We start from the raw sequence: 55,624 nt of genomic DNA on the forward strand, positions 1-55,624 counted from the left end.
TCGCGCCGGACGGCGGCCGGGTCGCCGTGGCCGCGCACGACGGCCGGGTCCTGCTCGTCGAGCGCGACAGCGGTGACGTACGGGAGGTGGACCGCAGCGAGGACGGGCACGCCTCCGGGCTCGCCTTCTCGCCCGACTCGGCGTGGCTCGCCTGGTCGCATCCCGGCCCGCACGGCCTGCGCCAGCTCAAGCTCGCCAACGCCGCCGACCTCGCCGTCACCGAGGCGACACCGCTCCGGTTCCGGGACTACGCGCCCGCGTTCACGCTCGACGGCAAGCACCTGGCGTTCCTGTCGGCGCGCTCCTTCGACCCCGTCTACGACGAGCACGCCTTCGACCTCGCGTTCGTGAGCGGCTCCCGGCCGCATCTGATCACGCTCGCGGCGACCACCCCGTCCCCGTTCGGACCGCAGCGGCACGGGCGGCCCTTCGAGGCCGTCGACAAGGACGAGACGCCCGACAGCGAGGGCGCGCCCGCCACCCGCGTCGACCTGGAGGGGCTCGTCGACCGGATCGTGCCGTTCCCCGTCGAGGCCGCCCGCTACTCGACGCTGCGCACCGCGAAGGACGGCGTGCTGTGGCTGCGGCACCCGGTGCGCGGCGTGCTCGGCGACTCCCGGGCCAGCCGCAACGACCCGGACCCCAAGACCCGCCTGGAGCGCTACGACCTGGCCCAGCAGCGCATCGAGGACATCGGTTCCGACGCCGACCACTTCGAGGTCACCGGCGACGGCAAGCGCGTCCTGCTGTGGACGGGCGAGGTGCTCAAGGTCGTGCCGAGCGACCGGCGGCCCTCGCACGACGAGGACAGCGACACGAACATCACCGTCGACCTGTCCCGGATCGGCCAGACCGTCGACCCGGTGGCCGAGTGGCGGCAGATGTACGAGGAGGCCGGGCGCCTCATGCGGGACAACTTCTGGCGCGCGGACATGAACGGCGTCGACTGGGACGGGGTCCTCGACCGGTACCGGCCGGTCCTGGAGCGGGTGGCGACCCACGACGACCTCGTCGACCTGCTGTGGGAGGTGCAGGGGGAGCTGGGCACCTCGCACGCGTACGTCGTCCCGCGCGGCGGGGGCGGGTCCGCGTCCCGCCGGCAGGGGCTCCTCGGGGCCGACATCTCCCGCCACGAGGACGGCAGTTGGCGGATCGACCAGGTGCTGCCGTCCGAGACGTCCGACCCGAGCGCCCGGTCCCCGCTCGCCGCGCCCGGGGTCGCCGTGCGCGCAGGGGACGCGATCCTCGCGGTGGGCGGGCGGCCCGTCGACCCGGTGACCGGTCCCGGGCCGCTGCTCGTCGGCACGGCGGACAAGCCGGTCGAGCTGACCGTGTCCCCGGCGGGCGGGGGCGATCCGCGGCACGTCGTCGTCGTGCCCGTGGCGGACGAGGAGCCGCTGCGCTACCACGCGTGGGTGGCGGACCGGCGGGCGTACGTCCACGAGCAGTCCGGCGGGCGGCTCGGCTACCTCCACGTGCCGGACATGCAGGCGCCCGGGTGGGCGCAGATCCATCGCGACCTGAGCGTCGAGGTCGCCCGCGAGGGGCTCGTCGTGGACGTCCGCGAGAACCGGGGCGGGCACACGTCGCAGCTCGTCGTGGAGAAGCTGGCGCGGCGCGTCGTGGGCTGGGACCTGCCGCGCGGCAGCCGCCCGTTCTCGTACCCGATGGACGCGCCGCGCGGGCCCGTCGTCGCCGTCGCCAACGAGTTCTCCGGGTCCGACGGGGACATCGTGAACGCGGCGATCAAGGCGCTCGGGATCGGGCCCGTGGTGGGGGTCCGTACGTGGGGCGGGGTCATCGGGATCGACAGCCGGTACCGGCTGGTGGACGGGACGCTGGTGACGCAGCCGAAGTATGCGACGTGGATGGAGGGTTACGGGTGGGGTCTGGAGAACCACGGGGTGGACCCGGACGTGGAAGTGGTGGCTGCTCCGCAGGACGTCGCGGCCGGCCGTGATCCGCAGCTCGACGAGGCGGTCCGCCTCGCGCTGGCCGCTCTCGCGGACAACCCGGCGAAGTCGGCTCCGCCCCTGCCCCGAGGTTCCGCGGGCTAGCGGTCCGGCGGGCCGGCGGGGGCTGGTCGCGCAGTTCCTGCGTCTGCGGGCCGGTGGGGGCTGGTCGCGCAGTTCCCCGCGCCCCTGAAAGACCGACGGCGTCTGCCGGGCCTGTCTCTCGTCGCGGACTCCGGGCCGGTGGGGCTTCTCGCGCAGTTCCCCGCGCCCCTAAAAGACCGACTGTGTCTGCGGGCCCGGTGCGGGCTGGTCGCGCAGTTCCCCGCGCCCCTGAGGCATGCGGCTTCGCCGCAGCCCCGGGGGCGCCCCTTGAGATGGCGCACGAAGTGCGCATCTCAGGGGCGCGGGGAACTGCGCGAGCAACCACGATGAGACCCGCAGGCAGCGACGAGAGATCAGGTCCGTCAGGGGCGCGGGGAACTGCGCGAGAAGCACCCACCCACCCGCACCAGACGTCGCCGCCCGCCCCTGCGGGGCTGATCGATACCATGCCGCCGTACCGATTCCACCGCGCGAAGGAGACCGCAACGTGTCCGGGGAACCGCAGGCGGACTGCCTGTTCTGCAAGATCGTCGCGGGGGACGTCCCCGCCACCCTCGTCCGCGAGACAGAGACCACCGTCGCCTTCCGCGACATCAACCCGCAGGCCCCGACCCACATCCTGGTCATCCCACGCGTCCACCACCCCGACGCCGCCTCCCTCGCCGCCGCCGAACCGGCGATCGCCGCCGACGTGCTGCGCGAGGCCGGCGAAGTGGCCAAGGAGGAGAAGCTGGACAGCTACCGGCTCGTGTTCAACACGGGCAGCGGCGCCGGCCAGACCGTCTTCCACGCGCACGCCCACGTCCTCGGCGGCCGCGGCCTGCAGTGGCCCCCCGGCTAGCGGCCAGGGAACACGACGCACCGTGTCCGTACGTGAATTCGTCGTCCTCGGCACCGCCAGCCAGGTCCCGACCCGGCACCGCAACCACAACGGCTACCTGCTGCGCTGGGACAGCGAGGGCATCCTCTTCGACCCCGGCGAGGGCACCCAGCGGCAGATGCTGCGGGCCGGCGTCGCCGCGCACGACCTGAACCGGATCTGCGTCACGCACTTCCACGGTGACCACAGCCTCGGTCTGGCCGGTGTGATCCAGCGGATCAACCTCGACCGGGTCCCGCACCCGGTGACCGCCCACTACCCGGCGTCCGGGCAGCGGTTCTTCGACCGGCTGCGGTACGCCACCGCGTACCGGGAGACCGTGGACATCGCCGAGGAACCGGTGAGCGGGGAGGGCGGGGTGCTCGCGGAGACGGCCTCGTACCGGCTGGAGGCCCGCCGGCTCTCCCACCCCGTCGAGTCCTACGGCTACCGGCTCGTCGAACCCGACGGGCGCCGCATGCTGCCGGAGCGGCTCGCCGCGCACGGGATCGCGGGGCCGGACGTGGGACGCCTCCAGCGGGAGGGGAGCCTCGGCGACGTCACCCTCGACGACGTCAGCGAGGTGCGGCGCGGGCAGCGCGTCGCGTTCGTCATGGACACCCGGCTGTGCGAGGGCGTCACCGAGCTCGCCGACGGCTGCGACCTGCTCGTCATCGAGTCGACATTCCTGGACGAGGATCACCAACTCGCTTCCGATCATGGGCATTTGACGGCCGGTCAGGCTGCCCGCGTCGCCCGCGACGGCCACGTGCGGCATCTCGTCCTCACCCACTTCAGCCAGCGCTACACCGACCCGGACGAGTTCGCCCGGCAGGCGCGGGCCGCCGGGTTCACCGGGGAGCTGACGGTCGCCCGCGACCTGGACCGCGTACCGGTGCCCAGGCGCGGGTGAGATCGCGGGGCGGCATCCGTGCGTACGATGCACGGATGTCCCTCGCACCACACGCCGCACCGCACCTCGAACGACTCGCCCGCATCCCCAAGGCCGAGCTGCACCTGCACATCGAAGGCACCCTCGAACCCGAGCTGGCCTTCGAGCTCGCCGCCCGCAACGGCATCACCCTGCCGTACGCCGACACCGAGGCGCTGCGGAAGGCGTACCTCTTCGCCGACCTGCAGTCCTTCCTCGACCTGTACTACTCCCTGATGGCCGTCCTGATCACCGAGGACGACTTCGAGGCGCTCGCCGACGCCTATCTGGCGCGCGCCGCCGAGCAGGGCGTGCGGCACGCCGAGATCTTCTTCGACCCGCAGGCGCACAGCGCGCGCGGGGTGGCGATGGGGACCGTCGTCGAGGGCCTCTCGCGCGCCCTCGAACGCAGCGAGGAGCGGCACGGCGTCTCCACGAAGCTCATCATGTGCTTCCTGCGCGACCAGTCCGCCGAGTCGGCGATGGAGACCCTGGAGGCCGCCGAGCCGTACCTCGACAAGATCGTCGGGGTCGGGCTCGACTCGGCCGAGGTGGGCAACCCCGCCTCGAAGTTCCGCGAGGTGTACGAGGCCGCGGGCGCGCTCGGCCTGCGCAAGGTCGCGCACGCGGGCGAGGAGGGCGACCCGTCGTACGTGTGGGAGGCCCTGGACCTGCTCGGCGTCGAGCGCGTCGACCACGGGCTGCGGTCCCTGGAGGACCCGGAGCTGGTGGCCCGCCTGGTGCGGGACCGGATCCCGCTGACGCTGTGCCCGCTGTCGAACGTCCGGCTGCGCGCCATCGACGTGCTGGAGCAGCACCCGCTGGTGAAGATGATGGACGCGGGCCTGCTGTGCACCGTGAACTCCGACGACCCGGCCTACTTCGGCGGCTACGTCGGCGACACCTTCCACGCCGTCCACGAGGCGCTCGGCCTCGACCACGAACGGCTGCGGGAGCTGGCCCGCAACTCGTTCGTGGCGTCGTTCCTGGACGGCAGCGACGAGGAGGAGGCGCGCCGGGCGCGCTACATCGCCGAGGTCGACGCGTACGAGTTCGACGACATCTCGGGCTGAACCCCCGGTGCCCCGGACGTCCGGGGCACCCCTGACGGGCCCGCTGTCGTGAACTCGCCCTGGACCGGCTCCGGTCCGGCCTCGGCCACGACGGCGGGCACCTCGATCTCCACCACCGGCTGCTCCGGCAGACCGGACGGCGGCACGAACGCGCCGACCGGGGCGCCGCTGCGGCGCCGGGCCGCACCCGCGAACAGCGGGCGGCCGCCCGTGTGCAGGGCCACCGCGGTCAGCGGCACCGCGAGCAGGAGCAGCGCCGCGGCGAGCGCCGCGCCCATCGTGGGGAAGCCGACCGACTGGGACAGGGCGCTGCCCACCAGCGGTCCGCACGCCGTGCCGAGCGAGGACGCCGAGCCGACGAGGACCGCCCAGCGGCCGCGCGGGTCGAGCGAGGCGGCCAGGCCCAGCAGGTACGAGAGCACCACGGGGTAGAGGGTGTTCCAGGCGATCTCGCCGGTCGCGAAGGTGCCGAGGTCGTCCGCGCGGGCGCTGACCGCGATGCAGCACGCGATGGCCGCCGTACCGACGCCGATGGGCATCGCGCGGCCGATCCTGGCGCCGAGCGCGCCCGCGCCGATCACGCCGAGCAGTCCGGCGCCGAGCGCGATCGCGAACACCGAGCCGACCGCGACCTCGGTCAGGCCCGCCTGGTCGGTGCCGATGCGGCTGCTGACGCCCCACAGCGAGTTCTGCGCCATCGACCAGCAGACGATGACCGCCGCCAGCAGCATGCCCGAGCGGGCGTACGGGAGAGGGGACTTGGGGGCCGGGGCCGCGCTGTTGTCCGGGGTGGCGGGGTCGGCGAGCCGGTTCGTCGCGGGCCAGACGGCGAGCGCGGTGAGGGCGAGCGCGGCGAACGGCAGGCCGTGGCCGTCGCTGATCCGCGGAATGGTCAGGTACAGGGCGCCGGCGAGCGCGGAGACGCTCAGCAGGCCGAGCGTCGAGGCGCGGTGCGGGTCCTTCTGGGCGGCGATCCCGGTGGCCGCGACGGCCGTCGCGGTGCCCGAGCCGAAGCCGCCGATCATCGCACCCGCGACGACCAGGGGGACGGTGCCGGAGAGCGCCGCGGTGCCGTAGCCGACGGCGGCGAGGAGGAGTCCGGCGCGGGCGGCGCGGCGGGCGCCGATCCGGTCGACGCGGGCCGCGAGCGTGAAGCCCGCGGTGGCCGAGCTCAGCAGCAGCGTGCTGCCCATGAGACCGGCCTGGGTGGGAGAGAGGTGCAGGCTGTCGGCGAGCCGGCCGACGACCGTGGGCAGCAGATAGGCAGCGAGATAGCCGGCCGTGAAGAGGGCTATGAGCGCGGGGAGTGCGGGCCGGGGAGCGCGCGAAGACACGGGCAGTCCTGTAGACGGACCCCCGGCCCGGACACGGCTGTGCCGCTGTTTTGGGCAAGGGGGTGGTAAGGAAAAGGGGAGTTGGAGCGCGACGTCTTTGCGAACGGGACCGAACCGGGGACGTTGGGGCGCGGCCAATTTGTATCAAGCCGAAAGGGCCCCATAAAAGGCGGGGCCCTGTGACCTGAGACACATTTGGTTTGGGTGGGGTTCGCCCGGGTAGTCGAGGGCGCTTCGGCCGGGCGGCTAGCGCCAGTTGGCGGTCCCCGAGGTGCCCCGGAGGGCGGCCGTCTCGATCTTCGTGCGGATCTCCCGCATGACCGCCACGATCCGCTCCTCGTGCTCCGGCGTCAGCCGTGCGACGGGCACCGAGCAGCTGATGGCGTCGTGCGCGGGAGCCGCGTAGCGCAGGGCGAAGCCGAAGCCGACGATGCCGGGGACGCCCTCCTCGCGGTCGACCGAGTGGCCGCGGGCGCGGATCCGCTCCAGGTCGGCGGCGAGCGATTCGCGGGTGCTGTGCGAGTTCTCGGTGGCCCGGTCGTACGGGCCGGGCGGCAGGTACTCCGCGGGCCGCTCCGCGAGCAGCGCCTTGCCGAGCGCGCCGACGTGCGCGGGCAGCCGGCGGCCGACCCGGCTGATGGTGCGCAGGTACTCGTGCGACTCCCGGGTCGCCAGGTACGCCACGTCGAAGCCGTCGAGGCGGCCCAGGTGGATCGTCTCGCCGAGCGCCTCGGACGCCTCGTCGAGATAGGGGCGCGCGGTGCGCACGTGCGGGTCCGTGTCCAGATAGCTGGTGCCGGTCAGCAGGGCGTGGATGCCGATGCCGTAGAGGGAGCCCGTGACGTCCGTGCGGACCCAGCCGCGCGCGATGAGCGTCTGCAGCAGCGCGTACATGGAGCTGCGCGGCACGGCCAGTTCGTCGGCGAGCTCCTGGAGGCGGGCCGGGCGGTCGCCGCGGGCGGCGAGCACGTCGAGCAGCTCGACGGTGCGCGCCGCCGACTTGACCTCGCGGACGCCGCGACCTTGCTGTTCCTGCTCTGGCATGCGCCGATCGTAAGCCGGACACCGCAAGGCCATTGACGGTCCCCGTTCGCGTACCTAACCTCCATCTACATGTGTGGATGGCATCTACGTACGGAGACAGCAGGCGACGACGCTGACGTCGTCGCCCGGTTGCGGGACGGCATGGCGCGCGGCGTCCTCTCCTTCCCGCTGACGAGTTTCGGCGCCGACGGCTCGCTCGACCCCGACGGGTTCCGCGAGTACGTCGCCGCGCAGGTGGCGACCGGGCCCGGCGCGGTCTTCCCGGCCTGCGGCACCGGCGAGTTCTTCTCGCTCGACGAGGACGAGTACCGGCAGGTCGTCACCGCCGCCGTCGAGGAGACCGCGGGCCGGGTGCCCGTCGTCGCGGGCGTCGGCTACGGCTGGGCGCAGGCGGTCCGCTTCGCCCGCATCGCGGAGGAGGCCGGCGCGGACGCCCTGCTCGTCCTCCCGCACTACCTCGTGCGCGGCCCGCAGAGCGGACTCGTCGCCCAGGTCGAGCAGATCGCGGCCCGCACCCGGCTCCCGCTGATCGTGTACCAGCGCGACCAGGTCGCCTTCTCCCTCGACGCGTTCCGGCGCGTCGCCGCCCTGCCGAACGTCATCGGCCTCAAGGACGGACACAGCGACCTCGACCGCCTCCAGCGCCTCACCCTCGCCGCGCCCGACGGCTTCCTCTTCTTCAACGGAGCCGCCACCGCCGAGATCCAGGCCCGCGCCTACGCCGCCGTCGGCGTCCCCGCCTACTCCTCGGCCGTGCACGCCTTCGCCCCCGAGATCGCCACCGCCTTCCGCACCGCCCTGCAGGCCGGGGACGCAGCGCGGGTGGACCGGCTGCTGCGCGAGTTCTACGTCCCGTTCGTCGAGCTCCGCGACCGCGTGCCCGGGTACGGCGTCTCGCTCGTCAAGGCCGCGGCCCGGCTGCGCGGCCGCCCCGTCGGCCCGGTCCGCGCGCCCCTCGCCGACCCGACCCCCGCCGACCTCGCCGACCTGGAGCGACTCCTCTCCACCGGCCTCGACCTCGTGTCCGAGAGCCCCGAGAGCCCCCAGAACCCCGAGAACCCCACCCCCACCCTGACCGGAGCCGCCCGATGACCGATCTGACCATCACCGACGTACGCCTCACCCCGATCCTCGTCGCCGACCCGCCGCTGCTGAACACCCAGGGCGTCCACCAGCCGTACACGCCCCGGCTCATCGTCGAGGTCGTCACGGCGGACGGCGTCACGGGCATCGGCGAGACGTACGGCGACGCCAAGTACCTGGAGCTGGCGCGGCCCTTCGCCGAGAAACTGATCGGCCGCCGGGTCTCGGACCTGAACGGCCTGTTCGTGGTCGCCGACGAGGTGGCCGTGGACGACGCCCGGGTCGACGACCAGGTCGACGTCGGCGGCCTGCGCGGCGTGCAGACCGCCGACAAGCTGCGGCTCTCCGTCGTCTCCGGGTTCGAGGTCGCCTGCCTCGACGCGCTCGGCAAGGCGCTGGGCCTTCCGGTGCACGCCCTGCTGGGCGGGAAGCTGCGCGACTCCGTGGAGTACAGCGCGTACCTCTTCTACAAGTACGCCGACCACCCCGAGGGCGTCGCGAGCGAGAAGGACGACTGGGGCGCCGCCCTCGACCCGGCCGGCGTCGTCGCGCAGGCCCGCCTCTTCAACGAGCGGTACGGCTTCGAGTCCTTCAAGCTCAAGGGCGGCTGCTTCGCCCCCGACGAGGAGATCGCCGCGATCCGCGCCCTCGCCGAGGCCTTCCCCGGCAAGCCGCTGCGCCTCGACCCGAACGGCGCCTGGTCCGTGGAGACCTCGCTGAAGGTCGCCGACGAGCTCCGTGACGTACTGGAGTACCTGGAGGACCCCGCGCTCGGCACGCCCGCCATGGCCGAGGTCGCCGCCCGCGCCGGGGTGCCGCTCGCCACCAACATGTGCGTGACGACCTTCGCGGAGATCGAGGAGGCGTTCACCAGCGGGGCCGTGCAGGTCGTGCTCTCCGACCACCACTACTGGGGCGGCCTGCGCAACACCCAGCAACTGGCCGCCATCTGCCGCACGTTCGGCGTCGGCGTCTCCATGCACTCCAACACCCACCTCGGGATCAGCCTCGCCGCCATGACGCACGTCGCGGCCACCGTGCCGAACCTGCACCACGCCTGCGACTCCCACTACCCGTGGCAGTCCGAGGACGTGCTCACCGAGCGCCTCACCTTCCAGGACGGCCGCGTCACCGTCTCCGACGCGCCCGGCCTCGGCGTCGAACTCGACCGCGACCGGCTCGCCGTACTGCACCAGCGGTGGCTCGACGACTCCTACGCCGCGATGCGCGACCGCGACGACGCGGCCGCGATGCGGGTCCTCGACCCGGAGTGGGTGACGCCGCCCGTGCCCCGCTGGTAGCCCGCCGCCCCCGGTCCGGCCGGTCCAGCGGGTCCGGCCGGCTCAGCCGCACGAAGGAGTGCCGCTCGTGTCCCCAGCAGTCCCCGCCCCCGTCGAACATCCCCCCGCCGTGCAGTCGGCCGTCCGCAAGATCTTCCGGCGGGTCGTCCCGCTCTTCTTCGTCATGTTCGTCGCCAACTACATGGACCGGGTCAACCTGGGCTTCGCCCAGGACCAGCTCCGGGCCGACGTAGGGCTCTCCGCCGCCGCCTTCGGACTCGGCGCCGGCATCTTCTTCATCGCGTACGCGCTCTTCGAAGTGCCCAGCAACATGCTGATGGAGCGCTTCGGGGCGAAGGTCTGGCTCACCCGCATCATGATCAGCTGGGGCGTCGTCGCCACCGCCATGGCCTTCGTGGACAGCGCGGGCATGTTCTACGCGCTGCGCTTCCTGCTGGGAGTGGCGGAGGCCGGGTTCTTCCCCGCCGTCATCTACTACTTCTCCCGCTGGCTGCCCGACTCGCACCGCGGCCGCGCCACCTCGGTCTTCCTGATGGGATCGGGCACCGCGACCGTCATCGTCGGACCGGTCTCCGGCGCGCTCCTGGAGATGCACGGCATCTGGGGCCACTCCGGCTGGCAGTGGATGTTCTTCATCGAGGGCGTCGTGTCCGTGGTGCTCGGCTTCGTCGTGTACCGGTTCCTCGACTCCGGCGTGGAGAGCGCCACCTGGCTCACCCAGGACGAGAAGGACGGCCTCGTCGCCGTCATCGACGCCGAGCAGCAGGAGCGGCAGGCCGGTCGCGGGACCGCGCGCGTCTCCCGGTGGAAACTGCTCGCCGACCCGCAGATGCTGCTGTTCCTGTGGATCTACTTCGCGATCAACGTGGCCCTGTACGCGGTGACGTTCTGGCTCCCCTCGATCGTCGACGACATCGGCGGCCTGAGCGAGTTCCAGGTGGGACTCCTGACCGCCGTGCCGTGGCTGTTCGCCATCGCCGCCGTGTACGTGTCCGGGCGGCTGTCCGACCGGATCGGCAAGCGGCGGCCCGTCCTGGTGACGCTGCTGCTCATCGGCGGCACCGGGACCCTGCTCGCCGTGCTGGTGTCGCCGTGGGCCGGACTCGGGGCGCTGTGCGTCGCCGCGGTCGGCTTCAAGCCCGCGTCGCCCGTCTTCTGGACCATCCCGCAGAGCTACCTCGACGCACGGGCCGCCGCGCCCGGCATCGCCCTCATCAACTCCGTCGGGAACCTGGGCGGATTCGTCGCCCCGACCGCGTTCGGCCTCATCGAGGACGCGACCGGGTCGACGAAGGGCGGACTCGTCGGGCTCACCGTGATCGGGTTCCTCGCCGCGCTGAGCGTGCTCCTCGTCCGGGGCGGCGGCCGCAACGACACCGTCCGCGGGGCGCGGCGCCGGGCGGCACGGCCCGCGCGCGGCGCGACCGGGACCGTCGCACGGACCGCCGCGGGACCGGAGGGCGCCGGAGCGTGACGGGCTGATGTCACCTGCCGTGGTACGGGCCCCCTTCATGCACACTGTCCGGACCCGTACCACTGCAGGGAGCGTGATGTGACTTCCCCGGAACCGGCCCACACGGACCCCCTCGCGGCGCTGCGCACGCCCGACGATCCGGCCTGCGACGTGTATCTCACCGGCACCGTCTTCCTCGACATCGTCTTCACGGGCCTGGACAGCGCGCCGGTGCGCGGCACGGAGTCCTGGGCGCGGGGCATGGGGTCGAGCCCCGGCGGCGTGGCGAACATGGCCACCGCGCTGGCCCGGCTCGGGCTGCGGACGTCGCTGGCCGCCGCGTTCGGCGACGACCACTACGGGGAGTACTGCTGGGACACGCTGGAGCGGGGCGAGGGCATCGACCTCAGCTACTCGCGGACCGTGGCCGGCTGGCACTCGCCGGTCACCGTCTCCATGGCGTACGAGGGCGAGCGCACCATGGTCAGCCACGGCCACGAGCCGCCGCCCGCCGAACCCGCCCCGAAGTGCCCGCCGAGAGCCCGGGCGGCCGTCGCCTCCCTGACGCCCGGGATCGCCGCGCCGTGGGTCGGCGAGGCCGCCCGGAAGGGCACCCGGATCTTCGCCGACGTCGGCTGGGACGAGACGGGCCGCTGGGACCTGGCCGGGCTCGGCGACCTCGGGCAGTGCGAGGCGTTCCTGCCGAACGCGGAGGAGGCGATGCGCTACACGGGCACGTCCTGTCCACGGGCCGCCGCGCACGCGCTGACCGAGCACGTGCCGGTGGCCGTGGTGACGCTCGGCGCCGACGGGGCGTACGCGGTGGACGGCAGGACCGGGGAGACCGCGTCCGTCCCGGCCATCGAGGTGGCGGCGCTCGACCCGACCGGGGCCGGCGACGTGTTCGTGGCGGGCTTCGTCACCGGCACCCTCGCGGGCTGGCCGCTGGCGGACCGGCTGGCGTTCGCCGGACTCACGGCGGCGCTCTCCGTCCAGGAGTTCGGCGGCTCGCTGTCGGCGCCCGGCTGGTCGGAGGTCGCCGCGTGGTGGCGGCAGATCCAGGCGTACGAGGAGCGCGGGGCGCAGGACCCGGCGGCCCTGGAGCGGTACGCGTTCCTCGGCCCCCTGCTGCCGGGGACGTCCCGGCCGTGGCCGCTGCGCAGGGCCGTGCCGACGATCGGCTTCGGCGGCGCCGCCTGAGGCGCGCACGGCCCGGGGCATGGTGGAATCTCCGTTCGGGTACGGGCGGGCAGGGCCTTGGGCGAGGGGTGCGGAGCGTGATGGCCGGATCGGGTGACGTGGACGCGGTGGTGCGGGAGCTGCTCCTGCTCATGCCGCGGATGGCCGGGCGCGTGAAGCGGATCCCCGTACCGGAGGCGCTGCGGTCGCAGGCGCTGGCGCCCCGCCACCTGTCCCTGCTGGCCTGCCTGCTGTTCGACGGCCCCATGACCGTCAACGAGCTGGCCGCGCGCCTGGAGGTGGCGCCCACCACCGTCAGCCTGATGGTCGGCGACCTGAGCGGCAAGGGGATCCTGGAGCGCCGCGCGGACCCGGCCGACCGGCGGCGCAGGATCGTCGCCATCGCCCCGGACCAGCACGAGGCGATCGCGGCGTGGCTGGCCCCCGGCGCGACGGCCTGGCAGCGCGTCCTGACGCCCCTGACGCCCGGGCAGCGCCGCTTCTTCGTGGACACCCTGCGGGCGTACGAGGAGGCCGTGACGCAGGAGGGCACGGGCTGACGGCCCCGGCCGGACCGCGTCCGGAAAAGCCTTCGGACCTGTCAGTGGCGCGACGTAGGCTGGAACGCATCAGACCACGGCTGTCACAAGGAGACTGCGGCCCTCAGAGCCCGCCCATGACGCAGACACCATCCAGCGCCCGCGCACGGTTCACGGTTCCGGCGAAGCACCCCATGGTCGAGGTGCTCGGATCGGGTGACGCGCTGCTGCAAGTGATCGAGAAGGCCTTCCCGGAAGCCGACATCCACGTCCGGGGCAATGAGATCAGTGCGACCGGAGAGCCCGCCGAAGTGGCCCTCATCCAGCGCCTGTTCGACGAGATGATGCTGGTCCTGAGGACGGGGGCACCGATGACAGAGGACGCCGTGGAGCGCTCCATCGCCATGCTGAAGGCGACGCAGAACGGGGAGGGCGCGGGTCAGGAGACCCCCGCCGAGGTGCTCACACAGAACATCCTGTCGTCGCGCGGGCGCACCATCCGCCCCAAGACGCTGAACCAGAAGCGGTACGTCGACGCGATCGACAAGCACACGATCGTCTTCGGCATCGGCCCGGCCGGCACCGGCAAGACCTATCTGGCCATGGCCAAGGCGGTCCAGGCCCTGCAGTCCAAGCAGGTCAACCGGATCATCCTGACCCGGCCCGCCGTGGAGGCGGGCGAGCGCCTCGGGTTCCTGCCCGGCACGCTGTACGAGAAGATCGACCCGTACCTGCGCCCGCTGTACGACGCGCTGCACGACATGCTCGACCCCGACTCGATCCCGCGGCTGATGGCGGCGGGCACCATCGAGGTCGCCCCGCTGGCGTACATGCGCGGCCGCACGCTCAACGACGCGTTCATCATCCTGGACGAGGCGCAGAACACGAGCCCCGAGCAGATGAAGATGTTCCTGACCCGGCTCGGCTTCGAGTCGAAGATCGTGATCACGGGCGATGTGACGCAGGTCGACCTGCCGAACGGCACGAAGTCCGGTCTGCGCCAGGTGCAGGACATCCTGGAGGGCCTCGACGACGTGCACTTCTCGCGCCTGTCGTCCCAGGATGTCGTCCGGCACAAGCTGGTCGGCCGTATCGTCGACGCGTACGAGAAGTACGACACCGAGCACGGTACGGAGAACGGCTCGCACAAGGGCCGCCCCAGAGGGAAGTAGAGAACCAACAGCGCCATGTCGATCGACGTCAACAACGAGTCAGGAACCGAGGTCGACGAGCAGGCGATCCTCGACATCGCCCGCTACGCCCTCGCGCGGATGCGCATCCACCCGCTCTCCGAGCTCTCGGTGATCGTCGTGGACGCCGACGCCATGGAGCAGCTGCACGTCCAGTGGATGGACCTGCCGGGTCCGACGGACGTCATGTCCTTCCCGATGGACGAACTGCGGCCGCCCGCGAAGGACGACGAGGAGCCCGTCCAGGGGCTCCTCGGCGACATCGTCCTGTGCCCCGAGGTTGCCAAGAAGCAGGGCGAGGACGCGCCCACGCAGCACTCCATGGACGAGGAGCTCCAGCTCCTCACCGTCCACGGCGTGCTGCACCTGCTCGGGTACGACCACGAGGAGCCCGACGAGAAGGCCGAGATGTTCGGGCTCCAGGCCGCCATCGTGGACGGCTGGCGTGCGGAGCAGGGACACACGGGGCCGTCGCCGGCGCCGACCGTGTCATGAGCCTCTCGCTGATCGCGGGCGCCGTCGCGCTGGTCGTCGTGGCGTGGCTCGCCGCCTGCGCCGAGGCCGGCATCGCCCGGACCTCCAGCTTCCGCGCCGAGGAGGCCGTCAGGTCCGGGCGGCGCGGCAGCGCCAAGCTCGCGCAGGTCGCCGCCGACCCGACGCGCTATCTGAACGTCGCGCTCCTGGTCCGCGTGGCCTGCGAGATGGCGGCCGCCGCACTCGTCACGTACGCCTGCCTCGAGGAGTTCACCGCGACCTGGCAGGCGCTGCTCGTCGCCATCGGCGTGATGGTCCTCGTCTCGTACGTGGCCGTCGGCGTCTCGCCGCGCACCATCGGCCGGCAGCACCCGCTGAACACGGCCACCGCCGCCGCGTACGTGCTGCTGCCGCTGGCCCGGATCATGGGGCCGATCCCGCCGCTGCTGATCCTCATCGGCAACGCGCTGACGCCGGGCAAGGGCTTCCGGCGCGGCCCGTTCGCCTCCGAGGCCGAGCTGCGCGCCATGGTCGACCTCGCCGAGAAGGAGTCCCTGATCGAGGACGAGGAGCGCCGCATGGTGCACTCCGTCTTCGAGCTCGGCGACACGCTGGTCCGCGAGGTCATGGTGCCGCGCACCGACCTGGTCGTCATCGAGCGGTACAAGACCATCCGGCAGGCGCTGACGCTCGCGCTGCGCTCCGGGTTCTCGCGGATCCCCGTGGTGGGGGAGAGCGAGGACGACGTCGTCGGCATCGTGTACCTGAAGGACCTCGTCCGCAAGACGCACATCAACCGCGACGCCGAGGCCGAGCTGGTGTCGACCGCCATGCGCCCCGCGGCCTTCGTGCCCGACACGAAGAACGCCGGGGACCTGCTGCGCGAGATGCAGCAGCTGCGCAACCACGTCGCCGTCGTCATCGACGAGTACGGCGGCACGGCGGGCATCGTCACCATCGAGGACATCCTGGAGGAGATCGTCGGCGAGATCACCGACGAGTACGACCGGGAGCTGCCGCCCGTCGAGGAGCTCGGCGACGACCGGTTCCGGGTCACCGCGCGCCTCGACATCGGCGACCTCGGCGAGCTGTACGGCATCGAGGAGTTCGACGACGAGGACGTGGAGACCGTCGGCGGACTGCTCGCCAAGGCGCTCGGCCGGGTCCCCATCGCCGGGGCCTCGTCGGCGGTGACCCTGCCCGACGGGCGGGTGCTGCGGCTGACCGCGGAGGCCGCGGCCGGGCGGCGGAACAAGATCGTGACGGTGCTCGTGGAACCCGAGGGGGAGGAGCCGGCGGCATGACACCGCAGGAGCTGCGCACGCTGTGCCTGTCGTTCAACGCGGCGGTGGAGGAGTTCCCGTTCACCCCGGAGGCGTCGGTCTTCAAGGTGCTGGGGAAGATGTTCGCCCTCAGCCATCTGGACGGGCGGCCCCTGACGGTCAACCTGAAGTGCGACCCCGAGGACGCGGTGCGGCTGCGCGCCGAGTACGAGGGCGTCATCGTGCCCGGCTGGCGCATGAACAAGCGGCACTGGAACACGGTGACCGTCGCCGAACTCCCCGCGTCGGTCGTCCGTGAGCTGGTCGAGGACTCGTACGACCTGGTGGTGGCGGGGTTGCCGCGGGCGGAGCGGTTGCGGCTCGACCGGAGCTGAACACCGGCGTGCGGCACTCGGTGCGCCGTACACACGCTCCGAAATGGCCCGACTGCCCCTCCCCAACGGGCGGACGCGGCTGCAGAATGGGGTGACGGTACCCTGCGACGCCACCGCTCCGGGCAAGCCTGCCAGGGAACTCGGAACGGCAGCGTCTGTGTCGGGCATCCGCCGCTATCGGCCCCGGCCTTCCGGTCGGGGCTGATTGCTGTCACGCAAAGGGTCGGATCCATTCCTCGGCGATCTTGTGGATCGCGATGAGGAGATTGATCAACGGGACGGCCAGAGCCACCCGCTCACCCCAGGTGCGCTTGGTCTTCTGCGGTCGGAGCCCTCCTTCCTCTCCTTGATGTTCGGCCATGATCACTCGACCCCTTTCCGGGACCACGTGGGCAAGTCACCGTCTGCTTCCGGGAGTTGGGCTTGATGGGTGATCAACTCCTTTGTGGATCAAGGTTGTTGATCGGGCATACTTCATCACCTTCTCCCACAGCGTATCCGCGAGACGTCTAGAAGCCCAGTGCCTAACGGCATAATCCTCTATGGCGGCTCCCAACCTGCTACATAGCAGAGTGCGGAGTAAGGTTAGGGTGTGCGTAGCACACCCGGTGTGCGGCGTGCGCGCGCGGGTTCGAGCGATATTTGAAGTGTCGCAACTAAGAGGTCTCGATGAGTCATATGGATAGCTGCTATGTTGCACAAAGCCGGATGCGGTCGGGGGTGAAGCAGTCATGGCGGTGACCAGCGCGGCGTTGCTGCGGCTGCAGCTGCGCACCGAACTGCGCAAGGCGCGGATCGCGGCAGGTCTGACTCAGCGGCAGGTTGCCGACCGGATGGAGTGGAGTCCGTCCAAGCTCATCCGCATCGAAGCGGGCGAGGTCGGCATCTCCGTCAACGACCTGCGGCCGCTCGCGGCGGCGTACGGCCTCTCGGACCGGCGCAAGCTGGAAGAGCTGCTCGACATGGCCCGCGGGAGCCGGCGCATGCCGTTCACCGAGTACCGGGACCTGTACAGCAAGGACTTCATGCAGCGCCTCGCGCTGGAGTCGGCCGCGTCCGTCCACCGGCAGTTCGCGCCCCTGCTCCTGCCCGGTCTGCTGCAGACCGAGGAGTACATGCGGGCCGTGATCGGCGCGTACGGCAAGGACATGCCCGAGGACGACGTCGACCGCATCGTCGAGTCGCGGCTCGCGCGTCAGGACGTGCTGGAGGACCCGGAGGGGCGCGAGTTCAGCTTCGTCCTGGACGAATCCCTGGTGCGCCGGGTGATGGGCGGCCGTGGCGTGATGCGGGCGCAGCTGGAGCACCTGGCCTCCCTGTCCGAGCGCGAGCACATCACGCTCCAGATCCTCCCGTTCAGCGTCGGCGCCCACCCCGGTATCCAGGGGCCGTTCTCGCTGTTCGAGTTCAAGGCCGAGGGGATGGAGGACGCCCTGTTCCTGGAGGACTCCCGGGGCATCACCATCGCGTCGACCTCCGCGGAGGAGACCCGGCAGTACCTGGAGCGCTTCTGGGAGCTGGAGGACCTGTCGCTGAAGGACGGGGTCGGTGTGGTGCTGCGGCGGCTCGCGGTGCGCGTCGCGGAGGGAGGGGACGAGCTGGAGGCACTCCTGCAGCAGGACCCCGGCTGAGCGGACTCCGCCGCCAACTTGTCGCCAACTTGCCGTGATCATCGGTAAGTTGGCGGGAATTGTCATGCCTGCGTTGTTGGCTTCTGCACGTACCATGGGACTTCTGCCGTGCGACCCACGGCGTTTTCGGGGGACGCCCCGGCCGGGCGGTCCACAACCGGGGTGGAGGTCGAGGGTGACTCAGGCACGGGCATGGGCATGGCGCAAGAGCAGTGGATCCGCACAGGTGGACGACTGCGTCGAGGTCGCCTGCACGGGCGCCGCGATCCGCGTCCGCGACTCGAAGCGCCGACGCGGCGACGTCATCGCCGTCGCCCCTGCCGCATGGGACTCCTTCCTCGGCTTCGTCGCCGACCCCGGCCCGGCGTCGCCGGGTGAGCGCCCTGTTGCCGGGCGTCCGTAGCGCCTTCCTTATGCTCAGCCCATGACTGAGAGCACCGACCTCGGCCCCGAGGACCGCAAGATCGTCACCCTGGCCCGCTCCGCGCGGGCCCGCAACGGTGTGCCCGAGGGGGCGGCCGTGCGGGACGAGACGGGGCGTACCTATGTCGCGGGGACCGTCGCCCTCGACTCCCTCAAGCTGAGCGCGCTGCAGACGGCCGTCGCGATGGCCGTGGCCTCCGGTGCGCAGTCCCTGGAGGCGGCCGCCGTCGTCTCGGCGGCGGACGCCCTGGCGGGCGAGGACGTCGCCGCCGTGCGCGATCTGGGCGGGGCCGGGACGCCGGTGTTCCTCGCGGCGCCGGACGGCACCGTCCGGGCCGCCGTCGAGGCCGGCTGAGCCGGGAGGCGTGCGTCACAGGGAACCCCGCTTGCCCAGTAATGAGGCGGTTCATGCCTGATCGGCGTGAAGACGGTCACGTCGGCGTCGGGCCGGGACTTTGGTCCCGGCCCGACGTGTCTCTCGGGAAGGGCCTCCCGGCCTTGTGCGACAAGGGGTGCGGGACCTTCGGCCCGGGTCTTTGGTCCCGCCGCCGCGACGAGTGAAAGAAGGACCAAAGTCCCGTCGGTGGGACTTAGGGCCCATGGGGCAAACCCGGACAGGCCGGTCATGGTGGATCCGTTGCCAGGCGCCGAAGCGCTCACAGCGTCCCGTCACCCGGGAGGCGCCGCACACTTCCCGTCCCCGAACGAAGGCTTTCTACGTGTTCACCTCTGCCCGCAAGACCTCGTCCCGTGTCCGTCGCCTCGCCGTCGCCGGTGTGCTCACCGGCGCCGCCGGCGCGATGGTGATCGCCGGCACCGGCTCCGCCTCCGCCGCGACCGCCGCCGCCCCGACCGGCTCCTGGGACTCCGTCGCGCAGTGCGAGGCCGGCGGCAACTGGTCCGCCAACACCGGCAACGGCTTCTACGGCGGCCTGCAGTTCACGCAGTCCACCTGGGCCGCCTACGGCGGCACCCAGTACGCCCCCAGCGCGCACCTCGCCAGCAAGGCCGAGCAGATCACCGTCGGCAACAAGGTCCTCGCCAGCCAGGGCGCCGGCGCCTGGCCGAACTGCGGCGTCAGCCTCTGATCAGGCTCGCTCAGACGGCGTCGGGGCCCCGCTCGCCCGTCCGCACCCGCACCACGGTGTCGACGGGCACGGCCCAGACCTTGCCGTCACCGATCTTGCCGGTCCGGGCGGCCCGCACGATCGCCTCCATCGCGGCCTCGGCGTCGTCGTCCGCGACGACGACCTCGATCCGCACCTTCGGCACCAGGTCGACCTGGTACTCGGCGCCCCGGTACACCTCGGTGTGCCCGCGCTGACGCCCGTAACCGCTGGCCTCGGTCACCGTCAGGCCCTGCACGCCCAGCTCCTGCAGCGCCGTCTTGACCTCGTCGAGGCGGAACGGCTTGACGACCGCGGTGATCAGCTTCATGACTGCTTGGCCTTTCCGGCGACGGAGACGGGAGCGTGGGCGGGGTGCGCCGAGGCGCTCAGGACGCCGTGATCGTACGCACTCTCCGCATGCACCGTCTGGTCCAGGCCCGTCAGCTCCTCCTCGGCCGCGGCCCGGAACCCCAGGAACCGGTCGACGGCCCGGCCGAGCCCGTACGTCACCGCGAACGTGTACGCCGCCACGACCAGCACGGCGACCAGCTGCTTGCCGAGCTGACCGAACCCGCCGCCGTAGAAGAGGCCCTCCTTCGCGCCCGACCCGGTCATCGCCGACGTCGCGAACAGACCGATCAGGACCGTGCCCACGACACCGCCGACGAAGTGCACGCCGACCACGTCCAGTGAGTCGTCGTAGTCGAAGCGGAACTTCCAGGCGACGGCGTACGAGCACACGACACCGGCCGCGAGCCCCACGACGGCCGCGCCGGGCACCCCCACGACGCCGCAGGCCGGGGTGATCGCGACCAGCCCCGCCACCGCACCGGACGCCGCGCCGAACGTCGTCGGGTGCCCGTCCCGCCGCTGCTCCACGAACAGCCAGCCCAGCAGACCCGTGCAGCCCGCGATCAGGGTGTTGAACAGGGAGGCCGCGGCGAGGCCGTTCGCGCCGAGCGCCGAACCGCCGTTGAAGCCGAGCCAGCCGAACCAGAGCAGGCCCGCACCCATGATCACCATCGGCAGGTTGTGCGGGCGCATCGCGTCCTTCTTGAAGCCGAGACGCGGCCCGAGCACCAGACACAGGGCGAGCCCCGACGCGCCCGAGGCGATCTCGACGACGAGGCCGCCCGCGAAGTCGAGGGCCCCCAGATGCTGCGCGATCCAGCCGCCAGGACCCCACACCCAGTGCGCGACGGGAACGTATACGAGCAGCGCCCACAGCGGTACGAAGGCCAGCCACGCCCCGAACCTCGTGCGGTCCGCGACGGCTCCGCTGATCAGCGCGGTGGTCAGGATCGCGAAGGTCAGCTGGAACGTCGTGAAGAGGAAGGTGGGGACCGTGCCGGTCACCGAGTCCGGACCGATCCCCGCCATGCCCGCGTGCTCCAGACCGCCGATCAGGCCCGCGAACGCGTCGTCGCCGAACGCGAGCGAATATCCCGCGACCAGCCACACCACCGTCACGAGCGCGATGGACACGAAGCTCATCATCAGCATGTTGAGGACGCTCTTCGTGCGGACCATGCCGCCGTAGAACAGGGCGAGGCCCGGCGTCATGAGGAGGACGAGGGCCGTGGCGGCGAGCAGCCAGGCGGTGTCACCGGTGTCGAGGGCGGCTTGCGCGGCGAGGGGCACGGTCGTGGCAGGCATGCGGGCCAGCGTCACCGGCCCGCGTTTCGGAATCCGTACCCCGGCGTTTCCGCCGTGTTTCGTGTTGCCGAGGGGTTACCGGGACCTCACGGTACTGCGGCGCCTTGCGGATCAGGGACAATGGGCGCCATGAGCGTTCACACCCCCGCACCCGGATCCGCGCACCGCGCCGGCTTCGCCTGCTTCGTCGGCCGCCCCAACGCGGGCAAGTCCACCCTCACGAACGCTCTGGTCGGCAAGAAGGTGGCCATCACCGCCGACCAGCCGCAGACCACGCGGCACACCGTGCGCGGCATCGTCCACCGCGACGACGCGCAGCTGATCCTGGTGGACACCCCCGGTCTGCACAAGCCGCGCACCCTGCTCGGCGAGCGGCTGAACGACGTCGTGCGCACCACGTGGGCCGAGGTCGACGTCATCGGCTTCTGCCTCCCGGCGAACGAGAAGCTCGGCCCCGGCGACCGGTTCATCGCCAAGGAACTCGCGTCCATCAAGAAGACGCCGAAGATCGCCATCGTCACCAAGACCGACCTCGTCGACAGCAAGCAGCTCGCCGAGCAGCTCATCGCCATCGACCAGCTCGGCAAGGAGCTCGGCTTCGAGTGGGCCGAGATCATCCCGGTCTCCGCCGTCGGCGACAAGCAGGTCGACCTGCTGGCCGATCTCATCGTCCCGCTGCTCCCCGAGGGCCCCGCGCTCTACCCGGAGGGCGACCTCACCGACGAGCCCGAGCAGGTCATGGTCGCCGAGCTGATCCGCGAGGCCGCGCTCGAAGGCGTCCGGGACGAGCTGCCGCACTCCATCGCGGTCGTCGTCGAGGAGATGCTGCCGCGCGAGGACCGGCCCGCCGACAAGCCGCTCCTCGACATCCACGCCTTCGTCTACATCGAGCGGCCCAGCCAGAAGGGCATCATCATCGGCCCCAAGGGCAAGCGCCTCAAGGACGTCGGCATCAAGTCCCGCAAGCAGATCGAGGCGCTGCTCGGTACGCCCGTCTACCTCGACCTGCACGTCAAGGTCGCCAAGGACTGGCAGCGCGACCCGCGCCAGCTGCGCAAGCTCGGCTTCTAGGTCCTAGGACCCGTGGTCGCTGGGGGACAGGTCCTGGACGCCGATCACCCGCAGCAGTTCGAGCCGCTCGTACGTCTCCGTACCCGGGCGCGCCGAGTGCACGACCAGCATCTGGCCGTGCCCGTCGCCGGTCAGCACCTCGCAGTCGAGGTCGAGGACGCCGACCACCGGGTGCACGAAACGCTTCGTCGCCGCGCGCCGCACCACCACCTCGTGCTCCTGCCAGAGCGCCGCGAACTCCTCCGACCCCGCCCGTAGTTCGGCCACCAGGGCGGCCGGGCCCGGATCGTCCGGGCGGGCCCCGGTGACCGCCCGGAGCGTCGCCACGTGGGTGCGGGCGTGTTGCGCGTGGCTCTCCGCCGGCAGCAGGGTGCGGCTCGCCGGTTCCAGGAAGAACCGGCGGATCATGTTCACCCCGGCGTTGTCGCCGGACAGGGCCACCGCCATGGCGTTCTGCGCGAGCACCTCGCCCCAGTCGCTCAGCACCTGCGCCGGCAGGTCGTGCAGCCGGTCCAGGATCATCAGCAGCCCGGGACGCACGTGCCCCGACGACGTGCCCGGCCGCGGCGGCTCCTCGCCCGCCAGGTGGAACAGGTGGTCCCGCTCGTCCGCCGTCAGCCGCAGCGCGCGGGCCAGCGCGGTCAGCATCTGGCGCGACGGGTGCGAGCCGCGGCGCTGTTCGAGACGCGTGTAGTAGTCCGTGGACATGCCGGCCAGCTGCGCCACCTCCTCGCGGCGCAGGCCAGGCGTGCGGCGGCGCTGTCCCTCGGCGAGGCCCACGTCCGCGGGGGACAGGCGGGTGCGGGAGCGGCGCAGGAAGTCGGCGAGTTCGGCTCGGTTCACGCTTCCAGCATCACGCGGATCCCGGGCCGTATCCAGGGAGTGCCGCTCCCTGGATAACCGCGTCTCTCCCGCCGCGGGCCGGGGGCGCCGACGCTGGGTGCATGGCACGACGACGACTTCGAGGAGGCGGCCATGCTGATTCTGGTGACCGGAGCGACAGGGCAGGTCGGGCGGCGGTTCGTGCCGCGACTGCTGCAGAGCGCGCCGCAGGGCGACCGGGTGCGGGTGCTCGTACGGGACGCGGCCCGCGGTGAGCGGTTCGCGGAGCTGGGCGCCGACGTGGTCGTCGGCGACCTGCGCGACGTGGCCGCCCTGGGCAAGGCGACGGCCGGCGTGGACGCCGTGGTGAACGTCGCCGCGGCCTTCCGCGGGGTGCCGGACGAGGAGGCACGGGCGGTCAACCGGGACGCCGCGATCGAGCTGGGCCGGGCCGCGGTCGCCTCGGGCGTGCGGCGGTTCGTGCAGGTCAGCACCGGTCTGGCGTACGGCGCCGGGCGCGGCAGGCCGCTGGTCGAGGACGACGAGACGCGCCCGGGCGGACACCTCTGGGGCGCCTACCCCGAGTCCAAGGCGGAGGCCGAGCAGGCGCTGCGCGCCATGGCGGGCCTCGACGACCTGCGGATCGGCCGGCTGCCGTTCGTGTACGGCGACGGGGACCCGCACCTGGAGAACGTGCTGGAGTGGGTGCCGACCTGGCCCGCCATGCAGCGCCTGCACATGGGCCACCACGTCGACGTGGCGCAGGGCCTGCGGCGCCTGCTGTACGCCTCCGGCGCGTCCGGCGTCTACAACATCGCCGACGACGCCCCGGTGACGTCGGTCGACATCCTTCAGCTCAGCGGGGTTCCGGTGCCGCCGGAGGCGTACGAGAAGGAGGCCACGGATCCGTGGCACTCCGTGATGTCGACGGCCCGCATCCGCCACGAACTGGGCTTCCGCCCGATCTTCCCGTCGGTATGGACGGCCCGGGACGCGGGCGCGCTCTGACCCTCTGCCCGGAGCCCCGCAGCCACCCCCGGGGCTCCGCCCCGGCCCCCGCTCCTCAATCGCCGGAGAGGCTCGATACGGGCACCCCGCGGGGCCTCGACTGGTCCGGGAACTGCGCGACCGGCCCTCACCGGCGGTCAGCCGGGAATCGCCCCGTGGGGGCTCGACCGGTCCGGGGGCTTGAGATCCGGTTACCCCAGGGGCGCGGGGAACTGCGCGACCGGCCCCCACCGGCGGTCAGCCGGAAATCGACCTCGGGGGGGGCTCGACCGGTCCGGGGGCTTGAGATCCGGTTACCCCAGGGGCGCGGGAACTGCGCGACCGGCCCCCACCGGCGGTCAGCCGGGAATCGACCTCGGGGCCCGGCCCCGCAGGGGCTTGACTGGTCGGGGGCCAGAGGTGGGTTCCCCAGGGGCGCGGGGAACTGCGCGACTCGCCCCCACCGGGCGGTCAGACGGACGCGGGCGGGGTCGGTTCGGCGATCAGGGCCGTGCCGACCGGGCGGAAACCCAACCGGGCATACAGACGGGCCACGTCATCGTCGCCGGCCGACAAGAACACCACCCCCACCCCGGAGCCCACCGCGTGAGCGACCAGCGCCGACGTCACCGCAAGCCCCAGCCCCCGCCGCCGCGCCGCGGGCAACGTACCGACGCCCGCCACCTCGGTGACGTCACCGACGGGCAGGTGCAGGCCGGAGCTGAGCACCACCCCGTTCTCCACGGCGGCCGCGACGACGACCTGCCCCGCCCGCATCCGCTCCTGGTACCCGGCCATCGCCCCGTCCGCCGCCCGCGCCGCGATCTCCGCGGTCAGCTCGGCCGCGCCCGCCGCCCCGACCGCCGTCCCGGGATGCGCGAAGGCCACGTGGGGCAGCGCAAGCGCCCCGGCCAGGAACGGGTCACGGTCGGACAGGACCCGGACGAGCGGGTGCGGTTCGGCCGGGGCCCCGCTCTCCCGCGCCATCAGCGGATGCGCGTGCACCACGAGCCCCGAGGCCTCCACGGCCTCCCGCAGCCCCGGCGTCGTCTCCGCCACCCACTCGAACGCCTCGGGCACCCCCAGCTCCCGCTGCCGGGCCCGGACGGCGAGCACGTCGGAGACGGAGGGCGGCGGCGCGTCCGCACGGAGCGCGGGCCGGGCGTAGTACGGCCAGCCGGCGCCCTCCCGGACGAACAGGGTGAGCGAGCCGAAGTCCTCCACCCGGGAAGCGGCGCGCGGCACCGTGTCGTAGTACCGCTCCAGCTGGTCGAGAAGTCGTTCCGCAGGCATGGCGCGGACCTTATGCGACGCCCTTGATCCGGCGCACCAGAATTGCCCCGGCCAGCCCGACGCCCGCCGCCACCAGGTACAACACCCGGTATCCGCCGAGGTGGTTGACGAGCGGGGCGGCCAGCGCCGGGGCCGCCACCTGCGGCAGCGAGTTGGCGATGTTGATGACGCCGAGGTCCTTGCCCCGGTCGAGCGCCTTCGGCAGGACGTCCGTCATCAGCGCGAAGTCGACCGAGGTGAAGACGCCGAAGCCGACGCCGAGGACGGCGGCCGCCACCACCGCCCCGGTCCAGGTCTGCCAGCCCGCCAGGACGCCCGTGGCCACCGCCATCAGCACGCCCGACCAGAGCACGAACGGCTTGCGGCGGCCGAGCCGGTCCGACCACACCCCGCCCACCACGACGGTGCCGAGCAGCGTCACCCCGTTCACCGCGGTCAGGATCAGCACCCCGGTGTCCGGGTCGCCGTACCCCAGCCGGTCGCGCAGGTAGTAGAAGAGGTACAGCAGCACCAGCGCGTTGCCGAGGTTGATGAGGAAGCGGGTCAGCCACGCCCACGCCAGGTCGGGATGCCTGCGCGGGCTCAGCCAGAAGCCCGCCGCGAACCGGCGCCAGGACCACGCCGGACGGGCGGCCGGGTCGAGCCGCAGGTCCGGGTGGCGCAGCACGTACGGGGCCACGCCCAGCAAGGTGAAGGCCGCGCACGCCACGTACCCGGCGCCGATCCCGCCCGCCGCCGTCGCCAGCCCGGTCCCGGCGACCACGCCGAGGATCTGCGCGACCCCCAACCAGCCGCCCACGGCGCCCCGTTGGAGCCGCGGCACCCGGTCGGGCACGGCCGCGGTGACCGCCGCGAACGACGCGTTCAGCGTCAGCTGCACCAGGCACCAGCCCGCGAAGAGCACCCACAGCGCGTCCGCGCCCGCCAGCACCAGCAGGGACAGCGCGCCGCCCGCCGCGCCCGCCACGATCCACGGCGTGCGCCGCCCGCACCGGGACACCGTGCGGTCGGAGAGCGCGCCGAACAGCGGGTTGGCGGCGAGCGACACCACCGCCCCGACGCCCGTCACCCAGGCCAGCAGCGACTCCTTCGACAGGCCGGTGCCGGGCGCGAACTGCTCGGCCTGCTTCGCGAGGAGGATCTGCAGCGGGCCGTACCAGCCCACCCAGATCGCCCCGTTGGCCAGCGCGAGGGCCGCCGTCCAGCCCCGCCCGACCCGGTCGACGGGCTCGTCGAGGGCGAGGGCCGTCATGCCCGCTGCGCCCGCAGCGCGTCGCGCAGCCAGCCGTACGACGCCTTCGGCGTGCGCACCTGCGTCGCGTAGTCGACGTGGACGAGGCCGAAGCGCTTCGTGTAGCCCTCCGCCCACTCGAAGTTGTCCATCAGTGACCAGACGAAATAGCCCCGCACGTCGACGCCCGCCGCCAACGCCCGGTGCAGCGCCCGCAGATGGCCGTCCAGGTAGGCGATCCGCTCCTGGTCGTCGACCCCCTCGTACGCGCAGCCGTTCTCGGTCACCACGAGCGGCGGCAGCCGGTCGCCGTAGCGGTCGCGGAAGTCGGTGAGGAGTTCGGTGAGCGCGTCCGGCACCACCGGCCAGTCGAAGTCCGTCACCGGGTAGCCCGCCGTCTTCCTTACGGAGAAGGGGAGTTCGGCGGGGAGGGTGAGGCCGGAGAACTCCACGTCGGCGGCGCCGGGCGCGCCCACCGTCGTCGGCTGGTAGAAGTTGATCCCGTACCAGTCGAGGGTCCCGTCGGAGATCAGCTTCAGGTCGGCCGCGACGTCGTCGCCCGGCATCAGCTGGGCGAATCCGTCGGGGTACCGGCCGAGCAGCAGCGGGTCGGCGAAGAGCCGGTTCAGGATCACGTCGTACAGGTCCGCCGCGGCCACGTCGGCCGGGTCCTGCGACGCGGACCAGGTCGGGCCGTGGGAGTTGGCGATCCCGATGTCGGTCGCGCCGGCCGCGCGCAGCGCCCGCGCCGCCAGACCGTGCGCGAGGAGCTGGTGGTGGGCGACCGGCAGCGCGTCGAACAGCAGCTTCCGGCCGGGCGCGTGCTCACCGAGGGCGTGGCCCAGCAGGGTGTGCTCGGCCGGTTCGTTGAGGGTGATCCACCTGTCGACCCGGTCGCCGATGCGTCCTGCGACCGTCGCCGTGTACTCGGCGAGGCGCGACGCGGTGTCCCGGTCGAGCCAGTCGAGCCCGGCGGGCAGGTCCCAGTGGAAGAGCGTCGGCACGGGGCGGACGCCCTGCGCGCACAGTTCGTCGACGAGCCGGTCGTAGAAGTCGAGGCCGCCGGGCGCGAGCACCCGCGGCCAGGAGACCGAGAAGCGGTACGCGTCCACGCCCAGGTCGCGGACGAGCGCCACGTCCTCGCGGTAGCGGGCCACGTGGTCGCAGGCCACCGCCGCCGTCGAGCCGTCCCTGACCCGGCCGGGCTCCGCGGTGAACGCGTCCCAGATCGAAGGCGTCCGTCCGTCGACGGCGCCCTCGATCTGGTGGGCCGAGGTGGCGACGCCCCACAGAAAACCGGGTGGGAACGTCGGAAGCGCGTCCTGGGTGGCTGTCATGGGCGCGATCATCCGTACCGGTCAGTACGAAGTCAACGCCCGTGCAGCGAACAGGAGTTGCGCCTCCGGCTCCCTCGGGCCCCGGGTCCTTTCCTTCAGGCGCCTTCCTTCAGGACCCGGCTGATCAGCTTGCGCTGTTCGTCGGTGAGCCGGGGGTCCGCGCAGTACACGGTCCGCCCGTCCACGGTGATGGTGTAGCTGAATCCGTCCGGCACCCCTATGGGGGGCGTGCCCCGGCCCGCGGCCAGCGCCTTCTCGGCCAGGGCCTGCCACTCGTGGGCGTCGGCCCGGCCCGCCGTGTCGACCTCGGCGTGCCGGTCGATGCCGGCGAATCCGCCCGTGCGCGTGACGTGGATACGCATGGTTCCCTGTCTACCCCGAAAACGGCGTGCCGGTCAGTGCGTGGGCACGCCGACCTGTTCCCACGCCTTCAGGACGGCCTGCTGCTCCTCGGCGCCGCCGTAGCGGGCCTGCGCGGCCGTGACCGTCGCCTTGGCGAAGTCCGCGAACGAGCAGTCCTGCTTCAGCTCGCCGCCGGTCAGCGTGTCGAACCAGATCTGCCCGGCCCGCTCCCACGCGTGCCCGCCGAGCGACTCGGCCAGGATGTAGAACGCGTGGTTGGGGATGCCGGAGTTGATGTGCACGCCGCCGTTGTCCCGGCCGGTGCGCACGTAGTGGTCCATGTCGGCGGGCTGCGGGTCCTTGCCGAGCACGTCGTCGTCGAACGCCGTCCCCGGGGCCTTCATGGAGCGCAGCGCCACACCCGTGACGCGCGGCGCGAGCAGCCCGGCGCCGATCAGCCAGTCGGCCTCGGCGGCGGTCTGGCCCAGCGTGTACTGCTTGATGAGCGAGCCGAAGACGTCGGACATCGACTCGTTCAGGGCACCCGGCTGGCCGAAGTACGTCAGGTTCGCCGTGTACTGGGTGACGCCGTGGGTCAGCTCGTGGCCGATGACGTCGACGGGGATGGTGAAGTCGAGGAAGATCTCGCCGTCACCGTCGCCGAACACCATCTGCTCGCCGTTCCAGAAGGCGTTGTTGTAGTCCTCGGAGTAGTGCACCGTCGCGTTCAGCGGCAGGCCGTTGCCGTCGATCGAGTAGCGGGCGAACTTCTCCAGGTACAGCTCGAAGGTGGCGCCCAGACCGGCGTACGCGCGGTTGACGGTCGCGTCCTTGCCGGGCTTGTCGCCCTCGCCGCGCACCTTGCGGCCCGGCAGGTTGGTGCCGTGCTTGGCGTCGTAGATGGTGCGGTGCGGTTTCTGCGCCGCGCCTTCGGCCGGCGGCGCCACGGAGGGTGCGCCGATGACGGTCGTCATGCGGCGGTGGGTGCGCTCGAACGCGTCGCGCTCCAGGGTCTTGCGGGCGCGGGCGGCGATCGCGGAGTCCTCGGCCTGGGCGGCCTTGTCGAGGACGTGAGGCGGCACGATGGTGCAGAACACGGGCTCGAACCCCGTCGGGTTCCCCGTTGGGTTGGCGGTCATGCGTGGCAATGTGGCACTGGGTCATGCCGCTGTCACTACCTGCAACCATGATTACTGAAATAGAGGTATTGATCACCTCTTACCCGTTACCTGTCGACGGTCCCGCATACTGATACGGGCCTCCGCATCCGGAGCGGCTGGGCTAAGGTGCTGAGCATCATGCGATTCGGGCTGCTTCTCCTTAGCTGCCGCGGCGAGGGCCTGTAGTCGAGGCCGACCCCCTCCCCGCGGAGTTTGGCGTTGCGCCGTCGGCCGCCTTACCGGCCACCTCTGAGGAGCCCCCGCATCATGCCGAACCGCCAGCAGCCCAGCAGCATGCCGATCCGCAAGTACGGCCAGTACGACCAGGTCGACATCGCCGACCGCACCTGGCCGAACCGCCGGATCACCACCGCTCCCCGCTGGCTCTCCACGGACCTGCGCGACGGCAACCAGGCCCTGATCGACCCGATGTCGCCCGAGCGCAAGCGCCGGATGTTCGACCAGCTGGTCAAGATGGGCTACAAGGAGATCGAGGTCGGTTTCCCCGCCTCCGGCCAGACCGACTTCGACTTCGTACGTTCGATCATCGAAGACCCGGCCGCCATCCCGGACGACGTCACGATCTCCGTACTGACCCAGGCCCGCGAGGACCTGATCGAGCGGACCGTCGAGTCCCTGAAGGGCGCCAAGCGCGCGACGGTCCACCTGTACAACGCGACGGCGCCGGTCTTCCGCCGGGTCGTCTTCCGCGGCTCCAAGGACGACATCAAGCAGATCGCCGTCGACGGCACGCGGCTGGTCATGGAGTACGCGGAGAAGCTGCTGGGCCCGGAGACGGAGTTCGGCTACCAGTACTCGCCGGAGATCTTCACCGACACCGAGCTGGACTTCGCCCTGGAGGTCTGCGAGGCCGTCATGGACGTCTACCAGCCGGGTCCGGGCCGCGAGATCATCCTCAACCTGCCCGCCACGGTGGAGCGTTCGACGCCCTCCACGCACGCGGACCGCTTCGAGTGGATGCACCGCAACCTGACCCGCCGCGAGCACGTGGTCCTCTCCGTCCACCCGCACAACGACCGGGGCACCGCCGTCGCCGCCGCCGAGCTGGCCGTGATGGCGGGCGCCGACCGCGTCGAGGGCTGCCTGTTCGGCCAGGGCGAGCGCACCGGCAACGTCGACCTGGTGACGCTGGGCATGAACCTGTTCTCGCAGGGCGTCGACCCGCAGATCGACTTCTCCGACATCGACGAGATCCGTCGCACGTGGGAGTACTGCAACCAGATGGAGGTCCACCCGCGCCACCCGTACGTGGGCGACCTGGTCTACACGTCCTTCTCCGGCTCCCACCAGGACGCCATCAAGAAGGGCTTCGACGCGATGGAGGCCGACGCGGCCGCCAAGGGCGTCACCGTGGACGACATCGAGTGGGCCGTCCCGTACCTGCCGATCGACCCGAAGGACGTCGGCCGCTCCTACGAGGCCGTCATCCGCGTCAACTCGCAGTCCGGCAAGGGCGGCATCGCGTACGTCCTGAAGAACGACCACAGCCTGGACCTGCCGCGCCGGATGCAGGTCGAGTTCTCCAAGGTCATCCAGGCGAAGACGGACGCCGAGGGCGGCGAGGTCACGCCGAAGGAGATCTGGAGCACCTTCCAGGACGAGTACCTGCCCAACCCGGACAACCCGTGGGGCCGCATCCAGGTCAAGACCGGCCAGACCACGACCGACACGGACGGCGTCGACACGCTGACCGTCGAGGCCGAGGTGGACGGCGTCGAGCAGGTCCTGGTGGGCACCGGCAACGGTCCGATCTCCGCGTTCTTCCACGCCCTGCAGGGCATCGGCGTCGACGCCCGGCTGCTGGACTACCAGGAGCACACGATGAGCGAGGGCGCCTCCGCCGTCGCCGCCTCGTACATCGAGGTCGCGATCGAGGACAAGGTTCTGTGGGGCATCGGCATCGACGCGAATACGACACGTGCGTCGCTGAAGGCCGTCGTCTCCGCGGTCAACCGCGCGGCCCGCTGACCCTGGTGAGCTGGTAGTTCCCGGCCCCGTACACCTTTTGTGGGTGTGCGGGGCCGTGTCGTTTCTCGGCCAGCGGGCAGGGGTCCCGTGACCTTGGCGTGACCAAGGTACTGACGTCGCATCAACAATGTGGCTAACATCACGCCAACGCCGCGATGTTGCGGTGCCGTTACGGAGGTGTGCGACGTGCTGCCGATCTGGGGACGTATGCGACGAAACGGGCTCTCGCGGGTTCTGGGCGTGCACACCGCATGGACCACCGTCGGCGACGGGGAGTTCTTCTGCCCCGGCTGCGGTGGCGACCGCAACTACCAGCGCCGTACCGGCCGTCGGCGGTTCACCGTGCTCGGGGTGCCGGTCGTGCCGCGCGGTGAGGCGGGGCCCGTCGTCCAATGCGCGGCGTGCGAGGGGCGGTTCGGGATGGACGCGCTCGACCACCCGACCACGCACCGGTTCTCCGCGATGCTCAGGGACGCCGTCCACACGGTGGTCCTCGCCGTCCTCTCGGTGGGCGGCTCCGCCACCCGGCCGTCCCTCGAATGTGCGGTGGGTACGCTGCGGGGGGCCGGGTTCGAGGACTGTTCCGAGGTGCAACTCGCGGCGCTCGTCGAGGCGTTGGTGAACGATGCGGGGCGGATGCCGGAGCATGTCGGGCCGGGGGCCGGGCTGGCGATCGAGCTCCACGAGGCGCTCGATCCGCTCGCGCCTCATCTCGCGCCGGCCGGGCGGGAGTCGTTGCTGCTGCAAGGGGCGCGGATCGCGTTGGCGGATGGGCCGTACTCGGCGGGGGAGCGGGATGTTCTCGGCACGGTGGGCGCTGCGCTGACCATGTGTGTCGACGAGGTCAACCAGTTGCTGGTGGCGGCGGCGCGTACGCCCAGCTAGGCGCTGCCGCGTCGCCTGGTGTTCGTCGCCCGGGTGCGGGTCTCGTCGTGGCCGGTCGCGCAGTTCCCCGCGCCCCTGAGCGTCTGCCGGGTGGCCGGCTGTCCTCGACTGCGGGCCGGTGGGGCTTCTCGCGCAGTTCCCCGCGCCCCTGAAAGGCCGACTGCGTCTGCTGTGCGGGTCTTTCGTCGCGGGCTGCGGGCCGGTGGGGCTTCTCGCGCAGTTCCCCGCGCCCCTGGAAGGCATGCGCTGCGCGCAGCCTTCCCCCGCCGGGGAGATGCCGCACCGCAGGTGCGCATCTCAGGGGCGCGGGGAACTGCGCGACCAGCCGCGACGAGACCCGCAGAGCGCGATGGGAGGGGACCCCCGCGGCGGTATCGGCCGCTACTCCCGGGGGAGTAGTCGGGCGGGCGGGTCGCCCTGCGTAGTAGCTCTCAACTCGATCCGTCGGGCGACGAAGCACGGGGCTTCCGGTCGGAGTCTGGTCGTAGCCGATTCCGATCGAGAGAGGGAGGCCCACTCATGGGGGGACCGCCTGGAACAACCGCGCGGCGCCGCAAGCACGCCGTGCCCTGGACGTTGCTGGCGCTGTGGGTCGCCGTGCTCGCCCTCGCGGGACCGTTCGCCGGCAAACTCGGCGACGTACAGAAGGACCGGGCCGTCGACTACCTGCCCGCGAGCGCCGACTCGACGCAGGTCGCGAAGATCCAGGACCGGCTGCCGGGCGGGGAGACGACCGAGCTGGTGCTCGTGTACCACCGGGACGGCGGGCTGACCGCAGCGGACCGAGAGGCGGCCGGTGGTCAAGTTGCCGCCATTGAAAGGGAGTTCGAGCTCGCCGCGGCGCCGGAGGGAGTGCCGTCGAAGAGTGGTGACACCCTCATGTACCCCGTCGCCAGCAACGCGCCCGGCCAGGACGAGAAGCTCCGCGACGCCTTCGTGAACGACGTGCGGGACATCGCCCACGACACCGACGCCGGGATGAGCGTGGAGGTCGGCGGGCCGGGGGCGCTGGCCACCGATGCCAGTGAGGTCTACCAGTCCCTCGACGGGCCACTGCTCTACACGACCGTCGCCGTCGTCGCCCTGCTGCTGATCCTGATCTACCGCAGCCCGTTCCTGTGGCTCGTCCCGCTCGCCGTCGCCGGGGTCGCCGACTTCCTGTCGATGGGCGTCGCGTACGGGCTGCACCAGGCCTTCGGCACCACCATCAGCGGCCAGAGCTCCGGCGTCATGACCATCCTCGTGTTCGGGGCCGGCACCGACTACGCGCTGCTCATCGTGTCCCGGTACCGGGAGGAGCTGCGCCGCGTCGAGCGCCCGTACGACGCCATGCGCGCCGCCCTGCGCGGCTGCGGGCCCGCCGTGCTCGCCTCGTCGGGGACGGTCGCCGCGGGCCTGCTGTGCCTGCTCGCCGCCGGCCTCAACTCCTCGCGCGGCATGGGCCCGCTGGGCGCCGTGGGCGTGCTGTGCGCCCTCGTCGCCATGCTGACGCTGCTGCCGGCCGTCCTCGTCCTGCTCGGCCGGCGCGTGTTCTGGCCGCTCGTCCCGGCCTTCGGCTCGCAGCCCAAGGAGCGCAAGTCGCTGTTCTCCGCGATGGGCTCGTCGGCGGGCCGCAGGCCGCTCACCGTCCTCGGCGTCGGGGCCGTACTGCTCGGCGCCCTGGCCCTGGGCGCCCTCAATCTGCCCGGCGCCGTCAAACAGGAGGACTCCTTCACCACCACCCCGGACTCCGTCGCCGCGATGAAGACCCTCGCCGCCGCCTACCCGGAGACCGGCACCCAGCCCATCACCGTCATCGCCCCGACCGGCGGCGCCGACGAGGCGGTGCGGACCGCACGCGACACCGCGGGCGTCACCGACGCCCGGCGCGGCCGCAGCGGCGACGGCTGGACCGAGATCAGCGTCGTCGCCAAGGCCCGGCCGCAGAGCGCCGCCGAGACCGCCATCATCGAGGCGCTGCGCGACGGACTCGACGGACAGGGCGCCTACGTCGGCGGACCCAGCGCCGAACAGCTCGACCTCAAGGACACCAACTCCCGCGACCGGCTCGTCGTCGTACCGATCGTGCTCGCCGCCGTGCTGCTGGTCCTGGTCGCCCTGCTGCGCAGTCTGATCGCGCCGCTGCTGCTGCTCGTCGCCGTGGTCGCCGTGTGGGGCGCCGCGCTCGGCATCGGCGGGCTCGTCTTCGGGCCGGTGTTCGGCTTCGAGGGCACGGACCCCGGACTCGGGCTCCTCTCCTTCGTCTTCCTCGTCGCCCTCGGCGTCGACTACGGGATCTTCCTGATGCACCGGATGCGGGAGGAGGTGAAGGCGGGCGCCGAGACGGGGGCCGCGGCCCTCACCGCGCTGCGCACCACCGGAGGGGTGATCGCCTCCGCCGGACTCGTGCTGGCCGCCACGTTCGCCGTGCTCACCAACATGCCGCTGGTCCAACTCGTCGAGCTGGGCTTCGTCATCGCGGTCGGCGTCCTCCTGGACACCTTCCTCGTACGGACCTATCTGGTGACGTCGGCGAGTCTCGCGCTCGGCCGCACGGTGTGGTGGCCGGGACCGCTGGCCAGGCGACGGCCGCGGACGCCCGCCGCCCCGCCGGCCGAGGAACCGGCCCTCACCCCTGCCCCCTGAACCGACCACGGGCGCCCCTCCCTGCCGGAGGGGCGCCCTCCTGACGGAAGATGAACCGGTGGACGTCAAACGACTGCTCCTGATGCCCGGAGCCACTCCCGGGCCCGCACGTCGCGCCGGACCGCCGGACCCGGGCCGGGCACTGCGCGCCGACGCGCTCGTCGCCGCCGCCCTGCTCGCCGTCGACGTCGGCCTGGCCCTCCTCGTCCCCGCCGACGGCCGCCGGCCGGACGCCCTCGGCTGGACGCTGCTGCTCCTCGCGCACGTCCCGCTGGTCTGGCGGCGCCGCTTCCCCCTCCTCACGTTCGTCTGCGTCGTCGGCCTCGTCGTGCCGTACCACGCCATGGACTTCAACCACACGGCGCCGCTGCTCGCCTCCCTGCTCAGCCTGTTCACCGTGGCCATGACGGGACGGCCGCGCCGGTCCCTGATCGTGGGCACCTGCGTCATCGGGCTGGTGCTGACCGTCAAGTTCAGCCAGGGCATGGCCGAGGGGGCGCAGGCGCTGCGGGTCTCCGGCTGGATCGTCGCCGTCATCCTGCTCGGCGTGTACGCGCGCATCCAGCGCCAGTACGTCGACTCCGTCATCGAGCGCGCCGAACGCGCCGAACGCACCCGCGAGGAGGAGGCCAGGCGCCGCGTCGCCGAGGAACGCCTGCGCGTCGCCCGCGACCTGCACGACCTCCTCGCCCACAGCATCACCCTGGTCGGCGTCCGGACGGCCGTCGCCGCCCACGTCCTGAACGCCACGCCCGACCGCCTGGACCGGGCCGCCGTCGCCAAGGCCCTCGACGACATCGCCGACACGTGCCGGTCCGCGCGCGGCGAACTCCGCGCCACGCTGGAGGTGCTGCGCTCCATGCCGGACGAGACGCGGGGGCCGCTGCCGGACCTCGACGGCCTGCCGGAACTGGTCTCGGCGGCCCGCACGGCGGGCGCCGAGGTGGTCGCGGACCTCGACGCGGCCGACGTACCGCCCGCCGTCGGCGCGGCCGCGTACCGGATCGTGCAGGAGGCGCTGACCAACGCGGTACGGCACGGCGGGCCCGGGCTCACGGTGCGGGTGACCGTCCGGGCGACGCCCGCCGGGCTGAGCGTCTCGGTGGTGGACGACGGGCGCGGCGCGGCCTCGCCGGCGTCCGCGGCCCCGGGGTTCGGACTGATCGGCATGCGGGAGCGGGCCCGCAGCGTGCTGGGCGTCCTGGAGGCCGGGCCCCGGGAGACCGGCGGATGGGAAGTGGCGGCGCACCTCCCCTTCCCCGGCGAACGACAGGCACGGGACCCACGGGAGGCACAGGACGGGGACCCGCGGGACGCACGGGACGGGTACCCCCAGGACGCACGGGAAGGCGCCGATCAGCAGTCCCGCAGCGGGACGCGCGCGGCCACGGCGGCCGCGCAGCCGCCGACGGAACCGCCACCGCACCTGACGGCGGTGCGGCGGCTGTCCCCCAAGGAGGCGTCATGACCCGCATCCGCGTCCTCCTCGCCGACGACCAGACCCTGGTCCGCGCCGCCTTCGCCATGCTCGTGGACTCCGCCGACGACATGGAGGTCGTCGGCCAGGCGGCCACCGGCCGCGAAGCCGTCGAACTGGCCAGATCGGCCCGCGCCGACCTGGTCGTGATGGACATCCGCATGCCCGACCTCGACGGCATCGAGGCCACCCGGCTGCTCGCCGCCGACGAGGACCTCGCGGGGGTGAAGGTCCTGATGCTGACCACCTACGACACCGACGAGCACGTCGTCGACGCGCTGCGCGCGGGCGCCTCCGGGTTCCTCGTGAAGGACACCAGACCGGCCGAACTCCTCGACGCCGTCCGCACGGTCGCGGCCGGCGACGCGCTCCTGTCGCCCGGCCCCACGGCCCGCCTCATCGCCCGCGTCCTGCGCGCCCCGGCCGTCCCCGAACCGCCGGACGGCACCCTCGACCACCTCTCCGACCGGGAACGCCAGGTGCTCACGCTCGTCGCGCGCGGCCTCACCAACACCGAGATCGCCGACACCCTGGGGCTCAGCCCGCTCACCGCGAAGACCCATGTCAGCCGGATCATCGGCAAGCTGGCGGTGCGGGACCGCGCGCAGCTGGTCATCACGGCCTACGAGTCCGGTCTCGTGACGCCGCTCAACTCCCCGTAGCCGCACGGGTATTGCCCCGCCCCGTGGCACCCCCTTACGGTCACAGGACGTCCTACGTCCCATGTCCGGATCTGGGGGAGCGATGCCAGCTGTCGAGCGCCGTGCGAGCCGAGAGGGCCGTCCGAACCGCAAGGGGTGCCTGACCGGGGCCGCCCTCACCGCCGCCGTCGCCGCCGCGGCCCTCGCCCTGCCCGGCACCGCGGCCGCGGCACCGGTGACCGGGCCCGCCCGCTGCACCTCCTCGGTCCCGTTCACCGCGGGCGCCGGCGGCTACGACACCTACCGCATCCCGGCCGTCGTCCGCACCGCCCGCGGCACGCTCCTCGCCTTCGCCGAGGGCAGACACAGCAGCGCCGCCGACACCGGGAACATCGACGTCGTCCTCAGACGCTCGGCCGACGGCGGCTGCACCTGGGGCCCGCAGACCGTCGTCGCCGCGGGCAACGGCGACACCCGCGGCAACCCGGCCCCCGTCGTGGACCCGAGAACCGGCCGGATCACCCTCCTCACCTCCTACAACAGCGGCCAGGCCACCGAGGCCCAGATCATGCGCGGCGAGGTGACGCCCGAGCAGAGCCGCCGGGTCTTCGTGCAGTCCAGCCGCGACGACGGCCGCACCTTCACGCCGCCCCGCGACCTCACGGACACCGTCAAACGCCCCGGCTGGCGCTGGTACGCGACCGGCCCCGGCCACGCCGTCGCGCTCACCCGCGGCCCGCACGCCGGACGCCTCGTCGTCCCCGCCAACCACTCGGCCGCCCCGCCCGCGGGCTCCGCCGACACCGGCCAGGAGGCCAAGTACTACGGCGCGCACGCCCTCTACAGCGACGACGGCGGCCGCACCTGGCGGATCGGCTTCGTCGACGACTCCTACGACGGCGAGAACAACTCCAACGAGTCCACGGCCGCCCAACTCCCCGACGGACGCCTCTACTTCAGTGCCCGCGACCAGAACGGCAGCAGCCCGGGAAACCGCCTCGACAGCTACTCGCACGACGGCGCCGAGACCCTCGACCGCCCCTACGCCAGGCAGCCCGCGCTCTCCGACGTCCCGGTCGTCCAGGGCAGCGTCCTGCAGACGGCGGGAGGCAAGGGCGCACCCCTGCTGTTCTCCGGCCCGTCCGTGCCGACCGCCCGCCAGGCCATGGCGATCTGGCGCAGCGACGACGCGGGCGCGACCTTCACCAGGTCCACCACCCTCTCCACGCTCAAGGCCGCCTACTCGGACCTGGTCCAGCCCGACCGGCGCACCGTCGGCATCCTGTACGAGACCGGTGCGACCGGCACGTACGAGACGATCGAGTTCCGCCGCATCCCCCTCGGCGATCTCTAGGGCCTGTCGGCAAACTCCCGTCTGCCCCGCGGCGGCTACGGTGGGCCCATGCCGCCACGCCCGCCGCACCGCCCCGCGCTCCTCGTCATCGACATGCAGGCCGCCCTCGTGCCGATCATGCACCGTCCGGGGCCGACCGTCGGGGCCATCGCGGGGCTGCGCTCCCGGGCCCGGGCGGCGGGCGTCCCCGTCGTCACCGTGAGCCAGCGCGGCGGCGGGCCCGTGGTCCCCGAACTCGCCCCGGGGGAGGAGGAGCCGGCGGTGGAGAAGAGCACCGCCGACGCCTTCCTGCGCACCCCGCTCGACACCGTGCTGCGCGACCTCGGTGCGACCGAACTCCTGGTCACCGGGTTCGCCACGGAGAACTGCGTGGAGACCACGGCGCGCCAGGCCCTCAGCCGCGGCTACGACCTGGTCCTGGTGGCGGACGGCCACACGACGTCCGTCCGCCCCGACACGACGGATTTCGCCCCACCGGCCCAGTCGATCGCCCACCACAACGAGATCTACCGCCACATCGACTTCCCCGACCGGAGCGTCCGGGTGCTGCCGGCGGCCGCCGTGGACTTCTCGGCGCCCTGAGCCGGTTCTAACCGTGCGCCAGCGGGTGCAGCGGCTCGTACAGGCCGACCTCGCCGCCGCCCGGCAGTCGCAGCGCCGTGAGCCGGCCCCACCGCAGCTCCTCCACCGGCTTGGTGAACTCGACGCCCTTCGCGGTCAGTTCGGCGACCGTCGCCGTCACGTCGTCGCACATCAGCATCAGCTCGTGCGAGGGTGCGCCGTCGGCCGGATGGACGGCGACCTCGGCGGGCGGCGCCGCGAAGATCAGCCATCCGCCCCCGGCGTCGACGTGCGGCCAGCCCAGCACGTCCCGGAAGAAGGCCCGGTCGGCGTCGGCGTCGGCGGAGTACAGGATGGTGTGGGTACCGGTGATCATGCGGGGAGGGTAGCGCCGGACTGCTCCCGCACCAGGTCACGCGTCGACCGGTCACCGGGCACGGGATGATGGCACCGGAACCGGTGCGCGGCGTCCCCCTCCGGCTCCGGCATCGCCGAGGCGCACACGTCGTCCGCCCGCCAGCACCGCGTGCGGAACGGGCAGCCGGACGGCGGATGCGTCGCCGACGGCACCGGGCCGATCAGCGGGATCGGGTCGATCGGGGCGAGCAGACCGGGCGTCGCCGAGAACAGCGCGCGGGTGTACGGGTGCCGGGACCGGTCGAGGACGTCGGCGGCCGGGGACTCCTCCACGATCCGGCCCAGGTACATGGTGATGACCCGGTCGCTCATCCGGCGCACGGTCTGGATGTCGTGCGAGACGAAGACCAGGGCGAGGCCGAGGCGTTCCTTCAGGTCCAGGAGGAGATTGAGGATCTGGGCGCGGACCGACACGTCGAGCGCGCTCGTCGGCTCGTCCGCCACGACCAGATCGGGTTCGAGGGCCAGCGCCCTGGCGATCGCCACGCGCTGGCGCTGCCCGCCGGAGAGCTGCCCCGGCAGCACGTCGGCGAGCGCCTTCGGCAGCCCGACCAGACTCATCAACTCCCGTACCCGGTCGTCCCGTTCGGCGGGCCGGCCGCGCCCGTGCACGTCCATCGGGTCGCGCACGATCTGCCGCACGGGCAGCCGCCGGTTCAGGGCCGTCGACGGGTCCTGGAAGATCATGCCGACGCCGGTGCCGAGCGCCGCGCGGCGCTGCGCCGGGGGCGTGGTCCACAGGTCGGCGCCCCGGTAGGTCACCGTGCCCGAGGTGGGGCGCTGCACGCCCACGAGGACCTTGGCCAGGGTCGACTTGCCGCAGCCCGACTCGCCGACGACGCCGACGGTCTCACCGGGCGCGACGGTCAGGTCGGCGGCGGTGAGGGCGTGCACCTGGTCCCGGCTGAACAGGCCGCCGGAGCGGGCCCTGTGCACGACGTGCACATCGGTCAACTCCACGATGGGGGTGGTCATTTCGGCTCCCTGTCGAGGGTGGAGCTCCGCGCGGTGGGGACCGTCGCGGGCTGCGCGGGCGCTGGTGCGTCGTCGTCGCCCGCGCCCCTGGCGGCAGCGGGGTGGTGGCAGGCCGTCGCGTGCGCCCGGTCGCCCAGCAGGGCCGGCGCCTCCCGCTCGCAGACCTCCGACGCCAGCGGGCAGCGGTCCGCGAAGCGGCAGCCCGCGGGGAAGTCGGCCGGGGACGGGACCACGCCCTTGATCTGCGTGAGGCGCTCGGCCGCCGCCTCCAGCGACAGCACGGAACCGAGCAGACCGCGCGTGTAGTGGTGGGCGGGCGCCTCCACCAGGTCGGCCGTCACGCCCGTCTCCACGATCTGGCCGCCGTACATGACGACGACCCGGTCGGTGACGTCGGCGACGAGCGCCAGGTCGTGCGAGACGAGGACGAGCGCGAAGCCCAGCTCCGCGCGCAGCCGCAGCAGCAGCTCGATGACCTGCGCCTGGACCGTCACGTCGAGCGCCGTCGTCGGCTCGTCGGCGACGATCAGCTTCGGCTCGCGGGACAGCGCCATGGCGATGAGGACGCGCTGGCGCTGGCCGCCGGAGAGTTCGTGCGGGTAGCTGCGCAGGGTGCGGGCCGGGTCGAGGCCGACCAGGTCGAGGAGTTCGGCCGGTGACCTGCGCCCGCCCCGCCGCACGACCTGCTTGAGCTGGGCGCGGACGGTCATCGCCGGGTTCAGCGAGGACAGCGCGTCCTGGTAGATCATCGCCATGTCGTGGCCGAGCAGGCGGCGGCGCGCGCCCATCGGCAGGCCGGTCAGCTCCCGCCCGTCGAAGGTGACCTCGCCCTTGATCCGGGCGCCCTTCGGGTGCAGTCCCATCACCGTCAGCGCGGTCAGCGACTTGCCGCAGCCGGACTCGCCGACCAGGCCGAGGACTTCACCGGGGCGCACGTCGAAGCTGATGCCGTCCACGATGTCGACGCCGCCGTGCCGTTCGTCGAAGCCGATGGCCAGGTCCCGTACGGACAGGACCGGCGGCCCGTCCGGCAGGGGCCTGGCGCGGGCGCGCAGCCGGGCCGCCGCCTCGGTGAGGCCGGGGAGTTCCAGGACCTGGCCGCTGCCGGGGGCCGGGGCCTCCAGGCGGTCGGCCTCCTGCGTGGTCACCTCGCGGGCGGTGGGCGCCGCCCACGCGTCGGAGACGCCCTCGCTGAGGATGTTCAGGGAGAGGACCGTGAGCAGCATCAGCAGACCGGGGAAGACCGTCGCCCACCAGCCGCCGATGAGCACCATGTTCTTGCCGTCGGCGATGACGCTGCCCCAGGACGGGTCGGGCGGCCGGACGCCCGCGCCGATGAAGGAGAGCGACGCCTCGAAGACGATGGCCTCGGCGACCTGCACCGTGCAGAAGACGAGGATCGGCGCCGCGCAGTTGATGGCGACGTGCTTCAGCACGATGTGCGGGGTGCGGGCCCCGATGACGTGTTCCGCCGTGACGTAGTCCTCGCCGTACTGGTCGAGGACGTTGGCCCGTACGACGCGGGCGATCGGGGGAGTGAACAGGAACGCGATCGCGCAGATCAGGACGGGGATGCCGCCGCCGAAGACCGCGACGAGGACCGCCGCGAGGGCGATGCCGGGGAACGCCATGACGACGTCGAGGCAGCGCATCAGCGTCTCGTCGACGGCCTTGCGGGAGGTCGCCGCGACCGCGCCGATGACCGCGCCCACGACGAGCGCGAGCAGGGTCGCGCCGAGGCCGATGGCCAGGGACCAGCGGGCGCCGTACATCAGCCGGCTCAGGATGTCCCGGCCGAGGCTGTCCTGGCCCATCCAGTGGCTGCCGGAGGGGTGGCCGGTGCCGTCCGTCTGCGGCTGCTGGTCCAAGGGGTCGTGGGGGGCGAGGAGCGGGGCGAGGACGGCGGTGAGGACGACGATCGTGATGATGCCGAGGGCGATCCGGGAGAGGACCGGCAGGCGGCGCAGGCCGCGCAGCCGGATGCCGGGGCGGGCGAGGGTCTCGGTGAGCTGCTTGCGGGTCGTGATCACGGGTGGCCCCCTGTCGCCGTGCGCGCGTCCGGTGTGGCTGAGGTCGTGGGGGCCGCCGTCGTGCGGCCCCGGCGGGTCGGATGTCTCATGACGCGCCCCGCAGCCTCGGGTTGACCAGCAGGTACAGGACGTCGATCACCAGGTTCACCACCACGAAGCCGACCGCCGTCGTGAGCACCACGCCCTGGACCACCGCCGGGTCGCCGTTCTTGACCGCGTCGATCATCAGCTTGCCCATGCCCGGCAGCGAGAAGATCGTCTCCACCACGACGGCCCCGCCCAGCAGGTACCCGACCCGGAGCCCGAGCACGGTCAGCGGGTTGATGAGGGCGTTGCGCAGCACGTTGCGGCCGACCACGACGACCGGCGGGAGCCCGCTGCCGACGGCCGTGCGTACGTAGTCCTTGTCCAGCTCCTCCACCACGGCCGTCCGCACGATCCGGGTGAGCTGGGCGGCGACGGGCAGGGAGAGCGCGAGGGCCGGCAGCGTCATCGACTTCAGCCAGCCGGTCAGCGAGTCGGCCGGGTTGACGTATCCGCCGGTCGGGAACCAGCCCTGGTCCACCGCCAGGTACTGGATCATCAGGAGCGCCAGCCAGAACCCGGGCGCCGCCACCCCGGTCAGCGACACGACCCGGACCGCCTGGTCCCAGGCCCGGTCCCGGTAGATCGCCGCGCTGATGCCGAGCACCAGCGAGACGACGACCGCGATGCCGAGCCCCAGGAACGTCAGCTGCATGGTCAGCGGCAGCGCCGTGGTGACCTGTTCCACCACGGGCTGCCGGGTCAGCACGCTGATGCCCATGTCGCCCCGGACCAGCTCCCCGACGAAGTGGACGTAGCGCAGCGGCAGCGGGTCGAGCAGTCCGTTGCTCTCGCGGAAGTCGTGCAGCTGCTGCGGCGTCGGGTTGGCCCCCTGGAAGTACGCGGAGGCCGGGTCGATGTCCGCGAACCGCATCACGAGGAACACGAACAGGACGATGCCGAGCAGCAGCGGCACGAGCAGCACGAGCCGCCGGGCGAGGATTCTGGCGATCACGGCCACGGGCGTGAACTCCCTTACGTAGCGCGGTTGGTGCGGGACTTACGCCGGTTCGGCCTTCAGGACGTTGATGCCGGGGTACGGCTGCGCCTGGATGCCGGTGATCTTCTTCGGGTCCCACGCCGTCATCAGCTCGTTGTGCACGACGGGGTAGATGACCGCCTGTTCGGCGACGAGGTCGAGGTAGTCCTGGATCATCGTCTTCTTGCGGGCGGCGTCCGGCTCCCGGGTGGCCTGGTCCATCTGCTTGAAGAGCTGCTTGGCCGTGGAGTTGTCGGCCCAACGGGCGTAGCCCATCCAGAGGTTGGTGGGCCCGTAGTTGTAGTGCATGATCAGGTCGGCGTCGAGGCCGAACTGGTTCGGGTTCGAGGCGGCCGCCACCACCTGGTAGTCCTTCTTCTGGTCCATCTTCGTGAAGACGGCGGTGGTCTCCTGCACGTCGAGCGTGGTCTTCACGCCGATCGCGTCCCACGAGGCCTTGATGGTGGGCAGGCAGTCCGCGATCCAGGACACGTTCACGGCCATCAGGCTGATGCTGAGGCCGCTCACGCCCGCCTCCTTCAGCAGCTTCTTCGCCTTGGCCGGGTCGTAGTCGTAGACCGTCTTCGCGGCGCGGTGCGTCGGGTTGTCCTCGTTGAGGAACGAACTCGCCGCCTTCCCGTGGCCCTTGAGCGCGACGTCGATCATCTTCTTCTTGTCGATCGCGTGGTGCAGGGCCTGGCGCACCCGGACGTCGTCGAACGGCTTGTGCGCGGTGTTGAACATCAGGAACAGGTTGTTCATCCCGGCGCCGCCCTCGACGGTGAGCCCGCCCTTCTCCAGGGTCTGGATGTTGGCGTACGGGATGTTGTCGGCGATCTGCGCGTCGGCGCTGCCCCCGGAGATCTTCGCGACGCGGGGCGCCGCGTCGACGATGGTCAGCCAGTTCATCTTCCGGAAGGCGGGCTTGCGCGGGCCGTTGTAGTCGTCGAACGCCTCGAAGGTGGTGTTCGTCTTCGGCTGGTGCGAGGTCTGCTTGTACGGTCCCGAGCCGACGGCCTTGCCCTTCATCGCCTCGTCCCACGCGCCCGGCTTCGAGAAGACGTGCTTCGGCATGATCTTGGCGAGGGTGAGGCGGGCGACGCCGTCCGGGAAGGGGAACTTCAGGACCAGCTCGACCGAGGAGTCGTCGACCTTCCTGACCTCCTTGAGCCAGCTCTCGAAGAAGCCCTTGGCCAGCGACGGGGTCTTCGGGTCGAGGATCCGGTCGAAGACGAACACCACGTCGTCGGCGGTGACCGGCTTGCCGTCGTGCCACTTGGCGCCCGAGCGCAGCGTGAACTTCCACGACGTGGACTTGAGCTGGGCCGCGTCCGGGGCCGCCGTCGCGAGCGCCGGGTAGGGGGCGCGAGTGATCGGGTCGGTGTCGACCAGCCCCTCGTAGATGTGGTGGTTGCCGGCCATCGCGAACGCCGACGCGGTCTGCGTGGGGTCCCAGCTGCCGTCGTTCCCGTAGCCGATCACGGCGGTCAGGGAGGCGGACCCGCCCTTGCCCCCGTCGTCGCCCGTGTCGTTCGTGGACTTCGGTCCCGACGAGCACGCCGACAGGGACGTGGAGATGGCGGCGGCCGCGCCGAGGGCGCCGGTGTACCTGAGGAAGGAACGGCGGCCGGTGTCGTGGTCGCTCATGGTGCCTCCAGTAAGGGAGAGCCCCCGCAAGGGAGTTCCAGAGATCCAACGTCCTACGTCTTGGTAGCGACGTGACCATAAGAGGGGGCGCGGGACCGGTCAAGAGATCGCGCAGCAACCCGCACACAAGTCCTCCGGCAGATCTTTCTGCCCGAGGTGGGACGTGGGACGTCCACAGCCCTTACGATGCGGCGCATGTCAGACGAGCCCAGCAGCCGCCCGGCCGTGCGCCACCCCCGCGTCGGCCACCAGGTCCAGCGTGCGGTGATGCAACTGATCCTGGACGCGGGACTGCGCCCAGGTGAACTGCTGCCCACCGAAGCCGAGTTGATGGAATCGCTCGGCGTGAGCAGAAACTCCGTGCGCGAGGCGCTCAAGGCGCTGCAGGCGCTCGACATCGTCGAGATCAGACACGGTTACGGCACCTACGTCGGCCAGGCCTCGCTGACCCCGCTCGCCGACGGCCTCACCTTCCGCACCCTGCTGCGCCCCGCCGACGACGCGCACGCGCTCGCCGAGATCCTCCAGGTCCGCGAGGTCCTGGAGGAAGGGTTGATCCGGCGGCTCGCCGCGCGCCCGCTGCCCGTCGAGGTGCTCGACCGACTCGACGTCATCGTCGGCAAGATGGGCGCGGCGGGCGAGGCGGACGAGCCCTTCGCCGATCTCGACCGGGAGTTCCACGAGACGCTCTACAGCTCGCTCGGCAACGAGCTGATCCCGCAGCTGCTCGGCGCCTTCTGGAACGTCTTCGACCGGGTCGCCGGGGTCCGCCAGTGGTCCAGCGACCCCGCGCCCGAAGTCACCGTCGACCGGCACCGGGCCATCGTCACGGCGCTGCGCGCCCAGGACGCGGCCCGCGCGCAGGAGGCCATGGCCACCCACTTCCGCGGCATCGAGAAACGCGCCGAGCAGGAGACGAGGGGAGTGCAGTGACCCCACGGGACGAGGCGGGGGACCGGCTGCGGCACCTCTACGACCGGCTCGGCTCGCTCGGCTACGGCGGCGACTACAACCCCGAGCAGTGGAGCCCCGAAGTCCACGTCGAGGACCGGGAGTTGATGGCCAGGGCGGGCGTCAACCTCGTCACCCTGGGCATCTTCGGCTGGGCCACGACCGAGCCGTCGCCCGGCGCGTACGACTTCGGCTGGCTCGACCCGCACCTGGACCGGCTCGCCGACGCCGGCATCGCCGTCAGCCTCGCCACGATGACCGCCTCGCCGCCGCCCTGGCTGGCCCGGCTGCACCCCGAGACGCTCCCGGTGCTCGCCGACGGCACCCGGCTGCACCCCGGCTCGCGCCAGCACTGGTGTCCCTCCAGCCCCGTCTTCCGCACGTACGCGACGCGCCTGGTCGAGCAGGTGGCGACGCGGTACGCCGGCCACCCGGCCCTCGCCCTGTGGCACGTCGGGAACGAATTCGGCTGCCACGTCTCCCGGCACTGCCACTGCGAGGTGTCCGCGGCGGCGTTCCGCACCTGGCTGCGCACCCGCTACGACGGCTCGCTCGACGCCCTCAACTCGGCCTGGTCCACCGACTTCTGGTCCCAGCGCTACGGCGACTGGGAGGAGATCGGGACACCGCGCACGGCGCCCTCCTTCCGCAACCCGGGACAGCGCCTTGACTACCTGCGCTTCTCCTCCGACGCCCTCCTCGACTGCTACCGGGCGGAGAAGGCGGTCCTGGACCGGATCACCCCCGACGTACCGGTCACGACGAACTTCGTGCCGATCGCGCCGACCCTCGACCTGTTCGGGTGGGCCGCCGAGATGGACGTCGTGTCGTACGACTCCTATCCCGACCCGCACGACCCGGACGCCTTCCACCGCACCGCGTTCTCCTACGACGTGATCCGCGGCCTGCGCGGCGGGCAGCCGTGGCTGCTGCTGGAACAGGCGCCGAGCGCGGTCAACTGGCGCGAGCGCAACGGCCGCAAGCCGGACGGGCGGATGGAGCTGGACAGCTGGCAGGCGGTCGCCCACGGCGCCGACTCGGTCCTCTTCTTCCAGTGGCGGGCCTCGCGCGGCGGCGCGGAGAAGTTCCACTCGGCGATGGTGCCGCACGGCGGCAGCGAGACCCGGATCTTCCGCGACGTGACCCGGCTCGGCGCCGAACTGGCCGCCACCCCGGGCCTGCTGGGCTCCCGGCCCGAGCGGGCCGACGCCGCGCTCCTGATGGACTGGCCCAACTGGTGGGCCCTGGAGCAGGAGGCCCACCCCAGCGCCGACGTCACGTTCCTGGACGCCGCGCTCGCCCACCACCGGCCGCTGTACGACGCGTCGGTGGCCTGCGACGTCGTCCCGGTGGACGCCGACCTCACCCCGTACCGGCTGCTCCTCGTGCCCAACCTGTACTCCGTGTCGGCGGCGACCGCGGCCCGCGTCCGGGAGTACGTGCACGGCGGCGGCACCCTCGTCATGTCGTACTTCTCCGGGATCGTGGACGAGCACGACCGCGTGCACCTCGGCGGATACCCGGCGCCCTTCCGGGAGTTGCTCGGCCTGCGCGTCGAGGAGTTCGCCCCGCTGCCGGACGGCGGCTGGGCCGAGGACATCGTCCTGGAGGGCGCCCAGCAGGTCATGTCGTTCAAGGACGGCAGCCCGGCCGTCACCCGGCACGCCTATGGCGACGGCACCGCCTGGTACCTCGGCATGCGGCCCGAACCGGCCGCGATGCGCGACCTGTTGGACCGGATCCGCGCCGAGGCGGGCGTCCGCCCGGTGCTGCCCGACCTGCCGGACGGCATGCAGGCGCGGTGCCGCGTCGGCGCCGACGGCACGCGCTACACGATCGTCACCGACGAAGCGGCGCGCACGGTCGACGTGCTGGTCAAAGCCCCTTAGCCGGTCGCGGCCGCCCTCCTCGGGCGGCCGCCCCGGCCTATTTAGTAGCCATGGCTACTATCGCCATGTACATTATTTGGCATGAGCAACTCGGCTTCCGGCGGATCCGCATCCGGACCGCCATCCGGACCGGCTTCAGGACCGGCTTCCGGGCCGACGCCCGGCTACCTCGTCTGGCGCCTGTCCATGAAGATCCGCGTCGCCATCGACCGCGAACTGGCCCCGCTGGGCCTGACCCACGCCACGTACGCCCTGCTGTCCTCCCTGCACGGCCTGCGGCAGGCCGGCCAGACGCCCAGTCAGCGTCAACTCGCCGACCACACCGGGCTCGAAGCCCTGTACGTGTCCAAGCTCGCCCGCTCCCTGGAGCGCGACGGGCTGATCGAGCGGCCGCGCGACGCGGCGGACAGCCGCGCCGTGCGGCTCGCGCTCACGGACGAGGGACAGGCCGTGGCGGACCGGGCCATCGAGGTCGTGCGGCGGCTGATCGCCCGGCTCTTCGAACCGCTGGGCGGCCCGGACAGCGAGCGGACCCGGGTCCTCACCGCCGAACTCACGACACTGCTGGACGTCCCCCTGACGACCTGAACACCCGACCAGGTGAAGGAGCACGACGTGACCACCACCGCACCCCGCCTCAACGGCCAGATCATCGGCCAGGCCTTCTACGCCACCCGCGCCCTCCTCGACCGCCGCCTCGCCCGCGACGGCGTCACGTTCCACCAGTCCCTCGTCCTCAACGTCCTCGCGCAGCACGGCGGTTCGTGGGGCCGCCAGGCGCTCGTCGAGCGGATGACCGGCACCACGAAGGTCGCCGCCGACGTGGCGCACGCCGCCTGCGCGGAGCTCGTCGCGGCCGGACTCGTCGAGACGGGCCCCGGCGACCGCCCCGACCTGCTCCTCACGGAGACCGGCCGCACCCTCCAGGAGCGGCTCGCCGAGGCCGTCACCGGGATCGCCGAACGGGTCTACGCGAACATCCCCGACGACGAACTCGCCTCCGCGGCACAGGTGTTGATCCGCCTCACCGAGCAGGCGAACGCGGCGCTGGCGGCGGACGGTACCGCCGCCTGACACAACACCGCGCGCCGAGGTCCGTATCCGGTCAAATCCCTGCGCGTCGGGGCGTGTCGTGGCACAGTCCGGCCGTGACGTACGAACGCGAACTCGATGCCACCGGATTCAGCGAAGTCATCGTCGAACGGCGGGACGTGTCCGTCCCCGGATCGATCACCCGCATGACCGTCTGCCTGGCCCGCCCGAGCACCCCCGGCGACCATCCGGTGGTGCTCGTCGGACCGGAACTGTGGGGCGTGAACGAGGACGCGCGGACCGTCGCCCGCCGCCTCGCCGCCCACGGCCACGTGGCGGTCGTCCCGAACCTCTACCACCGCGCCGACCCCGACTCGGCCCGCGGCTTCCCGCGCTCCGACGCCAACCGCACGCACGCCTTCAACCTCGTCGCCCGCCTCACCCGCGACGAGGTCGAGGCGGACCTGCGGGCGGCGGCCGCCCACGCCCGCAGACACGCGGGCGCCGCCGACCGCACCGGCATGCTCGGCTTCTCCCTCGGCGGCCACATCGCCTACTTCGCGGCGACCCGCCTCGACCTGGCCGCCGTCGCCGCCTACTACCCCGGGTGGCTGACGACGCCCGGCACCGCGCTGAGCCGCCCCGGCCCCCTGGTCGACCAGACCCACCGGATCGCCGCCGCCGGCACGGCGCTCGCCCTGTTCTACGCCGAACACGACCACGTCATCGACGCCGCGCAGGTGGCGCAGGTCCGCGGGGCGCTCGCCGACTCCGGCGTACGCCACGAGGTCACCGTCCACCCGGGCGCCGCGCACGCCTTCTTCTTCCCCGGCCACGCCACGTACGACAAGGTCGCGGCGGACGCGTCGTGGGAGCGGGTCGTCGCCCTGTTCCGCACCGAACTGCGGGGCGGCACAGGCTGACCGCTCCGTGCGTTCAGCCGGGCGTCGCCAGGGCGTAGGCGATGCCGTCCCGCGTGTCCGTGTGCAGCCCGGCCGCGTACTGCTCCTCGTACGCCGCGTCGCCGAGCGCCGCCCGGATGCGGCGCTCGGTGGCGAGCCGGGTGGCCCGCAGTTCGGGCGAGCCCAGCTGCGGGCGGCCCAGGCCCTGCCAGATGCGCTGGGCGATCCCCAGCAGGCGGGCCGCGCGGTCGCTCCGGTCCAGGGCGCACAGCGACGCGGCGAGCACGTCGATGCCCACGGCGACCCCCACGCTGTCGCGGAAGCGCGCCTTGCCCGCGATGGTGCTCAGCGCGTGCCGCACCGCGTCGTCCGGGCGGCCCTGCCCGTCGGCCGCGAGCGCCGCCGCCCAGCCGGCCCACGCGCGGGCCCAGTGCTCACCGCGCCGCTCGCACGCGTCGACGAGCCGGCCCGCCACCACGGCGGCGTCCCCGAACTCGCCGGACATGACGTGCACCACCGAGCGGCAGGCCGTCGCGACGAACCAGGCCACCTCGTAGGGGCCGGTGTGCTCCCGGGTGTCGGGGGCGGCGTCGAGCACCCGCGCGGCCTCGTCGAGCCGGCCCAGCAGACACAGGGCGGTGCCCTCCAGGTACGAGGCGGCCATCGTCTCCGCCGGTGAGGGCGCGGGGCCGGTGCTGTCCCTGAACCGCCGCGCCGCCGCCAGGCCCGCGGCGGTGTCGCCCTGCGCGATCGCCGCCACGGCCAGGGCCCACAGCCCCAGCGCGTGCTCGGGGCCGGGGCGCGGGGCCAGGGCGAGGGCCGCCTCCGCGTACCGCCGCCCCTCCCGGGCGAACCCGCAGGGGTACCAGAGGATCCACAGCCGCCCGGCCAGCTCCTGGGCGGCGGGACCGTCCCGGTCCGCCAGACAGAAGTCCAGCGCCGTACGGAAGTTGGCGTGCTCGACGACCAGACGGCGGTACCAGGACAGCTGCTCCCGGCCCATCCAGCCGGCGTCGGCCCGCCGCGCCAGACCGAGGTGGAAGTCCCGGTGCCTGCGCCGCGCGCCGTCCTCCTCGGCCGGGCCGAGCCGGCGCAGCCACCACGCCCCGAACTCCCGGACCGTGTCCAGCATCCCGTAGCGCTCCGCGCCCCGCCCGTCCGGCACCCGCCGCACCAGCGACTTGGCGACCAGCGCGTCCAGCGCCGCGGGCACCGCGTCGCGCGCCAGCGGTCCGCCCGCGCCGACCGCCTGCGCGCCCGCCCGGTCGAACCCGCCGGTGAACACCGACAGCCGCGCCCACAGCAGCCGCTCCAGGGGCGTGCACAGTTCGTGGCTCCAGCCGATCGCGGTCCGCAGCGTGCGGTGGCGCGGCGGCACCGCCGGGTCGTCGCCCTGCCCCTGGAGACCCTCGAACCGGTCGCTCAGGAGGGTGCCGAGCCGCGCCAGCGGCAGCTCCGACAGCCGGGCCGCGGCGAGCTCGATGGCCAGCGGGATGCCGTCGAGGCGGCGGCAGACGGCGTCCGCGACCACGCTCTCCTCCGGGCCGAGCCGGAACGCGCCCGAGGCGAGCGCCGCCCGGTCCGCGAAGAGCGCCACGGCGTCGCCCGGCCGCCCGCCCGTCCGGCCCCCGGCCACCGGCAGCGGCGCCACCTCGAAGCACCGCTCCTCCGCGAGGCCGAGCGGCTGCCGGCTCGTCGCCAGGACCCGCAGCCCCGGCGCGGCGGCGAGCAGCTTCGCCACGACGCGGGCGCACCCGGCCACGAGGTGCTCGCAAGTGTCGAGGACGAGCAGCGCCCGCTTGTCGGCCAGCCACTGGGCCACGACGTCCTCGGCGGGCAGCAGCGACTGGTCGGCCAGGCGCAGGTCCTCCAGCAGCACGTTGCCCAGCAGGGCCGGGTCGCGCAACGGGGACAGGGGGACGAAGCACACCACGTCCGCGAGGTCCGGCGCCGCGCTCCGGGTCAGCCGCGCCGCCAGCCGGGTCTTGCCGACGCCGCCCACCCCGGTGAGCGTGAGCAGCCGGGCATCGGCCAACTCGCCTGCAAGGTAGACCAGTTCGGCCTCCCGGCCGATGAACCTGGTCGTCTCCGCGGGAAGACCTTCCACGCACCCACCCCTCCGACAGCACTCCGCCGCCACCCTGCGGCAGTCCGCAAGTCTGCTCCTGTCCCCCGCGGCCGTCTCGGTGGATGGCGCAAGGTGAGCGAGTGCGCCGGCGCGTTCCCGGCGAGCCGCACGGAAACGGACGTCCGCGGATCAATAGCGGTCGACACCGGACCTGGGTGGTCAACGGGTCGAGCCACAAGGGCCGTTGGGGCCATAGTGGCTGTTCACCATGGCGGGGCGCACAGGACGGAGGGCCCGGCATGGGCGGACGGAAGGACCGGAAGGACCGGAAGGGCGACCGGGGCCGACGGCGGAGCGGCGGCCCCTCGAACACGGCGGGTGCGCTCTGCGCCGTCCTGTGCCTGTGCACCGCGCTGGCCGCAGTCACCGACGCCTGGCGGGCCGCGGTCGCGGTGCTGCTCATCGGCCCCCTCCTGGCCTGCGCCTGGCTGGGCGTGCGCGCCACGGTCGCGGCCGTGCTGTGGAGCGTGGCCCTGGCCGGGGTGGCGGGCTCCGTCAGACACCACACGGCGTACCCGGCGCTCGCCCTCGAATACCTCGTCCTGCTCGTCGGCGGCTGGGTCGCGATCCGGGTCGCCGACCTGACCGCGACCCGCGCGGCCGCGCTGGCCCGGGCCACCGAGGTCGCCGAAGTGGCGCAGGGAGCGCTGCTGCGCCCGGTGTCCGCACGGATCGCCGGCGTCGACGTGTCCACCCGCCACCACTGCCCCCTGAGCCCCGAGACGGTGGGCGGCGACGTCTACGACATCGCCAACACCCCCTACGGACTTCGGGTGTTCATCGGTGATGTGCGCGGTCACGGCCTCGACGCGGTGCGCACGGCGGCGGCGGTCGCCGGCGGCTTCCGCGACCTCGCCTACGTCACCCCGCGCCTCACGGACCTCGCCGTGCACCTCGACGCCCGTATCGCGCCCGACCTGGGCCCCGAGGACTTCGTCACCGGGATCTTCGCCGAGTTCGCGCCCGGTGAGGTGCGCCTGGTCAACTGCGGTCATCCGGCGCCCCTGCGGGTCGGCGCGGGCCGCCCCACCCTCCTCGAACCGGTCGCCCCGGCCCGCCCGCTGGGCCTCGGCACCCGCCCAGGCCAGCGCCGCTGCTGGCTCCAGCAGGGCGACCGCGTCCTCCTCTACACGGACGGCCTGACCGAGGCCAAGGACGCCGGCGGCACGGACTTCCCGCTCCTGCGCAGCGGCGCGTCCGCCCTGACGGAACTGCGGCTGCCGGAAGCCCTGGACGCCCTGTACGCGGCGCTCACCACCCACACGGGCGGCGGACCGCTGCACGACGACGTGGCGCTCGTCCTGTGTGAACAGTCGGCATCCGTAACAGGCGAACGCGGCACATCGTCAATCATCCGGGCGACGGTCAACTGATGCTTACGAATTGGCTGTTCGAACCGGAAGTCGTGATCGGTCCACCCGAAACGAAAACGCCTATTCCCTGCTCGACTTGTACGGGACCGGCCCCGGGACGGAATCGATTCAGTCCGGTACCGGAGAACTCCCGCGCCACCCCGCCGCAGCCAACTCGCCACCACCACACCCGCCTTGTAGTGCACAGACCTCCCCGCATTCTAGAGACGTGACGTCGTCGCCGAGGTGCGAAGGGTGAAATCGAATCGGGCAGGGGAACCACGTGAGGGGCACCGAGAACCATGCCGTGCTGCGCGTGGAGAAAGCCGAGGAAATGGTGGAGAAATTGCGAGCCGCACTCGCGAGGGCGGGAATTGTGCTGCCTTCGCCCGGGCCGGACCGGAAGTCAATCGCGCGGACGGCCCCGTGTCCATCGGTGGAATCCGGGCGTTGTTCGGTTGACGCGGCGGACCGGCTCGCCGCCGTACTCCTCCCAGGTCCCGACGACAGGAGCGCCACCCGATGAAGCCACCGATCGGTTCGTACGCGGTCGACACGAGCACCGGTCAGGTGGGGCGGGTCATGGGGCACGAGGGCCCGTACGTACAGCTGCGCCCCTTCGGCGGCGGCCGCGAGTGGGACTGTCCCCCCGAGGAGCTGCGCGAGGCGACGACCACGGAGCGGCTCCGCGCCGCGACGGCGTACGCCAACAGACGCAGCCGGGGCGAGGTGCCGTAGCGCCGGTGTGGCGCAGGTCATGGCCGGAGCGGGCCGCAAGGCCCGGCCGCTCCCCTGCCGCCTCCCCGGGTGAGGGAGAATGGGGGGCATGAGCCTGGACCGGGAAGACGACGCCGCTGCCCCCGGGGGTGTGCGATGAGTCTCTTCCGGGACGACGGGATCGTCCTGCGGACCCAGAAGCTCGGCGAGGCCGACCGCATCATCACCCTCCTCACGCGCGGCCACGGCCGGGTCCGCGCCGTGGCCCGGGGCGTACGCCGCACCAAGTCCAAGTTCGGGGCGCGGCTCGAACCGTTCTCCCACGTCGACGTGCAGTTCTTCGCGCGCGGCAGCGAACTGATCGGCCGCGGGCTCCCGTTGTGCACGCAGAGCGAGACCATCGCCGCGTACGGCGGCGGGATCGTCACCGACTACGGCCGCTACACGGCGGGCACGGCCATGCTGGAGACGGCGGAACGGTTCACCGACCACGAGGGCGAACCGGCCGTCCAGCAGTACCTGCTGCTCGTCGGCGCCCTGCGCACCCTCGCCCGCGGCGAGCACGAGCCGCACCTCATCCTCGACGCGTTCCTGCTCCGCTCCCTCGCCGTGAACGGCTACGCGCCCACCTTCGGCGACTGCGCGAAGTGCGGAATGCCCGGTCCGAACCGGTTCTTCTCGGTCGGCGCGGGCGGCTCGGTTTGCGTCGACTGCCGGGTACCGGGCAGCGTCGTACCCTCACCGCAGGCCCTCACCCTGCTCGGCGCGCTGCTGACCGGCGACTGGGAGACGGCGGACGCGTGCGAGGCACGGTTCGTCAGGGAGGGCAGTGGGCTGGTGTCGGCGTACCTGCACTGGCACCTGGAGCGCGGCCTGCGCTCGCTGCGGTACGTGGAGAAGAACTAGCGCGAGCTAGAAGCTGAGACTGAGCTAGGGGAGAGGCCGGAACATGGCACGTCGCGGAATCCTCGGACGGAACCGCCGTGAGTACACAGCGCCCGAACCGCACCCGTCGGGCGCGCGGCCGCCGAAGATCCCGGGCGAGCTGGTGCCCGAGCACGTGGCCATCGTGATGGACGGCAACGGACGCTGGGCGAAGGAGCGCGGGCTGCCGCGCACCGAGGGCCACAAGGTCGGCGCCGAGCGGGTCCTCGACGTCCTCCAGGGCGCCGTCGAGATGGGCGTCGGCGCGATCTCGCTCTACGCCTTCTCCACCGAGAACTGGAAGCGCTCGCCCGACGAGGTCCGCTTCCTGATGAACTTCAACCGGGACTTCATCCGCAAGACCCGCGACCAGCTCGACGAGCTCGGCGTGCGCGTGCGCTGGGTGGGCCGGATGCCCAAGCTGTGGAAGTCGGTCGCCAAGGAGCTGGAGATCTCCCAGGAGCAGACCAAGGACAACGACCGGCTGACCCTGTACTTCTGCATGAACTACGGCGGCCGCGCCGAGATCGCCGACGCCGCGCAGGCCATCGCCGAGGACGTGAAGGCGGGCCGCCTCGACCCGTCCAAGGTCGGCGAGAAGACCTTCGCGAAGTACCTCTACTACCCGGACATGCCGGACGTGGACCTGTTCCTGCGCCCCAGCGGCGAGCAGCGCACCTCCAACTACCTGCTGTGGCAGAGCGCCTACGCGGAGATGGTCTTCCAGGACGTGCTGTGGCCGGACTTCGACCGCCGCGACCTGTGGCGCGCCTGCCTCGAGTACGCCTCCCGCGACCGGCGCTTCGGCGGCGCCATCCCGAACGAGGAG

At 72.4% G+C, this 55,624-nt stretch carries 52 protein-coding genes (1 of these 52 cut by a window edge); 35 read left to right on the forward strand and 17 right to left on the reverse strand.

What is annotated here, in order from left to right:
- The 4 genes from RBJ77_RS42285 to RBJ77_RS42300 form a co-directional block, all read left to right on the forward strand.
- The coding region (locus RBJ77_RS42285) for a PDZ domain-containing protein (protein WP_372349855.1) at positions 1 to 2,057 on the forward strand (2,057 nt) is incomplete at its 5' end.
- Between the two features lie 487 nt (positions 2,058 to 2,544).
- Complete coding sequence (locus RBJ77_RS42290) at positions 2,545 to 2,898, forward strand: histidine triad nucleotide-binding protein (RefSeq protein ID WP_255975724.1); 354 nt, start codon at positions 2,545 to 2,547, stop codon at positions 2,896 to 2,898.
- Positions 2,899 to 2,920: 22 nt separating this feature from the next.
- Positions 2,921 to 3,829 carry a ribonuclease Z gene (locus RBJ77_RS42295; protein WP_372349856.1) on the forward strand — a complete coding sequence of 303 codons (909 nt, stop codon included), beginning with the start codon at positions 2,921 to 2,923 and terminating at the stop codon, positions 3,827 to 3,829.
- Positions 3,830 to 3,864: 35 nt separating this feature from the next.
- Positions 3,865 to 4,920, forward strand: a complete 1,056-nt coding sequence (locus RBJ77_RS42300) for an adenosine deaminase (RefSeq protein WP_372349857.1) — start codon at positions 3,865 to 3,867, stop codon at positions 4,918 to 4,920.
- Here RBJ77_RS42300 and RBJ77_RS42305 read toward each other — a convergent pair.
- Together RBJ77_RS42305 and RBJ77_RS42310 are read right to left on the reverse strand one after the other, a co-directional pair.
- Positions 4,872 to 6,254 carry an MFS transporter gene (locus RBJ77_RS42305; protein ID WP_372349858.1) on the reverse strand — a complete coding sequence of 461 codons (1,383 nt, stop codon included), beginning with the start codon at positions 6,252 to 6,254 and terminating at the stop codon, positions 4,872 to 4,874. The two genes, RBJ77_RS42300 and RBJ77_RS42305, sit on opposite strands and share 49 nt — an antisense overlap.
- Before the next feature lie 246 nt (positions 6,255 to 6,500).
- On the reverse strand, positions 6,501 to 7,298 hold the full coding sequence (locus RBJ77_RS42310; RefSeq protein ID WP_372349859.1) for an IclR family transcriptional regulator: 798 nt from the start codon (positions 7,296 to 7,298) through the stop codon (positions 6,501 to 6,503).
- Between the two features lie 69 nt (positions 7,299 to 7,367).
- Between RBJ77_RS42310 and RBJ77_RS42315 the strand changes: the two genes are divergently transcribed.
- The 9 genes from RBJ77_RS42315 to RBJ77_RS42355 all read left to right on the forward strand — a co-directional run bounded on the left by RBJ77_RS42315 (position 7,368) and on the right by RBJ77_RS42355 (position 16,174).
- Positions 7,368 to 8,390: a 5-dehydro-4-deoxyglucarate dehydratase gene (locus RBJ77_RS42315; protein ID WP_372349860.1), complete on the forward strand. Its 1,023-nt coding sequence runs from the start codon at positions 7,368 to 7,370 to the stop codon at positions 8,388 to 8,390.
- Entirely contained in the window at positions 8,387 to 9,682 is a 1,296-nt protein-coding gene (locus RBJ77_RS42320; RefSeq protein ID WP_372349861.1) for a glucarate dehydratase family protein, read from the forward strand. The genes RBJ77_RS42315 and RBJ77_RS42320 overlap by 4 nt, the downstream gene beginning before the upstream one ends.
- Positions 9,683 to 9,749: 67 nt before the next feature.
- Complete coding sequence (locus tag RBJ77_RS42325; protein WP_372349862.1) at positions 9,750 to 11,156, forward strand: MFS transporter; 1,407 nt, start codon at positions 9,750 to 9,752, stop codon at positions 11,154 to 11,156.
- A gap of 78 nt (positions 11,157 to 11,234) precedes the next feature.
- Entirely contained in the window at positions 11,235 to 12,335 is a 1,101-nt protein-coding gene (locus RBJ77_RS42330) for a carbohydrate kinase family protein (protein ID WP_372349863.1), read from the forward strand.
- An 80-nt stretch (positions 12,336 to 12,415) separates the two neighbouring features.
- Positions 12,416 to 12,874: a MarR family winged helix-turn-helix transcriptional regulator gene (locus RBJ77_RS42335; RefSeq protein ID WP_372349864.1), complete on the forward strand. Its 459-nt coding sequence runs from the start codon at positions 12,416 to 12,418 to the stop codon at positions 12,872 to 12,874.
- 116 nt (positions 12,875 to 12,990) lie between these two features.
- On the forward strand, positions 12,991 to 14,025 hold the full coding sequence (locus tag RBJ77_RS42340; protein ID WP_255973760.1) for a PhoH family protein: 1,035 nt from the start codon (positions 12,991 to 12,993) through the stop codon (positions 14,023 to 14,025).
- A 15-nt stretch (positions 14,026 to 14,040) separates the two neighbouring features.
- The gene (ybeY, locus tag RBJ77_RS42345) at positions 14,041 to 14,538 is read left to right on the forward strand and encodes an rRNA maturation RNase YbeY (RefSeq protein WP_372349865.1); all 498 of its coding nucleotides are present in this window, start codon (positions 14,041 to 14,043) and stop codon (positions 14,536 to 14,538) included.
- A complete protein-coding gene (locus RBJ77_RS42350) occupies positions 14,535 to 15,821 on the forward strand; it encodes a hemolysin family protein (protein ID WP_372349866.1) in 1,287 nt (428 codons plus the stop codon). The genes ybeY and RBJ77_RS42350 overlap by 4 nt, the downstream gene beginning before the upstream one ends.
- Positions 15,818 to 16,174, forward strand: a complete 357-nt coding sequence (locus RBJ77_RS42355; protein ID WP_372349867.1) for an MmcQ/YjbR family DNA-binding protein — start codon at positions 15,818 to 15,820, stop codon at positions 16,172 to 16,174. The genes RBJ77_RS42350 and RBJ77_RS42355 overlap by 4 nt, the downstream gene beginning before the upstream one ends.
- Before the next feature lie 211 nt (positions 16,175 to 16,385).
- Here RBJ77_RS42355 and RBJ77_RS42360 read toward each other — a convergent pair whose 3' ends face one another.
- On the reverse strand, positions 16,386 to 16,535 hold the full coding sequence (locus tag RBJ77_RS42360) for a hypothetical protein (RefSeq protein ID WP_372349868.1): 150 nt from the start codon (positions 16,533 to 16,535) through the stop codon (positions 16,386 to 16,388).
- A 370-nt stretch (positions 16,536 to 16,905) separates the two neighbouring features.
- Between RBJ77_RS42360 and RBJ77_RS42365 the strand changes: the two genes are divergently transcribed.
- The 4 genes from RBJ77_RS42365 (at position 16,906) to RBJ77_RS42380 (ending at position 19,316) form a co-directional block, all read left to right on the forward strand.
- The gene (locus RBJ77_RS42365) at positions 16,906 to 17,805 is read left to right on the forward strand and encodes a helix-turn-helix domain-containing protein (protein ID WP_372349869.1); all 900 of its coding nucleotides are present in this window, start codon (positions 16,906 to 16,908) and stop codon (positions 17,803 to 17,805) included.
- Positions 17,806 to 17,980: 175 nt separating this feature from the next.
- Positions 17,981 to 18,208, forward strand: coding sequence for a DUF397 domain-containing protein (locus RBJ77_RS42370; protein WP_372349870.1), 228 nt, complete (start codon positions 17,981 to 17,983; stop codon positions 18,206 to 18,208).
- A gap of 21 nt (positions 18,209 to 18,229) precedes the next feature.
- On the forward strand, positions 18,230 to 18,583 hold the full coding sequence (locus RBJ77_RS42375) for a cytidine deaminase (protein WP_255973767.1): 354 nt from the start codon (positions 18,230 to 18,232) through the stop codon (positions 18,581 to 18,583).
- 364 nt (positions 18,584 to 18,947) lie between these two features.
- Positions 18,948 to 19,316: a transglycosylase family protein gene (locus RBJ77_RS42380; RefSeq protein WP_372349871.1), complete on the forward strand. Its 369-nt coding sequence runs from the start codon at positions 18,948 to 18,950 to the stop codon at positions 19,314 to 19,316.
- Positions 19,317 to 19,326: 10 nt separating this feature from the next.
- On the opposite strand, the gene RBJ77_RS42385 is transcribed toward RBJ77_RS42380, so the two are convergent.
- Both RBJ77_RS42385 and RBJ77_RS42390 read right to left on the reverse strand, forming a co-directional pair.
- Positions 19,327 to 19,665, reverse strand: a complete 339-nt coding sequence (locus tag RBJ77_RS42385) for a P-II family nitrogen regulator (protein ID WP_372349872.1) — start codon at positions 19,663 to 19,665, stop codon at positions 19,327 to 19,329.
- A complete protein-coding gene (locus RBJ77_RS42390; RefSeq protein WP_372349873.1) occupies positions 19,662 to 20,993 on the reverse strand; it encodes an ammonium transporter in 1,332 nt (443 codons plus the stop codon). Before RBJ77_RS42390 ends, RBJ77_RS42385 begins: the two co-directional genes overlap by 4 nt.
- A gap of 120 nt (positions 20,994 to 21,113) precedes the next feature.
- On the opposite strand from RBJ77_RS42390, the gene era reads away from it, so the two are divergent.
- Positions 21,114 to 22,064: a GTPase Era gene (gene era, locus RBJ77_RS42395; RefSeq protein WP_255973773.1), complete on the forward strand. Its 951-nt coding sequence runs from the start codon at positions 21,114 to 21,116 to the stop codon at positions 22,062 to 22,064.
- A gap of 3 nt (positions 22,065 to 22,067) precedes the next feature.
- Here era and RBJ77_RS42400 read toward each other — a convergent pair whose 3' ends face one another.
- On the reverse strand, positions 22,068 to 22,907 hold the full coding sequence (locus RBJ77_RS42400; protein ID WP_372349874.1) for a helix-turn-helix transcriptional regulator: 840 nt from the start codon (positions 22,905 to 22,907) through the stop codon (positions 22,068 to 22,070).
- A 132-nt stretch (positions 22,908 to 23,039) separates the two neighbouring features.
- Here RBJ77_RS42400 and RBJ77_RS42405 point away from each other — a divergent pair, with 132 nt between their 5' ends.
- Positions 23,040 to 23,894 carry an NAD-dependent epimerase/dehydratase family protein gene (locus RBJ77_RS42405; protein ID WP_372349875.1) on the forward strand — a complete coding sequence of 285 codons (855 nt, stop codon included), beginning with the start codon at positions 23,040 to 23,042 and terminating at the stop codon, positions 23,892 to 23,894.
- 450 nt (positions 23,895 to 24,344) lie between these two features.
- Here RBJ77_RS42405 and RBJ77_RS42410 read toward each other — a convergent pair whose 3' ends face one another.
- The 5 genes from RBJ77_RS42410 to RBJ77_RS42430 form a co-directional block, all read right to left on the reverse strand.
- Complete coding sequence (locus tag RBJ77_RS42410; protein ID WP_372349876.1) at positions 24,345 to 25,166, reverse strand: GNAT family N-acetyltransferase; 822 nt, start codon at positions 25,164 to 25,166, stop codon at positions 24,345 to 24,347.
- Positions 25,167 to 25,176: 10 nt separating this feature from the next.
- Positions 25,177 to 26,418, reverse strand: coding sequence for an MFS transporter (locus tag RBJ77_RS42415; protein ID WP_372349877.1), 1,242 nt, complete (start codon positions 26,416 to 26,418; stop codon positions 25,177 to 25,179).
- Positions 26,415 to 27,734: a GH1 family beta-glucosidase gene (locus tag RBJ77_RS42420; protein WP_372349878.1), complete on the reverse strand. Its 1,320-nt coding sequence runs from the start codon at positions 27,732 to 27,734 to the stop codon at positions 26,415 to 26,417. The genes RBJ77_RS42415 and RBJ77_RS42420 overlap by 4 nt, the downstream gene beginning before the upstream one ends.
- 95 nt (positions 27,735 to 27,829) lie before the next feature.
- Positions 27,830 to 28,096 (reverse strand): protealysin inhibitor emfourin, encoded by a 267-nt coding sequence (locus tag RBJ77_RS42425; RefSeq protein ID WP_372349879.1) that lies wholly within the window; start codon positions 28,094 to 28,096, stop codon positions 27,830 to 27,832.
- Positions 28,097 to 28,129: 33 nt separating this feature from the next.
- Positions 28,130 to 29,215, reverse strand: a complete 1,086-nt coding sequence (locus RBJ77_RS42430) for a M4 family metallopeptidase (protein WP_372349880.1) — start codon at positions 29,213 to 29,215, stop codon at positions 28,130 to 28,132.
- 288 nt (positions 29,216 to 29,503) lie between these two features.
- On the opposite strand from RBJ77_RS42430, the gene leuA reads away from it, so the two are divergent.
- The 7 genes from leuA to RBJ77_RS42465 all read left to right on the forward strand — a co-directional run bounded on the left by leuA (position 29,504) and on the right by RBJ77_RS42465 (position 38,789).
- Positions 29,504 to 31,225, forward strand: a complete 1,722-nt coding sequence (leuA, locus tag RBJ77_RS42435; protein WP_372349881.1) for a 2-isopropylmalate synthase — start codon at positions 29,504 to 29,506, stop codon at positions 31,223 to 31,225.
- Positions 31,226 to 31,432: 207 nt separating this feature from the next.
- Positions 31,433 to 32,110 carry a TerB family tellurite resistance protein gene (locus tag RBJ77_RS42440; RefSeq protein ID WP_372349943.1) on the forward strand — a complete coding sequence of 226 codons (678 nt, stop codon included), beginning with the start codon at positions 31,433 to 31,435 and terminating at the stop codon, positions 32,108 to 32,110.
- Positions 32,111 to 32,629: 519 nt separating this feature from the next.
- Positions 32,630 to 34,735 carry an MMPL family transporter gene (locus RBJ77_RS42445; RefSeq protein WP_372349882.1) on the forward strand — a complete coding sequence of 702 codons (2,106 nt, stop codon included), beginning with the start codon at positions 32,630 to 32,632 and terminating at the stop codon, positions 34,733 to 34,735.
- Positions 34,736 to 34,793: 58 nt separating this feature from the next.
- Positions 34,794 to 36,203: a sensor histidine kinase gene (locus RBJ77_RS42450; RefSeq protein WP_372349883.1), complete on the forward strand. Its 1,410-nt coding sequence runs from the start codon at positions 34,794 to 34,796 to the stop codon at positions 36,201 to 36,203.
- Positions 36,200 to 36,874: a response regulator transcription factor gene (locus RBJ77_RS42455; protein ID WP_255973792.1), complete on the forward strand. Its 675-nt coding sequence runs from the start codon at positions 36,200 to 36,202 to the stop codon at positions 36,872 to 36,874. The genes RBJ77_RS42450 and RBJ77_RS42455 overlap by 4 nt, the downstream gene beginning before the upstream one ends.
- A gap of 82 nt (positions 36,875 to 36,956) precedes the next feature.
- Complete coding sequence (locus tag RBJ77_RS42460) at positions 36,957 to 38,207, forward strand: exo-alpha-sialidase (protein ID WP_372349884.1); 1,251 nt, start codon at positions 36,957 to 36,959, stop codon at positions 38,205 to 38,207.
- 48 nt (positions 38,208 to 38,255) lie between these two features.
- On the forward strand, positions 38,256 to 38,789 hold the full coding sequence (locus RBJ77_RS42465) for an isochorismatase family protein (protein ID WP_372349885.1): 534 nt from the start codon (positions 38,256 to 38,258) through the stop codon (positions 38,787 to 38,789).
- Positions 38,790 to 38,796: 7 nt separating this feature from the next.
- Here the strand turns inward: RBJ77_RS42465 and RBJ77_RS42470 are convergent, their stop codons facing one another.
- From RBJ77_RS42470 to RBJ77_RS42490, 5 genes are all read right to left on the reverse strand, one after another.
- A complete protein-coding gene (locus RBJ77_RS42470) occupies positions 38,797 to 39,144 on the reverse strand; it encodes a VOC family protein (RefSeq protein WP_255973797.1) in 348 nt (115 codons plus the stop codon).
- Entirely contained in the window at positions 39,141 to 40,160 is a 1,020-nt protein-coding gene (locus RBJ77_RS42475) for an oligopeptide/dipeptide ABC transporter ATP-binding protein (RefSeq protein WP_372349886.1), read from the reverse strand. The genes RBJ77_RS42470 and RBJ77_RS42475 overlap by 4 nt, the downstream gene beginning before the upstream one ends.
- Positions 40,157 to 42,190: a dipeptide/oligopeptide/nickel ABC transporter permease/ATP-binding protein gene (locus tag RBJ77_RS42480; RefSeq protein WP_372349887.1), complete on the reverse strand. Its 2,034-nt coding sequence runs from the start codon at positions 42,188 to 42,190 to the stop codon at positions 40,157 to 40,159. The genes RBJ77_RS42475 and RBJ77_RS42480 overlap by 4 nt, the downstream gene beginning before the upstream one ends.
- An 85-nt stretch (positions 42,191 to 42,275) precedes the next feature.
- Positions 42,276 to 43,235, reverse strand: coding sequence for an ABC transporter permease (locus RBJ77_RS42485; protein ID WP_372349888.1), 960 nt, complete (start codon positions 43,233 to 43,235; stop codon positions 42,276 to 42,278).
- 39 nt (positions 43,236 to 43,274) lie between these two features.
- Positions 43,275 to 44,900: an ABC transporter substrate-binding protein gene (locus tag RBJ77_RS42490; RefSeq protein ID WP_372349889.1), complete on the reverse strand. Its 1,626-nt coding sequence runs from the start codon at positions 44,898 to 44,900 to the stop codon at positions 43,275 to 43,277.
- Between the two features lie 186 nt (positions 44,901 to 45,086).
- On the opposite strand from RBJ77_RS42490, the gene RBJ77_RS42495 reads away from it, so the two are divergent.
- From RBJ77_RS42495 to RBJ77_RS42515, 5 genes are all read left to right on the forward strand, one after another.
- Positions 45,087 to 45,833, forward strand: a complete 747-nt coding sequence (locus RBJ77_RS42495; protein ID WP_372349890.1) for a FadR/GntR family transcriptional regulator — start codon at positions 45,087 to 45,089, stop codon at positions 45,831 to 45,833.
- Positions 45,830 to 47,740, forward strand: a complete 1,911-nt coding sequence (locus tag RBJ77_RS42500; RefSeq protein WP_372349891.1) for a beta-galactosidase — start codon at positions 45,830 to 45,832, stop codon at positions 47,738 to 47,740. Before RBJ77_RS42495 ends, RBJ77_RS42500 begins: the two co-directional genes overlap by 4 nt.
- A gap of 186 nt (positions 47,741 to 47,926) precedes the next feature.
- On the forward strand, positions 47,927 to 48,328 hold the full coding sequence (locus RBJ77_RS42505) for a MarR family winged helix-turn-helix transcriptional regulator (RefSeq protein ID WP_372349944.1): 402 nt from the start codon (positions 47,927 to 47,929) through the stop codon (positions 48,326 to 48,328).
- 27 nt (positions 48,329 to 48,355) lie between these two features.
- A complete protein-coding gene (locus RBJ77_RS42510) occupies positions 48,356 to 48,814 on the forward strand; it encodes a MarR family winged helix-turn-helix transcriptional regulator (RefSeq protein ID WP_372349892.1) in 459 nt (152 codons plus the stop codon).
- Between the two features lie 74 nt (positions 48,815 to 48,888).
- The gene (locus RBJ77_RS42515) at positions 48,889 to 49,695 is read left to right on the forward strand and encodes a dienelactone hydrolase family protein (protein ID WP_372349893.1); all 807 of its coding nucleotides are present in this window, start codon (positions 48,889 to 48,891) and stop codon (positions 49,693 to 49,695) included.
- A gap of 13 nt (positions 49,696 to 49,708) precedes the next feature.
- Here RBJ77_RS42515 and RBJ77_RS42520 read toward each other — a convergent pair whose 3' ends face one another.
- Positions 49,709 to 51,781 (reverse strand): hypothetical protein, encoded by a 2,073-nt coding sequence (locus RBJ77_RS42520; RefSeq protein WP_372349894.1) that lies wholly within the window; start codon positions 51,779 to 51,781, stop codon positions 49,709 to 49,711.
- 260 nt (positions 51,782 to 52,041) lie between these two features.
- On the opposite strand from RBJ77_RS42520, the gene RBJ77_RS42525 reads away from it, so the two are divergent.
- The 4 genes from RBJ77_RS42525 to RBJ77_RS42540 form a co-directional block, all read left to right on the forward strand.
- Positions 52,042 to 53,175, forward strand: coding sequence for a PP2C family protein-serine/threonine phosphatase (locus RBJ77_RS42525; RefSeq protein ID WP_372349895.1), 1,134 nt, complete (start codon positions 52,042 to 52,044; stop codon positions 53,173 to 53,175).
- A gap of 501 nt (positions 53,176 to 53,676) precedes the next feature.
- The gene (locus RBJ77_RS42530; RefSeq protein WP_255973819.1) at positions 53,677 to 53,892 is read left to right on the forward strand and encodes a hypothetical protein; all 216 of its coding nucleotides are present in this window, start codon (positions 53,677 to 53,679) and stop codon (positions 53,890 to 53,892) included.
- A gap of 135 nt (positions 53,893 to 54,027) precedes the next feature.
- Complete coding sequence (gene recO, locus RBJ77_RS42535) at positions 54,028 to 54,777, forward strand: DNA repair protein RecO (protein ID WP_372349896.1); 750 nt, start codon at positions 54,028 to 54,030, stop codon at positions 54,775 to 54,777.
- 43 nt (positions 54,778 to 54,820) lie between these two features.
- Positions 54,821 to 55,624: the 5' portion of an isoprenyl transferase gene (locus tag RBJ77_RS42540; RefSeq protein ID WP_372349897.1), read on the forward strand. It continues 48 nt past the right edge of the window; 804 of the gene's 852 nt are visible here — the first part of the coding sequence; it begins with the start codon at positions 54,821 to 54,823; its stop codon lies off the right edge, out of view.

The organism is Streptomyces sp. KL116D, from assembly GCF_030766975.1.
In the GTDB taxonomy this organism is placed as follows: domain Bacteria; phylum Actinomycetota; class Actinomycetes; order Streptomycetales; family Streptomycetaceae; genus Streptomyces; species Streptomyces longispororuber_A.

What these genes read in the sequence shown, in the direction of transcription:
- RBJ77_RS42335 (WP_372349864.1), top strand. Translation starts at nt 12,416, where the DNA reads ATGGCCGGATCGGGTGACGTGGACGCGGTGGTGCGGGAGCTGCTCCTG.
- ybeY (WP_372349865.1), top strand. Translation starts at nt 14,041, where the DNA reads ATGTCGATCGACGTCAACAACGAGTCAGGAACCGAGGTCGACGAGCAG.
- RBJ77_RS42320 (WP_372349861.1), top strand. Translation starts at nt 8,387, where the DNA reads ATGACCGATCTGACCATCACCGACGTACGCCTCACCCCGATCCTCGTC.
- RBJ77_RS42340 (WP_255973760.1), top strand. Translation starts at nt 12,991, where the DNA reads ATGACGCAGACACCATCCAGCGCCCGCGCACGGTTCACGGTTCCGGCG.
- RBJ77_RS42310 (WP_372349859.1), bottom strand. Translation starts at nt 7,298, where the DNA reads ATGCCAGAGCAGGAACAGCAAGGTCGCGGCGTCCGCGAGGTCAAGTCG.
- RBJ77_RS42420 (WP_372349878.1), bottom strand. Translation starts at nt 27,734, where the DNA reads ATGACAGCCACCCAGGACGCGCTTCCGACGTTCCCACCCGGTTTTCTG.
- RBJ77_RS42465 (WP_372349885.1), top strand. Translation starts at nt 38,256, where the DNA reads ATGCCGCCACGCCCGCCGCACCGCCCCGCGCTCCTCGTCATCGACATG.
- era (WP_255973773.1), top strand. Translation starts at nt 21,114, where the DNA reads ATGGGCGCCATGAGCGTTCACACCCCCGCACCCGGATCCGCGCACCGC.
- RBJ77_RS42355 (WP_372349867.1), top strand. Translation starts at nt 15,818, where the DNA reads ATGACACCGCAGGAGCTGCGCACGCTGTGCCTGTCGTTCAACGCGGCG.
- RBJ77_RS42405 (WP_372349875.1), top strand. Translation starts at nt 23,040, where the DNA reads ATGCTGATTCTGGTGACCGGAGCGACAGGGCAGGTCGGGCGGCGGTTC.
- RBJ77_RS42360 (WP_372349868.1), bottom strand. Translation starts at nt 16,535, where the DNA reads ATGGCCGAACATCAAGGAGAGGAAGGAGGGCTCCGACCGCAGAAGACC.
- recO (WP_372349896.1), top strand. Translation starts at nt 54,028, where the DNA reads ATGAGTCTCTTCCGGGACGACGGGATCGTCCTGCGGACCCAGAAGCTC.
- RBJ77_RS42445 (WP_372349882.1), top strand. Translation starts at nt 32,630, where the DNA reads ATGGGGGGACCGCCTGGAACAACCGCGCGGCGCCGCAAGCACGCCGTG.
- RBJ77_RS42470 (WP_255973797.1), bottom strand. Translation starts at nt 39,144, where the DNA reads ATGATCACCGGTACCCACACCATCCTGTACTCCGCCGACGCCGACGCC.
- RBJ77_RS42455 (WP_255973792.1), top strand. Translation starts at nt 36,200, where the DNA reads ATGACCCGCATCCGCGTCCTCCTCGCCGACGACCAGACCCTGGTCCGC.
- RBJ77_RS42390 (WP_372349873.1), bottom strand. Translation starts at nt 20,993, where the DNA reads ATGCCTGCCACGACCGTGCCCCTCGCCGCGCAAGCCGCCCTCGACACC.
- RBJ77_RS42365 (WP_372349869.1), top strand. Translation starts at nt 16,906, where the DNA reads ATGGCGGTGACCAGCGCGGCGTTGCTGCGGCTGCAGCTGCGCACCGAA.
- RBJ77_RS42475 (WP_372349886.1), bottom strand. Translation starts at nt 40,160, where the DNA reads ATGACCACCCCCATCGTGGAGTTGACCGATGTGCACGTCGTGCACAGG.
- leuA (WP_372349881.1), top strand. Translation starts at nt 29,504, where the DNA reads ATGCCGAACCGCCAGCAGCCCAGCAGCATGCCGATCCGCAAGTACGGC.
- RBJ77_RS42425 (WP_372349879.1), bottom strand. Translation starts at nt 28,096, where the DNA reads ATGCGTATCCACGTCACGCGCACGGGCGGATTCGCCGGCATCGACCGG.
- RBJ77_RS42505 (WP_372349944.1), top strand. Translation starts at nt 47,927, where the DNA reads ATGAAGATCCGCGTCGCCATCGACCGCGAACTGGCCCCGCTGGGCCTG.
- RBJ77_RS42415 (WP_372349877.1), bottom strand. Translation starts at nt 26,418, where the DNA reads ATGACGGCCCTCGCCCTCGACGAGCCCGTCGACCGGGTCGGGCGGGGC.
- RBJ77_RS42525 (WP_372349895.1), top strand. Translation starts at nt 52,042, where the DNA reads ATGGGCGGACGGAAGGACCGGAAGGACCGGAAGGGCGACCGGGGCCGA.
- RBJ77_RS42495 (WP_372349890.1), top strand. Translation starts at nt 45,087, where the DNA reads ATGCGGCGCATGTCAGACGAGCCCAGCAGCCGCCCGGCCGTGCGCCAC.
- RBJ77_RS42300 (WP_372349857.1), top strand. Translation starts at nt 3,865, where the DNA reads ATGTCCCTCGCACCACACGCCGCACCGCACCTCGAACGACTCGCCCGC.
- RBJ77_RS42375 (WP_255973767.1), top strand. Translation starts at nt 18,230, where the DNA reads ATGACTGAGAGCACCGACCTCGGCCCCGAGGACCGCAAGATCGTCACC.
- RBJ77_RS42430 (WP_372349880.1), bottom strand. Translation starts at nt 29,215, where the DNA reads ATGACCGCCAACCCAACGGGGAACCCGACGGGGTTCGAGCCCGTGTTC.
- RBJ77_RS42440 (WP_372349943.1), top strand. Translation starts at nt 31,433, where the DNA reads ATGCGACGAAACGGGCTCTCGCGGGTTCTGGGCGTGCACACCGCATGG.
- RBJ77_RS42385 (WP_372349872.1), bottom strand. Translation starts at nt 19,665, where the DNA reads ATGAAGCTGATCACCGCGGTCGTCAAGCCGTTCCGCCTCGACGAGGTC.
- RBJ77_RS42490 (WP_372349889.1), bottom strand. Translation starts at nt 44,900, where the DNA reads ATGAGCGACCACGACACCGGCCGCCGTTCCTTCCTCAGGTACACCGGC.
- RBJ77_RS42350 (WP_372349866.1), top strand. Translation starts at nt 14,535, where the DNA reads ATGAGCCTCTCGCTGATCGCGGGCGCCGTCGCGCTGGTCGTCGTGGCG.
- RBJ77_RS42410 (WP_372349876.1), bottom strand. Translation starts at nt 25,166, where the DNA reads ATGCCTGCGGAACGACTTCTCGACCAGCTGGAGCGGTACTACGACACG.
- RBJ77_RS42315 (WP_372349860.1), top strand. Translation starts at nt 7,368, where the DNA reads ATGTGTGGATGGCATCTACGTACGGAGACAGCAGGCGACGACGCTGAC.
- RBJ77_RS42530 (WP_255973819.1), top strand. Translation starts at nt 53,677, where the DNA reads ATGAAGCCACCGATCGGTTCGTACGCGGTCGACACGAGCACCGGTCAG.
- RBJ77_RS42460 (WP_372349884.1), top strand. Translation starts at nt 36,957, where the DNA reads ATGCCAGCTGTCGAGCGCCGTGCGAGCCGAGAGGGCCGTCCGAACCGC.